Annotated in this window: 55 protein-coding genes and 1 riboswitch (1 of these 56 running past the window's edge); of the genes, 35 read left to right on the top strand and 20 right to left on the bottom strand. The window is 66.8% G+C overall.

Features of this window, described 5'->3' with window-relative positions; translation table 11 throughout:
* The first annotated feature begins 167 nt into the window (after window positions 1-167).
* Window positions 168-353 carry a hypothetical protein gene (locus AC1DDA_RS14075; protein ID WP_476796195.1) on the top strand — a complete coding sequence of 62 codons (186 nt, stop codon included), beginning with the start codon at window positions 168-170 and terminating at the stop codon, window positions 351-353.
* A gap of 11 nt (window positions 354-364) precedes the next feature.
* Here AC1DDA_RS14075 and AC1DDA_RS14080 read toward each other — a convergent pair whose 3' ends face one another.
* From AC1DDA_RS14080 to AC1DDA_RS14110, 7 genes are all read right to left on the bottom strand, one after another.
* Window positions 365-1,429: an NAD-dependent epimerase/dehydratase family protein gene (locus tag AC1DDA_RS14080; protein WP_476796196.1), complete on the bottom strand. Its 1,065-nt coding sequence runs from the start codon at window positions 1,427-1,429 to the stop codon at window positions 365-367.
* A gap of 50 nt (window positions 1,430-1,479) precedes the next feature.
* Window positions 1,480-2,421, bottom strand: a complete 942-nt coding sequence (locus AC1DDA_RS14085; protein ID WP_476796197.1) for an NAD-dependent epimerase/dehydratase family protein — start codon at window positions 2,419-2,421, stop codon at window positions 1,480-1,482.
* Between the two features lie 8 nt (window positions 2,422-2,429).
* On the bottom strand, window positions 2,430-3,389 hold the full coding sequence (locus AC1DDA_RS14090; RefSeq protein WP_476796198.1) for an NAD-dependent epimerase/dehydratase family protein: 960 nt from the start codon (window positions 3,387-3,389) through the stop codon (window positions 2,430-2,432).
* Window positions 3,390-3,414: 25 nt separating this feature from the next.
* Window positions 3,415-5,352 (bottom strand): asparagine synthase (glutamine-hydrolyzing), encoded by a 1,938-nt coding sequence (gene asnB / locus AC1DDA_RS14095; protein ID WP_476796199.1) that lies wholly within the window; start codon window positions 5,350-5,352, stop codon window positions 3,415-3,417.
* A gap of 99 nt (window positions 5,353-5,451) precedes the next feature.
* A complete protein-coding gene (locus tag AC1DDA_RS14100; RefSeq protein ID WP_476796200.1) occupies window positions 5,452-6,801 on the bottom strand; it encodes a glycosyltransferase in 1,350 nt (449 codons plus the stop codon).
* A 2-nt stretch (window positions 6,802-6,803) separates the two neighbouring features.
* Window positions 6,804-8,702 carry an asparagine synthase (glutamine-hydrolyzing) gene (gene asnB, locus AC1DDA_RS14105; RefSeq protein WP_476796201.1) on the bottom strand — a complete coding sequence of 633 codons (1,899 nt, stop codon included), beginning with the start codon at window positions 8,700-8,702 and terminating at the stop codon, window positions 6,804-6,806.
* Window positions 8,703-9,111: 409 nt separating this feature from the next.
* Window positions 9,112-9,354 (bottom strand): helix-turn-helix domain-containing protein, encoded by a 243-nt coding sequence (locus tag AC1DDA_RS14110; RefSeq protein WP_476796202.1) that lies wholly within the window; start codon window positions 9,352-9,354, stop codon window positions 9,112-9,114.
* Between the two features lie 99 nt (window positions 9,355-9,453).
* Between AC1DDA_RS14110 and AC1DDA_RS14115 the strand changes: the two genes are divergently transcribed.
* The 5 genes from AC1DDA_RS14115 to AC1DDA_RS14135 all read left to right on the top strand — a co-directional run bounded on the left by AC1DDA_RS14115 (window position 9,454) and on the right by AC1DDA_RS14135 (window position 12,163).
* Window positions 9,454-9,816: a hypothetical protein gene (locus AC1DDA_RS14115; protein WP_476796203.1), complete on the top strand. Its 363-nt coding sequence runs from the start codon at window positions 9,454-9,456 to the stop codon at window positions 9,814-9,816.
* Window positions 9,817-10,010: 194 nt separating this feature from the next.
* A complete protein-coding gene (locus AC1DDA_RS14120; RefSeq protein WP_476796204.1) occupies window positions 10,011-10,751 on the top strand; it encodes an ERF family protein in 741 nt (246 codons plus the stop codon).
* Window positions 10,752-10,753: 2 nt separating this feature from the next.
* Window positions 10,754-11,377 carry a lambda exonuclease family protein gene (locus AC1DDA_RS14125; protein WP_476796205.1) on the top strand — a complete coding sequence of 208 codons (624 nt, stop codon included), beginning with the start codon at window positions 10,754-10,756 and terminating at the stop codon, window positions 11,375-11,377.
* A 41-nt stretch (window positions 11,378-11,418) separates the two neighbouring features.
* Window positions 11,419-11,772: a hypothetical protein gene (locus AC1DDA_RS14130; RefSeq protein WP_476796206.1), complete on the top strand. Its 354-nt coding sequence runs from the start codon at window positions 11,419-11,421 to the stop codon at window positions 11,770-11,772.
* A 28-nt stretch (window positions 11,773-11,800) separates the two neighbouring features.
* Window positions 11,801-12,163, top strand: coding sequence for a hypothetical protein (locus AC1DDA_RS14135; protein ID WP_476796207.1), 363 nt, complete (start codon window positions 11,801-11,803; stop codon window positions 12,161-12,163).
* On the opposite strand, the gene terL is transcribed toward AC1DDA_RS14135, so the two are convergent.
* The 3 genes from terL to AC1DDA_RS14150 are packed head-to-tail and all read right to left on the bottom strand — an operon-like array spanning window position 12,160 to window position 15,458.
* Window positions 12,160-13,617 carry a phage terminase large subunit gene (gene terL / locus AC1DDA_RS14140; RefSeq protein ID WP_476796208.1) on the bottom strand — a complete coding sequence of 486 codons (1,458 nt, stop codon included), beginning with the start codon at window positions 13,615-13,617 and terminating at the stop codon, window positions 12,160-12,162. The genes AC1DDA_RS14135 and terL overlap by 4 nt on opposite strands.
* Complete coding sequence (locus AC1DDA_RS14145) at window positions 13,610-14,020, bottom strand: DUF5681 domain-containing protein (protein WP_476796209.1); 411 nt, start codon at window positions 14,018-14,020, stop codon at window positions 13,610-13,612. Before AC1DDA_RS14145 ends, terL begins: the two co-directional genes overlap by 8 nt.
* Entirely contained in the window at window positions 13,998-15,458 is a 1,461-nt protein-coding gene (locus AC1DDA_RS14150) for a site-specific DNA-methyltransferase (protein WP_476796210.1), read from the bottom strand. The genes AC1DDA_RS14145 and AC1DDA_RS14150 overlap by 23 nt, the downstream gene beginning before the upstream one ends.
* Window positions 15,459-16,092: 634 nt before the next feature.
* Here AC1DDA_RS14150 and AC1DDA_RS14155 point away from each other — a divergent pair.
* Window positions 16,093-17,757: a GMC family oxidoreductase gene (locus tag AC1DDA_RS14155; RefSeq protein WP_476796211.1), complete on the top strand. Its 1,665-nt coding sequence runs from the start codon at window positions 16,093-16,095 to the stop codon at window positions 17,755-17,757.
* 59 nt (window positions 17,758-17,816) lie between these two features.
* The gene (locus AC1DDA_RS14160) at window positions 17,817-18,344 is read left to right on the top strand and encodes a hypothetical protein (protein ID WP_142114615.1); all 528 of its coding nucleotides are present in this window, start codon (window positions 17,817-17,819) and stop codon (window positions 18,342-18,344) included.
* Between the two features lie 57 nt (window positions 18,345-18,401).
* Here AC1DDA_RS14160 and AC1DDA_RS14165 read toward each other — a convergent pair whose 3' ends face one another.
* From AC1DDA_RS14165 to cobD, 3 genes are all read right to left on the bottom strand, one after another.
* Window positions 18,402-19,616, bottom strand: coding sequence for an MFS transporter (locus AC1DDA_RS14165; RefSeq protein WP_185745182.1), 1,215 nt, complete (start codon window positions 19,614-19,616; stop codon window positions 18,402-18,404).
* Window positions 19,617-19,635: 19 nt separating this feature from the next.
* A complete protein-coding gene (locus tag AC1DDA_RS14170; protein ID WP_142114613.1) occupies window positions 19,636-20,607 on the bottom strand; it encodes a D-2-hydroxyacid dehydrogenase in 972 nt (323 codons plus the stop codon).
* 99 nt (window positions 20,608-20,706) lie between these two features.
* Window positions 20,707-21,720 carry a threonine-phosphate decarboxylase CobD gene (gene cobD, locus AC1DDA_RS14175; RefSeq protein WP_476796212.1) on the bottom strand — a complete coding sequence of 338 codons (1,014 nt, stop codon included), beginning with the start codon at window positions 21,718-21,720 and terminating at the stop codon, window positions 20,707-20,709.
* Here cobD and cbiB point away from each other — a divergent pair.
* Window positions 21,719-22,696, top strand: a complete 978-nt coding sequence (gene cbiB, locus AC1DDA_RS14180; RefSeq protein ID WP_476796213.1) for an adenosylcobinamide-phosphate synthase CbiB — start codon at window positions 21,719-21,721, stop codon at window positions 22,694-22,696. The two genes, cobD and cbiB, sit on opposite strands and share 2 nt — an antisense overlap.
* 108 nt (window positions 22,697-22,804) lie before the next feature.
* On the opposite strand, the gene AC1DDA_RS14185 is transcribed toward cbiB, so the two are convergent.
* The 3 genes from AC1DDA_RS14185 to AC1DDA_RS14195 form a co-directional block, all read right to left on the bottom strand.
* Window positions 22,805-24,460: an acyl-CoA dehydrogenase family protein gene (locus tag AC1DDA_RS14185; protein WP_476796214.1), complete on the bottom strand. Its 1,656-nt coding sequence runs from the start codon at window positions 24,458-24,460 to the stop codon at window positions 22,805-22,807.
* Window positions 24,457-25,077, bottom strand: a complete 621-nt coding sequence (locus AC1DDA_RS14190; protein WP_476796215.1) for a TetR/AcrR family transcriptional regulator — start codon at window positions 25,075-25,077, stop codon at window positions 24,457-24,459. The genes AC1DDA_RS14185 and AC1DDA_RS14190 overlap by 4 nt, the downstream gene beginning before the upstream one ends.
* Before the next feature lie 370 nt (window positions 25,078-25,447).
* Window positions 25,448-26,332 carry a LysR family transcriptional regulator gene (locus tag AC1DDA_RS14195; RefSeq protein ID WP_441509423.1) on the bottom strand — a complete coding sequence of 295 codons (885 nt, stop codon included), beginning with the start codon at window positions 26,330-26,332 and terminating at the stop codon, window positions 25,448-25,450.
* A gap of 159 nt (window positions 26,333-26,491) precedes the next feature.
* Here AC1DDA_RS14195 and AC1DDA_RS14200 point away from each other — a divergent pair, with 159 nt between their 5' ends.
* The 10 genes from AC1DDA_RS14200 (at window position 26,492) to AC1DDA_RS14245 (ending at window position 35,897) form a co-directional block, all read left to right on the top strand.
* Window positions 26,492-27,649 (top strand): NAD(P)/FAD-dependent oxidoreductase, encoded by a 1,158-nt coding sequence (locus tag AC1DDA_RS14200; RefSeq protein WP_476796216.1) that lies wholly within the window; start codon window positions 26,492-26,494, stop codon window positions 27,647-27,649.
* Complete coding sequence (locus AC1DDA_RS14205; RefSeq protein ID WP_476796217.1) at window positions 27,646-27,909, top strand: 2Fe-2S iron-sulfur cluster-binding protein; 264 nt, start codon at window positions 27,646-27,648, stop codon at window positions 27,907-27,909. The genes AC1DDA_RS14200 and AC1DDA_RS14205 overlap by 4 nt, the downstream gene beginning before the upstream one ends.
* Window positions 27,902-29,188: an FAD-dependent oxidoreductase gene (locus AC1DDA_RS14210; protein WP_476796218.1), complete on the top strand. Its 1,287-nt coding sequence runs from the start codon at window positions 27,902-27,904 to the stop codon at window positions 29,186-29,188. The genes AC1DDA_RS14205 and AC1DDA_RS14210 overlap by 8 nt, the downstream gene beginning before the upstream one ends.
* A gap of 13 nt (window positions 29,189-29,201) precedes the next feature.
* Entirely contained in the window at window positions 29,202-30,599 is a 1,398-nt protein-coding gene (locus AC1DDA_RS14215) for an aldehyde dehydrogenase family protein (RefSeq protein WP_476796534.1), read from the top strand.
* 20 nt (window positions 30,600-30,619) lie between these two features.
* Window positions 30,620-31,528: a 4-hydroxy-tetrahydrodipicolinate synthase gene (dapA, locus tag AC1DDA_RS14220; RefSeq protein ID WP_476796219.1), complete on the top strand. Its 909-nt coding sequence runs from the start codon at window positions 30,620-30,622 to the stop codon at window positions 31,526-31,528.
* 124 nt (window positions 31,529-31,652) lie between these two features.
* On the top strand, window positions 31,653-32,480 hold the full coding sequence (locus AC1DDA_RS14225; protein ID WP_476796220.1) for a transporter substrate-binding domain-containing protein: 828 nt from the start codon (window positions 31,653-31,655) through the stop codon (window positions 32,478-32,480).
* 97 nt (window positions 32,481-32,577) lie between these two features.
* On the top strand, window positions 32,578-33,240 hold the full coding sequence (locus AC1DDA_RS14230; RefSeq protein WP_441509429.1) for an amino acid ABC transporter permease: 663 nt from the start codon (window positions 32,578-32,580) through the stop codon (window positions 33,238-33,240).
* Between the two features lie 14 nt (window positions 33,241-33,254).
* A complete protein-coding gene (locus AC1DDA_RS14235; RefSeq protein ID WP_441509430.1) occupies window positions 33,255-34,034 on the top strand; it encodes an amino acid ABC transporter ATP-binding protein in 780 nt (259 codons plus the stop codon).
* Window positions 34,027-35,175 carry a saccharopine dehydrogenase family protein gene (locus AC1DDA_RS14240; RefSeq protein WP_476796221.1) on the top strand — a complete coding sequence of 383 codons (1,149 nt, stop codon included), beginning with the start codon at window positions 34,027-34,029 and terminating at the stop codon, window positions 35,173-35,175. Before AC1DDA_RS14235 ends, AC1DDA_RS14240 begins: the two co-directional genes overlap by 8 nt.
* Window positions 35,172-35,897, top strand: coding sequence for an aspartate/glutamate racemase family protein (locus AC1DDA_RS14245; protein WP_476796222.1), 726 nt, complete (start codon window positions 35,172-35,174; stop codon window positions 35,895-35,897). Before AC1DDA_RS14240 ends, AC1DDA_RS14245 begins: the two co-directional genes overlap by 4 nt.
* Window positions 35,898-36,195: 298 nt before the next feature.
* Here AC1DDA_RS14245 and cobO read toward each other — a convergent pair whose 3' ends face one another.
* Window positions 36,196-36,804 (bottom strand): cob(I)yrinic acid a,c-diamide adenosyltransferase, encoded by a 609-nt coding sequence (gene cobO / locus AC1DDA_RS14250; protein WP_476796223.1) that lies wholly within the window; start codon window positions 36,802-36,804, stop codon window positions 36,196-36,198.
* Window positions 36,804-37,316: a bifunctional adenosylcobinamide kinase/adenosylcobinamide-phosphate guanylyltransferase gene (cobU, locus tag AC1DDA_RS14255; protein WP_476796224.1), complete on the bottom strand. Its 513-nt coding sequence runs from the start codon at window positions 37,314-37,316 to the stop codon at window positions 36,804-36,806. Before cobU ends, cobO begins: the two co-directional genes overlap by 1 nt.
* A 147-nt stretch (window positions 37,317-37,463) precedes the next feature.
* Window positions 37,464-37,649, top strand: a riboswitch (cobalamin riboswitch).
* A gap of 36 nt (window positions 37,650-37,685) precedes the next feature.
* Between cobU and AC1DDA_RS14260 the strand changes: the two genes are divergently transcribed.
* The 9 genes from AC1DDA_RS14260 to cobJ are packed head-to-tail and all read left to right on the top strand — an operon-like array spanning window position 37,686 to window position 47,093.
* Complete coding sequence (locus tag AC1DDA_RS14260; protein WP_476796225.1) at window positions 37,686-37,862, top strand: CbtB domain-containing protein; 177 nt, start codon at window positions 37,686-37,688, stop codon at window positions 37,860-37,862.
* 12 nt (window positions 37,863-37,874) lie between these two features.
* Window positions 37,875-38,618, top strand: a complete 744-nt coding sequence (locus AC1DDA_RS14265) for a CbtA family protein (protein ID WP_476796226.1) — start codon at window positions 37,875-37,877, stop codon at window positions 38,616-38,618.
* Between the two features lie 38 nt (window positions 38,619-38,656).
* Window positions 38,657-39,046 carry a DUF1636 family protein gene (locus tag AC1DDA_RS14270; RefSeq protein ID WP_441509437.1) on the top strand — a complete coding sequence of 130 codons (390 nt, stop codon included), beginning with the start codon at window positions 38,657-38,659 and terminating at the stop codon, window positions 39,044-39,046.
* Between the two features lie 4 nt (window positions 39,047-39,050).
* The gene (gene cobW, locus AC1DDA_RS14275; protein ID WP_476796227.1) at window positions 39,051-40,106 is read left to right on the top strand and encodes a cobalamin biosynthesis protein CobW; all 1,056 of its coding nucleotides are present in this window, start codon (window positions 39,051-39,053) and stop codon (window positions 40,104-40,106) included.
* 9 nt (window positions 40,107-40,115) lie between these two features.
* Entirely contained in the window at window positions 40,116-43,625 is a 3,510-nt protein-coding gene (gene cobN, locus AC1DDA_RS14280; RefSeq protein ID WP_476796228.1) for a cobaltochelatase subunit CobN, read from the top strand.
* Complete coding sequence (gene cobG / locus AC1DDA_RS14285) at window positions 43,622-44,932, top strand: precorrin-3B synthase (protein ID WP_476796229.1); 1,311 nt, start codon at window positions 43,622-43,624, stop codon at window positions 44,930-44,932. Before cobN ends, cobG begins: the two co-directional genes overlap by 4 nt.
* On the top strand, window positions 44,929-45,561 hold the full coding sequence (locus tag AC1DDA_RS14290) for a precorrin-8X methylmutase (protein ID WP_476796230.1): 633 nt from the start codon (window positions 44,929-44,931) through the stop codon (window positions 45,559-45,561). Before cobG ends, AC1DDA_RS14290 begins: the two co-directional genes overlap by 4 nt.
* Window positions 45,562-45,564: 3 nt before the next feature.
* Window positions 45,565-46,305, top strand: coding sequence for a precorrin-2 C(20)-methyltransferase (locus tag AC1DDA_RS14295; protein WP_441509442.1), 741 nt, complete (start codon window positions 45,565-45,567; stop codon window positions 46,303-46,305).
* Window positions 46,302-47,093 carry a precorrin-3B C(17)-methyltransferase gene (cobJ, locus tag AC1DDA_RS14300; protein WP_476796231.1) on the top strand — a complete coding sequence of 264 codons (792 nt, stop codon included), beginning with the start codon at window positions 46,302-46,304 and terminating at the stop codon, window positions 47,091-47,093. Before AC1DDA_RS14295 ends, cobJ begins: the two co-directional genes overlap by 4 nt.
* Here cobJ and AC1DDA_RS14305 read toward each other — a convergent pair.
* Complete coding sequence (locus AC1DDA_RS14305; RefSeq protein WP_441509444.1) at window positions 47,036-47,800, bottom strand: cobalt-precorrin-6A reductase; 765 nt, start codon at window positions 47,798-47,800, stop codon at window positions 47,036-47,038. The two genes, cobJ and AC1DDA_RS14305, sit on opposite strands and share 58 nt — an antisense overlap.
* Between AC1DDA_RS14305 and cbiE the strand changes: the two genes are divergently transcribed.
* The 5 genes from cbiE to bluB are packed head-to-tail and all read left to right on the top strand — an operon-like array spanning window position 47,799 to window position 52,149.
* On the top strand, window positions 47,799-49,049 hold the full coding sequence (gene cbiE, locus AC1DDA_RS14310; protein ID WP_476796232.1) for a precorrin-6y C5,15-methyltransferase (decarboxylating) subunit CbiE: 1,251 nt from the start codon (window positions 47,799-47,801) through the stop codon (window positions 49,047-49,049). The genes AC1DDA_RS14305 and cbiE overlap by 2 nt on opposite strands.
* Complete coding sequence (locus tag AC1DDA_RS14315) at window positions 49,046-49,438, top strand: cobalamin biosynthesis protein (RefSeq protein ID WP_476796233.1); 393 nt, start codon at window positions 49,046-49,048, stop codon at window positions 49,436-49,438. The genes cbiE and AC1DDA_RS14315 overlap by 4 nt, the downstream gene beginning before the upstream one ends.
* A 13-nt stretch (window positions 49,439-49,451) precedes the next feature.
* Entirely contained in the window at window positions 49,452-50,216 is a 765-nt protein-coding gene (gene cobM, locus AC1DDA_RS14320; protein ID WP_476796234.1) for a precorrin-4 C(11)-methyltransferase, read from the top strand.
* A complete protein-coding gene (locus AC1DDA_RS14325; RefSeq protein ID WP_476796235.1) occupies window positions 50,213-51,541 on the top strand; it encodes a cobyrinate a,c-diamide synthase in 1,329 nt (442 codons plus the stop codon). Before cobM ends, AC1DDA_RS14325 begins: the two co-directional genes overlap by 4 nt.
* Window positions 51,538-52,149, top strand: a complete 612-nt coding sequence (bluB, locus tag AC1DDA_RS14330) for a 5,6-dimethylbenzimidazole synthase (protein WP_476796236.1) — start codon at window positions 51,538-51,540, stop codon at window positions 52,147-52,149. The genes AC1DDA_RS14325 and bluB overlap by 4 nt, the downstream gene beginning before the upstream one ends.
* A 145-nt stretch (window positions 52,150-52,294) precedes the next feature.
* Here the strand turns inward: bluB and AC1DDA_RS14335 are convergent, their stop codons facing one another.
* Entirely contained in the window at window positions 52,295-53,941 is a 1,647-nt protein-coding gene (locus AC1DDA_RS14335) for a caspase family protein (RefSeq protein WP_476796237.1), read from the bottom strand.
* Window positions 53,942-54,348: 407 nt separating this feature from the next.
* On the opposite strand from AC1DDA_RS14335, the gene AC1DDA_RS14340 reads away from it, so the two are divergent.
* Window positions 54,349-55,116, top strand: a complete 768-nt coding sequence (locus AC1DDA_RS14340; RefSeq protein WP_441509451.1) for an ABC transporter ATP-binding protein — start codon at window positions 54,349-54,351, stop codon at window positions 55,114-55,116.
* On the top strand, window positions 55,103-55,823 hold the 5' portion of the coding sequence (locus AC1DDA_RS14345) for an ABC transporter ATP-binding protein (RefSeq protein ID WP_476796238.1). 26 nt of this gene lie beyond the right edge of the window; only the first 721 of its 747 coding nucleotides appear in the window; the start codon lies at window positions 55,103-55,105; its stop codon lies off the right edge, out of view. The genes AC1DDA_RS14340 and AC1DDA_RS14345 overlap by 14 nt, the downstream gene beginning before the upstream one ends.

Below are 55,823 nucleotides of genomic sequence, written 5' to 3' on the forward strand. Positions count from 1 at the left end.
CGAGGGCCAGATCACCCGGCTCAAGCTCGTCAAACGCCAAATGTACGGCCGCGGCAAGATCGATCTTCTCCAAGCCCGTCTGATCGGCGCGCAATGACCCAAAGCGTCAGCAGAACTGCGTCAGACCCAAACTTGCACGCCGAAACACATACTGGCGCTTCCAGCCGATGACCGACGTCATCGCAGCCGGCCACGCCCGACTGCATCTCCTCACCCATCCGGAATGGTGGACTCCCGAACCGATGTCGCCATCCGAGCGCATCGACCGCGCGATCATGGGGCGTTCCCGGGCAGGGCGGCGCGATTACGACGCCCTGCTGGCGAAGGGTGGCCGCCGCAACGTGACCGGATAGCGTAGCCGGCGTCAGCCGGCGTATTTCCGCACATCCGGCACGAAATGCGCATGGCTCATCATGCACCGCATGATGGTCGGCTTGTTCACCTTCGTCCATTCGACAGTCCGGCGGATGCCTTCCTCATGCGGCACCTGCGCAACGAAGCCGAGCTTCTCGCGTGCCTTGTCGGTGGCCGCGAAGCGCTGGCCGGAGCGATCCCAGTCGCGTGCAGGCGTCAGCGCGATCGGCGTCGCGTTGCCGGTCGCCGCATTGATGCCTTCAGCGAGCTCGCGGATCGAGATCTCGGCGCCCGAACCGAGATTATAGATCTCGCCCGGCTCGCCCCGGAGGCCGCAGGCCATCAACCCGCGCGCCATGTCCTCGACGAAGATAAAGTCTCGGGTCGCAATGCCGCCGTTCTCGACCGGCAGGGCCTCTTTGTGCAGCGACTTCCAGATGAAGGTCGGGGTGACATTGCGCCAGACGGTCGCGGGCGTGCCGCGCCAGCGGCCGGCGCCCAGGATCTCGCCCGGGCCGTAGACGTTCTGGAAGCGCGCCTTGACGAAAGGCAGGCCGTGCCGGGTGAAATAGTAATTCCCGTACATCTCGCCGACCAGCTTCGAGATCGAATAGGGGCTGTCGTGGAAGAGCGAGACCTGGGCGTCCTCGGTCGTCGCCGTGGCGCCGTCGAAGGTCTTGGCGGCCACCGCGCAGCCGGCGGCGGAATAGACCACCTTCTTCAGCGACTTGATGTCCTTCAGCCGCTCCAACAGCTTCAGCGTGGTCAGCGTGTTGTTGTCGTGATCCATCAGCGGATCGTGGATCGACGACTGGTTCCCGTGGAAGCAGGCGAGGTGGTAGGCGTAGTCGAGGTCCTCGTCGAGCTCGGCGAGGATGCGATCGCTGGTGATCGGGCCGAAAACCAGCTTCACGGCCGGATCATCGGGAATATTGACCGGATCGGCCGAGAGGAAGTTGTCGACGATCGTCAGCTTGCGCGGCTTTTCGCTCAGGATCTGCCTGACGAGGTTGGAGCCGACGAAGCCGGCGCCGCCGACCACCAGCACGTTCTTGCCAGCGAAGCTTTCGGTCATGGGGAATATCCGTGCGGAAGAGGGGAAAGCGCGAGGCCGCTGATTGCCGATCAGGCCTTGGCCGGCGGTGCCTTGAGGTGGCTGTAGATCGCGGTGACGCCGTGAACGTCATACCAGGCCAGCATGCGCCGGATCGTCTGCTCGAAGGAGTAGCGCGGCCGCCAGCCAAAGGTTTCGATCGTCTTCGAGGGATCGAGCACGACCGCGGGTACGTCATCGGCGCCCGGCTCCACTTCCGGGACCGGCTCGCTGAGCGTGATGCCGAGATGGTCGACGACGATGTCGAAGATCTCCTTGATCGTGTGGCCGGTGCCGGTCGAGACGTTGAACACGCCGCTCGGCGCGCCCTCGGCCATGACGGCATCCATCACCGAGAAGAAATCGTCCATGTCGATGAAGTCGCGCACGGTCCTGGAGCAGAAGCAGCCCTTGCCGGCCTTCAGCCGTGTGTAGAAGGTCGGGATCGGGCCGATCGCCAGGCGTGGGCCGGTCACATTGGCGAGCCGCAGCGAGACAAAGGGCAGGCCGGAGACCGCGAGATAGTTCTCGCCGGCCTGTTTCGAGATGCCGTAGCTGGTGAAGGGGCGGGCCGGCGCATCCGCCGGGATCGGCAGCGCCTCAGGCCGGCCATAGCCGAGAGCGGTGTGGAAATTGACGAAGCGCTGCACGCCGGCGGCCTTGGCCGCCTCGACGACATGGATCGTCCCTTCGACATTGGTGCGCGTATCCTCGAGCCAGTCGTCCGGGTCCTTGTAGGCCGCGGCCGAATGGATGACGTGGCTCGGCCCGAACTCAGCGAACAGCCTGTCGATCAGGGCGCGGTCCTGAACCTTGCCCTCGACGACGGTCAGCCCCGGATGCGCCTCCGGCAGCGAGCCGCGCTGGCCCGTGGCGAAGTTGTCGATGATAAGCACCTCATGCCCGGCCTCGAGATAGCGCTCGGTCAGGTTCGAGCCGAGGCAGCCGGCGCCGCCAGTGAGCAGGATGCGCATCATCAGTCTCAGCCCTTGGCCGGCGTCTTGATGTCGGCGCGGGCTTCCTTGAGGTGGGTGTAGCCGCCGACGACGCCTTCCTTCTCCCAGCGTTCGACCGAGAGCCGCGCGATCTCGCCGAGCGGCGTGAAGGTCACGTCGCCGAAATCGGCGAAGGTGCGGGAGGGATCGAGCAGGATCGAGGGCGCATCGTCGGGGCCGAGCGGCTTGACCTCGGGCTCCGGATAGTCGTTGAGCTTCATCGCCTTCACGACGGCGTCATAGAGCTCCTTGATCGCAACATCCTTGCCGGACGAGAAGTGATAGGTGCCATTACCCTTGCCGTCGGCGGCCTGCACAACGACCTTGGCGAGATCGCCGGCGAAGCAGAAATCGCGCCGCGCCGGGGTCACAAAGCACTTCTTCCCCTCGGCCAGGCGGCCATAGAAGATCGGCAGCGGACCGGAAACGTTGCGCGGGCCGATGACGTTGGCGAGACGGAAGGTCACCCAGTCGACGCCCGAGAACTGCACATAGTGCTCGCCGGCGGTCTTCGAGATTGCGTAGCTGGAGTTCACTGGATTGATCGGATGGTCGAGCTGGATCGGCTGCTGCAGCGGCTTGGTGCCGTAGCACAGCGCGGTCTGGAAATAGATCAGCCGGCCGACTTTGTGGAGCTTGCAGCCCTTGGCGATGTTGGCGCCGCCGACCGCGTTGACGAACGCATCGGTCTCCCAATCCTCCGGATCCTTGTAGGACGCGGCAGTGTGGACGACGACATCCGGCTTGAAATCGGAGAAGAGCTGGTCGACCAGCTTCCAGTCGGTGATCGAGCCTTCGACCTGCGTCAGGCGCTCCTGATCGAGCAGGTTGTCGCGCCGGCCGGTCGAGAAGTTCTCAAGCGACATCACGGTGTCTCCGCGCGCCAGGAACATGTCCGCCGCCGTTGAGCCGACCTGACCGGAGCCACCCGTAATGAAAACCTTCATCGTCCTGTTCCCGTGATTGCTGAAGTTACTGGGCCGCGACCTGAGCGGGCTCGACCTCGTCGAGCATGCGCCGGTAGGTGGCGGCGCGGTCGTGGAAGATCTGCTGCCAGAGCTCGAGGCTGAGAAGGCCCCAGGTCTTGCGCGAGAAGCGTTCGGCCTTGTCGAAATTGGCGAGGATCGCGTCGGAATTGAAGAACTCGCGGTGACGGTTCTTCTGGGTCGCGAAGATATCCGCGACCATGTCCTTGAGCTCGCCCGAGAACCACTCCTTCAGCGGCACCGGGAAGCCCATCTTGTCACGCCGCTGCGCCAGTTCCTGCGGCAGATCGCCGGAGAAGGTCGACTTGATGAAGTGCTTCATCTGGCCGCCCTTGAACTTCAGGTCCGCAGGGATGGTCGCGGCGAACTCGACGACGGAGTGGTCGAGCAGCGGGACGCGCGATTCGAGCCCATGCGCCATCGACATCCGATCCTCGACCTGAAGCAGGGCAGGCAGCAGGCACTTGAAGTCGAAATGCGTCATCGAGTCGAAATAGGCTTCCTTCTTCACGTTCCGTTCGGAATTGAAGATCGCCTGGAAACGGGCGAAGACACCCGTGCGGTCGAGTGCCGACCAGTCGACCTCGTCCTGCATATCGGCGGAGCGATCGATAAGGCGGAAATAGCGCTCGTCCAGTGGGCCGAAGAGGCCCTTGGAGAAGAGCTGGCGGATCAGCGGCTTGTATTCCTGCAGCACCGTCAGATGCGGTATGATGGATTCCGGCGTCACGACGAAATTGCCGTTGCGTTGGGTCCCGTCGATCGACGCCTTCAGCGCCTGTTCGAGATAGGCGATCAGATAGCGCGCATAGCCGCCGAAGATTTCATCGCCGCCCTGGCCGCCGAGCACGACCTTGACGTGGCGGGCCGCCAGTTCCGAGACCATGTATTGCGGGAAGGAGCCGGGCCCGCCGACTGGGGTGTCGAGGTGGTAGAGCACCTTCTCGATATTTTTGCGGAAGTCGCCCGCCGTGATGTCGATCTGGTGCAGGTCGATGCCGCCGTCTCGGCAGGCCGCCTCGGCATAGGAGCTTTCGTCATAGCCCTCGAACTCGGTGAACTTGCCGTGGAAGCCGATGCGGCCCGAGGCATCCTCGCGGCCGGCGAGGATGCCGATCAGGCTGGAATCGATGCCGCCCGAGATATAGGCGCCGACGGGCACGTCCGAGCGCAGATGGACCTTGATCGAATCGGCCAGGCGGGCCCGCATCTCCTCGCCGAACCAGCGCGGCGTATGGTCCCAGTCGATGTCGTAATGGACATCCCAGTAGCGGAAGACCTTGACCTCGCCGCTCTCCACCGTCAGCGCGTGCCCGGGCAGCAGCGTATGGATGTGCTTGAACAGCGTGTTCTCGCCAATCGTGTATTGGAAGGTCATGTACTCGGCCAGCGCGTCCGGATCGGTCGCGATCTCCGGCAGAACCGGCAGCAGGGCCTTCATCTCCGAGGCGAAATAGAGCACGCCGTCGACGACGGCATAGTAAAACGGCTTGATGCCGAAGCGGTCACGCGCGGCGAAGAAGCGCTCTCCGTCCCACAGGCCGAAGGCGAACATCCCGCGCAGATGACTGAGACAGTCGATGCCCCATTTGGCATAGGCAGCCAGCACGGTCTCGGTGTCGGAAGACGAGCGGAAATCCCAGCCGCCCTTCAGCTCGGCCATCAGCTCGACATAGTTGTAAATCTCGCCGTTGAAGGTGATGACGGCGTCGCTATTGCCGACCATCGGCTGGTGGCCTGCAGGCGACAGGTCGATGATGGCGAGGCGGCGATGGGCCAAACCGACGCTTTGCGCATTATTGCTCCAGAAGCCATGCCCATCCGGACCGCGGTGTGCGATCAGATGGTTCATGGTCGCAAGTACGCGATCAAGCTTGGGAATAGGCTGGCTCGCGAGAGATATCGCTCCTGCTACTCCACACATCCGGATGCTTCCTGCTTTTTCAAAGGGCCGGCCTAAGCCTGGACCGCGTCACTGCCACATGCGGCTGTATCAAGGGAGCAACCTCTTGTCAGCTTCCTTTCAAAAGAGCGCGTCGTACGCTCGCAGCATCCGCATGCGCTCCTCTTCCCAAGAGAGATCTCGGGCCGCCTTTAGTGCGTTCTGCCTCATCTCGTCGATCTTGGTCCGCGTCAGCCCGTTAACTGCCGCGGCGATTACGTCGGGCGCCACTCCGTGAAATGTCTTGCCGTGGTTGTAGTGACGGACTAGCGCAGCCATTTCCGGCAAATCCGAGACGCACAGCGCCAAACCCGCCATCGTGTACTCAAAAAACTTATTCGGCAGTGCATATTCGTTATGAAGCGAATGCCCAGGCAGTGCGAACAGCCCGACGTCGAAAGCACTCGCTTCCTGTACCAGCCTCGTCATCGGGACGGGCGGAACGATCTCGACCCGGCCCCGTACATCGGCCTTGTCGATCTCGGCTTCAAGACTCTGGCGATAGTCGTCGCTGACCGGCCCGCGAATCGTGAAGTCGTATTCCGGACGCCAGAGCGCCACCGACCGGATGCACTCCTCCAAGCCGCGATGATGCCAGACCGCGCCGTGATAGAGCACCCGGATACGCTCTCCCGTCACTCGAGCGGGCACCTTCTGGTAGGAAGGCGTGCTACGGACCGTTTGCGGCTTCTGAGACAAGCGGTGAATCGCCTGAAGGCGCTCGGCGATCCCGGTCGAGACGGTAGTGACGACGGCGGCGTCGCGGATGAAGCGCCGTTCTGTCTCGAGGCGGATGGGCCGCTGAGTATAGCGCCACAATTTGCGCTCGTTGAACTCCTCGGCGGCAAATTCGTGCGTGTCGTAAACGTAGGGAACGCCTTGCTCGCGTGCGATCCGGGCGATGATCGGAAGAGACGTCCAGTCGTTACCCAGCCAAAGATCCGCCTTTTGACAACTGGCGAGCGCGTAAATGTCCCAAAATGTGCTGTTCAGCGTCCAGTATACGGTCTCGGCCAACCCCTTATCGAAGAAAACCCGAAGAAGCCGCAGGTTATAAGCGTCATCGTGACGATGCGCCCGCACGGCATACCGCTCAGCCAATGCAGCCGGGACCATGGCCAACCGACGAAGACCCGTCGTCTTATACCCCGTTTGCGGCATCGTTGGCGGGGTGGGCAATCGACGGGCATCTTCGGGCGTCTCGATAGACCAAGCCGGTGCGCGTTCGACTTTGCTCCGGAGACCAAAGGCCTTCACATCCCAGCCGAGATCGTGAAACGCATCCCCCTGTCGCCGGACGCGAGGGTCGTCCGCGATCGGAGAGATCGACACAAGGCCGACTACCGGCTTGCGCCCCAGTCGCTCAGCCAGCGCCCTCATACCGGGCAGTTCTTCGATGCCTTTATGGCGCGGGGGATGCGGAGCATTCATAATCAAATGCCCACACCGAAACGCTCGCCCCACATGCCAAGATTGACGATGCGCCACAAGGTGAAATCGAGCGGCCTTTTACCGTCGAGCATCTCATTGGCAAGTGCCCGGACGCCATCCGCGTTCATTAAACCGGGATAACGCGCCAACGTTGCTTCGATACCGTCCTCAATCAGGCCGCGCAGCGGCCCGCGGAACCAAATTTCCTCGGGTGTTGCGAAGCCGAGCTTGTCGCGCCGCTCCTTGACCGCCTCGGGAAGAATGCCATCCATGCCCCGTCGCAACACACGCTTGGTATCGCCGCCCACGATCTTGTGGTCATTGCCCAAAGCGAGATTGAACTCGACGAGTGGGTGATCGAGGAAAGGCACGCGTGCCTCGATCGAATGAGCCATAGAATTACGGTCCTCCCAATGCAGGAGCATAGAGAGATTGGAACCGTAGGTGAGCGTCAGGCAGAGCGTGCGAAGATCGGCGACATCTGGCAGACCCAGTTCGTCGCTCGCCAACTGGAATGCCGTGATCGGGTTTCCCTTTGCGCGCAACAAGTCCGTTCCGAGCCAATCATGCTGGGTCAACTGGCGATGCTTTTGGCGCAACACGCCCGCGAAACCACGCGGCAGCATTGGAACAACATACTGACGCAATTGATCCTGAATGGACGTTCCGTGATAGCGGTTTCGCTCTAAGATGGTGCGCCAAAGCTGCCCGAACTGCCGGCGCCTGGTCAAATCGGCCATGTAGTACGAGAAGCTGCCGTGGTAGCCCGCCAGTTGCTCGTCGGCTCCCTGTCCGTCGAGCATCACCTTGACGCCGACCCGCCTGGCTTCCTCGAACACACACCATTGCGCGAAAATCGAGGTCGAGCCGAAGGGCTCGTCCTGATGCCAGGTGATGTCGGACGCGCGCTGAAAGACATCCTCCGCCTTCGGAAAGATGAAATGCGGCTCGGTATGGGCATGCGCCACGACCGCGTCCATGAAAGGCTTCTCGTCAACGCTTTTCTCGGCATAGCAAGCCGATACGGTATTGACACGAGAGCCGCCCGTATCGGAGCCCATCATGCCCGACATCAGGCAAACGATCGCGGAGGAATCGAGCCCTCCGGACAGACAGGAACCGACCGGCACATCAGAGCGCAGGTGAAGCCTGACAGACTCGGTCAACAGCTCGCGGAAGCGCTCGGCCGCCTCCTGTTCGGAAATTGAGAGTTCACCGGCCGAAGCTGGATACCACCGGCGAAGATTTGTTACGAGAGCGCCCGAGCCGCTAGCATCGACCGCTATCGACTCACCGCCACGAACTTGCGTGACGCCTTCGAACATCGTCTCTGACGTGTGGTCGGATATACCGGACGATAGAAAATCATGCACCCGCGCAACATTCATCCGGCCCGAAGCAGCGGTCAGGCCGAGTAATTGCTTGATCTCGGAGGCGAAGGCGATGCCGCGCGGCGTCGCGACCAGATAAAGCGGCTTGATGCCGTACCGGTCGCGGGCTGCGAACAGCTTCTTGTCGCGGGCATCCCAGATCACGAAGGAAAACATCCCGCGCAGCCGTGGCAATGAATCCTCGCCCCAAAGCATATAGGCGCGCAGCAGCACTTCGGAATCCGACTCGGAGACGAAGACCTCGCCCTTCGCCCTCATCTCCTCGCGCAGTTCGATGTAGTTGTAGATCTCGCCATTGAAGACGAGCCAGTAGCGCTGCGAGACATCGCCCATCGGCTGCAGGCCGGCATCGGACACATCGATGATGGCGAGGCGGCGATGACCAAGCGCGACCGGCCCGGCGGGGCTGGGATAGGTTTCCCAGCCCCGCCCGTCCGGGCCGCGATGGGCAACAATGTCGATCCGTTGAGGGTCAGGCTCGAAACCGATTGACCCGAATATGCCACACATGAGCCAGCCTCGTCGGGGCGGTTTCGAGCAACCTCTGACCGCCGGCAAAAAGAATCTTGTGCTGCCTTATATTGGCGACATTTCCATTGGTCGAGACCGCCCATACTTTTCCGCTCCACCGCTCATTCGCAAGGCATCGATATATAAATATTCCATCGCTTAACTTCTATTAAAATTGAATAATATTTTTCTTTCGCGATATGAAAACAGACAACTTGATAATCTTTGCAAATTTAAAATCGATAAAACGTCCCATTTCTTTCGTGATCGCGCTAGCAAATACGGTGACTAAACGTGGCTTATCGTCCGTCCCCTGCCCTGGAACTGCCAACCAACCGCTACCAATTAAATGAACTGGACGCCTCGGCGGGCGGATCAACTTGAGGCCCGCCGCGCAGCGACGTCAGCTTCAGCATTCCCTTCTCAACGCGACGCTTGATTTCTCCGTCCCGATTTCGATGCCTGCCTCCTCTAGGGCGAGCTTGATGCCCCGCAGATTGTTATGCGTTGGCACGCGCCTGCCTTTCTCGAAGTCACGGATGGTCGAGAGGCCGAGATGGGCGGCCTCGGCGAGATCTTGCTGGCTCCAATCGAGGAGCGCACGGGCGGCACGGCACTGAGCTGGTGTGATCATGGCGACGGCATAGCTCAATCAACGCTTTTCGTCGACTGTCGACCTTTCCAGTTGACTGGTAGGCCCATAGGAAGGGAACCGTCCGTCACCGACGATTTTCGTCGCTGGAGGACGATGATGACCCTGATCCTGGAGTTCGAGCACAAGTTCATTTTCTACAAGACCGGTATCTTGCGCTACGCCATGCGGCAGGCCCGGATGCGGCGTCGCACGGCACAGGGCCGCGCTGATCGGCGCCAGCTTTTGTCACTGTCGCTCAGGCGCGGATGGGCTGAAGCCAAGGCCCAGCTCGCGGCGCTTCAACGACTGCAGGCTCTTGCGCCAGAAGGCCGCGATGAGCGCTTCCAACAAGCTCCTCCTGACGCGCCGCAGGTCGCCAGCCGCCACGATGCCCGGCGGACTCACATGCGCATGGATGTCGAGACGGTCGCGCGGCCGGGGGGCGCATCAATCGCCCTCGCCAGCCGCCAGCTGCATTGAGGGCTGGCCATGCACCGCACTCCTCCCTCTCCTCTCATCGTGACCTCACGGTCGCTACCCAGCGGAATGGCCGTTGAGCCTCTGCCCTCAACGTCTCGGCTCAGCCCAGCCGAGCTCGCCCAAGCCTACAGAGCCTGGCGGTTCGGCCCGGGTCGCGCCGTGTCTCGCTACCATCTCCCCAGCAGGGTCGAGCAATGACCAGCGCAGCGCGCCATCGGCGCCCCTCCACAGGCACGCGACTCACCGAGTTGCGCCCTGCCCCCACAATCACCCCGTTGGGCTTGTTGAGTTCCGCGCTCGACCGCGGCGCCGATGAGCATGTCTTGGCGCAGTTGATTGGCCTGCACGAGCGCACGCGCCAAGACGAGGCACGGCGCGCCTTTGAGGCCGCGCTGACAGCCGCCAAAGCCGAACTCCCGGTGATCGCGAAGACCCAGATCGCCAGTATCGGAGCAAAGCACTACCGCCATGAGGACCTGGCCGAGATCGCCCGCGCGGTCGGGCCGGTCCTGGCGCGCCACGGGCTGGCCTACCGCTTCCGCTCGAACAGTGACGGCGAGAGGGCGACCATCACCTGCGTGATCTCGCACCGTGACGGTCATAACGAGGAGAACAGTCTTAGCGCTGGCGCCGATCACAGCGGCGAGAAGAACGCGATCCAGGCGATCGGATCGACGCTGACCTATCTGCAGCGGATGACGCTGAAGGCGGCGCTGGGTCTGGCCGCTGCGGATGATGATGACGGCAAGGCCGCCGGAACCGGCCAGACCATCACCCGCCAGCAGACCCGGGAACTCCTCGCGCTGATCGACGAGGTCGGCGGCGAACGCGAGGCCCTGCTGCGCTTCTTCAAGATCAACGCCTTTGCCGAACTTCCAGCACGCCGCTTCCGGCAGGCGCTGGTGATGCTCAACGACAAGAAGGGACGGGCCTGACCATGCTCGAGATCATTACCTGCACACAAGGCTCACCTGAGTGGCTGCAAGCGCGCCTCGGCATCCCAACCGCCTCCGAGTTCGCTTCGATCCTGACCAAGGGACGCGGCGGCACTGAGAGCCGGACCCGGCAGACCTACCTCTACAAGCTCGCCGGTGAGCGACTAACCGGCGAGGTGATGGAGAGCTTCACCTCTGCGCATATGGAGCGCGGCAAGCTGATGGAGGAGGAAGCGCGCAGCGCCTATAGCTTCGTCACCGGCCTGGATTGCGAGACCGTCGGATTCTTGCGCCGCGGGCAAGCCGGCGCCTCGCCTGATGCGCTGATCGGCAAGGACGGCCTGCTCGAGATCAAGACCAAGCTGCCGCATCTCCTGATCGAAGCCTTGCTCAAAGGCGAGTTCCCGCCCGAGCACAAGGCGCAGTGCCAGGGGCAACTCTGGATCGCCGAGCGCGAATGGATCGATCTCGCGATCTATTGGCCGGGTTTGCCGATCATGATCACGCGGGCTCACCGCGACGAAGCGTTCATCGCCGAACTCAGCACGGCTGTCACACAGTTCAACGAGGAGCTCGATCGAACCGTCGCACAGGTTGCCGCCTACGGTCAGATGGAGGCGGCGTGATGAGCGGGCGCCGCGAGTTCAGCCGGTCCCAGAAAGTCGCAATGCTCAAGCGCGCCATGGACTCGCGCGGCTGCATCCGCTGCGAGGGCTGCGGCCTCAATGTCTCCGGCAAGGTCGTCGAGTTCGACCATGTCATCCCGGAAGCCCTCATCCTCGATAAGACGCGAGAGCTTTCGATCGACGACGGTCGTGTTCTCGGCCGTGACTGCTGTCATCGCGCACCAGGTGCAAAAACCGCTCGCGACCTGGCCGCCATCGCCGAGGCCAAACGACGCGAAGCCCGCCATCTCGGGATCAAACCGATTGCTTCGCGCGGGTTCAATCGGGCCCCGCCGCAAATGAGGGCCTCCCGCCCGCTCGCCAAGCCAGCGATCTGGCGCCGCGACGATCACTGATCCCGATATTTCCAAGGAGCTCGCTTCCGTGTTCTCTCCTGCTCTCTGTCGACATCCCGGCCGCCGTCGCTGGCCTTCCCTCGTCACCGCCATCATGCTGGCCAATGCCGTCAGCGCCTGTACCTCTCGTACCATCATGCGCTTCGACCGATTCGACGGCCGTAGCGATGCCGGTGCGGCCGCGCAGTTCCAGCAGGATGATGCCATCTGCAAGGGCGAGGTCGCCAAGGCCCAGGCCATGGCGGCCCCGATCTATTCGGGTCGCAGCCTCGCTGACGCGATGGAAGCCGGCATGCTCGAAGGCCAACGCAACCAGGCGCTCAGCCGGATCATGGTCGGCTGCATGGCCGGCCGCGGCTACAGCATGACACCTGTGACGGTTAAGCCCTAAGCAACGACGGGATCGCGCCCGCCTGACGGGCGGGCACGGCCCTGGGGTCGCACGATGCGCTGGGGACGCTCGCGGATGGTCGGGGTCTTCGCCGTCAGATACTTAAGGGCCTGGCTCGTCGCATCAACCTGGTCATCGTTACGCGCGAGCGGGAAGGCCAGGAGCTCACCGAGATAGTCGGCGAGCCAGCTGGCCTCGCGCGGCAGGAACACCTGCCCCGCCTCGAAGCGGGCTGCCTGCGCCATCAGTCGCGCCTGCTTATCGAACCGCGGCGCCTGCAGCCGCGGATGCAGCGTACCCGTGCGATGCAGGTCCTGCGACAACGCCCGTCCAAGTTCGGTATCCTCGATCAGCGTTGCGTCAACCGCATGGTTCCGCGAAAGCTCGATCATCTTACGGCGCAGCTCCGGCGCCTCCCAGCGACCGCGGACGACGTCAACGAGATAATAGGTCTGCCCGACCGCGCCCCAGATCATGCCGACCGACCAGTCGGAATGTTCGGCCTTGGTCGAGGCGGTGTCCCAGGACGCAACTTTCAGGTCGAACTCCGCCGGCCGCTCATCGTAATAATGCAGCCAATCGCGTTTGATGATCTGCCCTTCGGCCGGCAGCGGGTTCTGCTGGTACTGCGCCGAGAAGTTCAATGATCCGAGATTGCGCTTGATCGCCTCGAGGTCCGCAAAAGTATCTCGACCAGCATGCATAATCTCCCCCCGGCGGCGTTGATACAGCGCCCTCTTCCCCTCACCGGTCCGATAGGAGCAATCCTCCGGCGCGATAGCGGGGATTGAGAGAACCTCCCAATCCTCCTTCTCCAGGACATGCCCGACCAGGTCATCCTCGTGCAGGCGTTGCATCACAATCACGATGGCGCCGTTCTTACGGTCGTTCAGACGGGAGTAAAGGGTACCATCATAAAAGGCTTGGACCCGACGTCGGGCCGCAGCCGACAACGCAGCCTCAAGTCCGTTGATCGGATCATCGATGACAATCAGATCGGCGCCGCGCCCCAACACCGAACCGCCAATCGACGAGGCGTAACGATAGCCCTGTTCCGTGGTCCGGATCTCCTGGCCTCGATTGGCCTTGATCGCGAAGTCCGGGAAGGCGCGGCGATACCAATCGGAGGTCACCACGCTGCGGAAGGCCGCAGCGTGGGTCAGCGAGAGCTCCTGGGCGTAGCTGATTGCCATGATCCGCTTACGCGGATCATGGCCCATCAGCCAGGCGGTGAAGGCGATCGTCACACAGATCGACTTGGCCGAGCGCGGCGGCACATTGATGATCAGCCGCTTGCACTCCCCACCCCAGATCCGCATCAGCTGATAGGCGATCGCCTCAATATGCCAGTTGTGCTGATAGGCCGTGCCCGGCTCCAGCGTCAGGAAGCAATGCTCGATGAAGCTTGCCAGATCGCGACGCAGAGCGGTGGTGATGATATCGTCGTCAGTCATCACCGCCTCCCTTCGCTTTCTTGAGCTCACGCGCGATGAAGCGCGAGAGCAAAGCTTCCCGCTCCTCATCACTCAGCGGCGACTCCGCGTCGGTCTTGTTGTCGTTGAGGCCATCATCCTTCAGGAGCAGCTTCATCGCGTTCAGGTTGCCATCGAAGCTCATGGCGAGGAGCTTTTGATAGAGAGCCTCGCGCGCCGTCACCTTCACCCGCTTGCCGCCGATGGTCATCGGCACCAGGCGGGACAGGACCATCTCGCGATAGTCCTGCTTGGCCTGTTCAGGTGTCCCCTTACGGCGGCCCGAGGGGTTGCCGCTCCGTCCCTTCTGGAACCGGGTGTGCAGCGGCGGCTTCTTGTGACCTACAGCCGGGGGAGCTTTTTCACGCGACATGGCCCCCTCCAACGCTCTCGTCCGACGCCGCGTGAGCGCTGCCATCGCGCCCGCGCTGTGCCGCCATCTCCGCGAAGGTCAGCCCGGTCCCGGCGTGGCGCGCCTCGTCCTTGAACAGCGTCTCCCAGCGCCGGATCGCGCCGTCGACATAGAGCGGATCGAACTCCATGACGTAGCCGCGGCGTTTGGTCTTGGCCGCCGCGATCAGGGTCGTGCCCGAGCCGCTGAAGCTGTCGAGGATGATGCCATTCGTCTTCGAGCAATCTTTGATCGCGTCCATCACCATGGCGCAGGGCTTGACGGTCGGATGGCTCGCCAGCTCCGCCATCCGGCCCTTGCGGAAGCCGTTCACGCCCGCATAGCTCCACAGGGTGGTGCGATAGCGGCCGTGCTTGCCAAGCTCGATGTTGTTGATGTGCGACGCCTTGCCCTTCTTCCACAGCGTGATCAACTCGGTCTGGCTCCGGTAGAGCGAACCCATCCCGGCATTGGCCTTGGCCCAGGTGATCACCGACTTGAGCTCGTCGAAGACGCCATAGCCGGCGTTCAGCATCTCGTGCAGGTGCGGGCCATCGATGCAGCTATAGATCAGCGCACCCTCCTGCGACGCCTCCGCGATCCGAGCAAAGACCTCGTGCAGGAAGCCGGTGAACTCGAGCTTGCTCATCTCGCCCGAGGCCATCGCGAACTCGCGGTGCTTGGTCCGCCCGAGACCACCGACATGGCCGTTCACCTTCAAATTGTAAGGAGGATCCGTGAACACCATCTGGGCGAGCTCACCGCCCAACAGCGTCTGGTAATCCTCGGGAACGCGCGCATCGCCGCACAGGATGCGGTGCTCGCCCAGGAGCCAGAGATCGCCCCGCTGCGTCACTGCGACCTCCTGCAGCTCAGGCAGCGCGTCCGCCGGATCAGCCTTCACCGGGACCGGCGCGTTGCCGTCGAGGATCACGTCGATCTGCGCCGTCTCGAAGCCGGTGATCTCAACCTCGAAGTCAAGATCGATCAGTTCGCCGAGCTCCAGCTTCAGGATCTCGTCGTCCCAGCCGGACAGCTCCGCCAAACGGTTATCCGTGATCCGCAGCGCCCGGATCTGCTGAGGACCGAGGTGACCGATCGAGATCACCGGGACCGTCGGCAAGCCGAGCAGCTTCGCCGCCTCGTAGCGACCATGCCCAGCGACGATTTCGCCAGCCGTCGTCGCCAGAATCGGCGACACAAAACCAAATGCTTTGATGCTCTCGGCGATCAGGTGAATCTGCTTCTTCGAGTGCGTGCGCGCGTTGCGCGCCGACGGCACCAGCTCGTTCAGGTCCCGCTCGCTCACCTGCGGCGCGAAACTCGCGATCGCGCGTTCCAGGGCAGGGTCTTTGATGGTGGGCGGGATATCAGACTGGACGCGGCGGCGAACACGCGCCTGCGGCTTGGGGGGATCATGCGGGGAATTCATGATGCGACGTCTTTCTCTCGAAAGAGGTCGACCACCAGGGGCTAGACCATCACACCATCCAAGGACCGACGTCCATGGCTGTTACCCCTGACAATCGAAGAACCTGCGATCCCCACCGCAGCTTCCTCAACGTGGCACAAGCCCGAGACGATCGCCTCGGCAAAATGCTCACGACGATTCGCGAGCTGCTCAGCACTACTGCACCGGCACTCGCGTGTAAAGGACCACAATCCCATCACATAGGAACATATGGACACTGTCTTTGTCAACTCGGCCAGCGACCCGTACGTCTCGCCGTCAAACCGGCATTGATCGCAGCCTTCCGCAGACCGCGACATCCCTGATCGAGCCGCCACAACCCCTGCTAATTGAAGGCGAACTCCCTGCTCGCAAAACAACGGCTGAGCCCCAAAATGCCATTCCTCCAGACGCTTAAGGCGCAGACAACGTCTATTCGATCCTCCTCACAGCTCCGAACTCCCTGATAACTCCCTGCTACCAGGGAACAGCGACCGCGGCAGCAACTCGCGAACTGCGCCTTCCCGCGCGCTGTTACGCCTTTGCGACCTATGCCAGATTGTCGCCTCGCCGCCCTAAAAAAGGCAGCCCCGCGACCATTTCCCCTGGGACCGCCATGCCCGATACCGCCTCCACCGACCGCCGCCTGATCGGCAGCTTCGATTACGTCGTGATCGGGGCGGGCTCGGCCGGCTGCGTCGTCGCCAACCGGCTGGCGGCCGACCCGGAGACCAAGACCCTGGTGCTCGAAGCCGGCGGCCTGGATGACTGGATCTGGTTCCACATCCCGGTCGGCTACCTCTTCGCGATCGGCAATCCCCGCGCCGACTGGCTGTTCCAGACCGAGCCGCAGGCCGGGCTCGGCGGGCGGACGCTGGCCTATCCGCGCGGCAAGGTGGTCGGCGGCTCCTCCGCGATCAACGCCATGGTCTATATGCGTGGCCAGGCCGCCGATTACGACGGCTGGCGCCAGCGCGGCCTTTCCGGCTGGGGCTGGGACGACGTGCTGCCCTATTTCCTTGCGCATGAGGACCATATCGCGCCGCCGCCCGGCGGGCTGCACAAGGCCGGCGGGGAATGGCGCGTCGAGCATCCGCGCGTGCGCTGGGCGATCCTCGATGCGATCCGCGATGCGGCGGAAGCCGCCGGCATCGCCAAGATCCCGGATTTCAACACCGGCGACAATGAAGGCTCCTCCTACTTCCAGGTGAACCAGCGGCGCGGACGGCGGCTCAGCGCCTATCGCGCCTTCCTGAAGCCGCTGCTCGAGCAGAAGGAGCGCCATAACCTCCGACTCGAGACCCGCGTCCATGTCGAGCGCATCGTCTTCGAGGATGGCAGGGCCAAGGCGGTCGAATTCACCCATGGGCTGGGCACGCCGAGCGAGGAAAAACTCCGGGTCGAGGTCAATGGCGAGGTCGTGCTCTCAGCCGGCGCCGTCGCCTCCCCGCTCCTGCTCGAACGCTCCGGCATCGGCGGCGGCGCGCGATTGCAGAACCTCGGCATCGAGACGCTGGTCGATGCACCCAGCGTCGGCGAGAACCTGCAGGACCATCTCCAGATCCGGCCGGTCTACAAGGTCCAGGGCGTCAAGACGCTGAACAGCGACTATGCCAGGCTCTGGCGCCGGCCGCTGATGGCACTGGAATGGGCGGCTTTGCGCACTGGCCCGCTCACCATGGCCCCGTCGCAGGTCGGCGCCTTCGCGAAATCTTCGCAGCAATACGCGACGGCGAACCTGCAATATCATTTCCAGCCGCTCTCGCTCGACAGCTGGGGTTCGGGACTCCACCCGTTCGACGCCTTCACGGCCAGCGTCTGCAATCTCAGGCCGACCAGCCGCGGCAGCGTGCATCTGCGCTCGGCCGATCCACGCGATGCTCCGGTGATCTCGCCGAACTATTTCGACACCGAGGAGGATCGACAGGTCGCGGTCGACGCGATGAAGCTGACGCGCCGCATCGTGGCGCAGACGCCGCTCGCCCGCTTCCGGCCCGAGGAATACATGCCGGGCGAAGCGGTCCAGTCGGACGACGCCTTGCTCGACGCCGCCGCCAAGCTGGGGACAACGATCTTCCATCCGGTCGGCACGGCGCGGATGGGCAGCAACGATGATCCGGGCGCAGTTCTCGACGAGCGGCTGCGCGTGCGCGGTGTTTCGGGCCTGCGCGTCATCGACGCCTCGGTGATGCCGGCGATCACATCCGGTAACACCGCCAATCCGACGATGATGATCGCCGAGAAGGGCGTAGCGATGCTCAAGGAAGACGCACGCCGGTAGGGGTTGTCGCGCCGGGCGGCATGGAATTGCCGCAAATCCCGGCCTATGAATCGGTTGCGATGACCGAAGATCTTCCGCCCCCATCAGCACCGGAGCGTGGCCCGCTTACACGTGGCTTGCTCGCGGTCCTGCGCGCCGTCATCACCGTCTTCGTCGTCCTCGACGAGCTCCTGCGGCCGCTCTACCGGCCGCTGCTGCGCCGGCTCGCGGAATTGCGCGTCATGCGCCGGCTCGAGGAGAGCGTCGCCGCCCTGCCGCCGCCGCTCGTCCTGCTGGCGCTGGCGGTCCCCTTCGCTATTGCCGAGCCGCTGAAGCTCTTCGGCCTCGTGCTGTTTGCGCGCGGGCAGTTCTGGCCCGGGCTGGTGGTCACCGCCTTCGCGCATCTGATGAGCTTCGTCTTCGTCGAGCGCATCTATCACGCCGGCCGCGAGAAACTGCTGCGCTATCGCTGGTTCGCCTGGATCATGGGACAGGTGGTGCGCGTGCGCGACAGCGTGCTTGCCCGGGTCAGGGCTACGGCTGCCTATGGCCTGGCGATGCGGACACGCGATGCCGTGCGCCACTGGTGGCGCACGATGCTGGCCTAAGTCTTTTTTGCCGCATTTTCTTCACGCGAACCGGTGTCCACTTCGCTCGAAAATGCTCTAGCGGCTGCGCGCCAGCAGGAAAAGCGCGCCGGCGGCAAGCGCCGAGAAGGCGATCAGCAGCAGTGTCGAGAGCATGACGCCGCCGCGCTCCAGCGAGACGGCGAAGACGAGCGGCGCCGCCGCCTTGATGACGAGGCCCGGCGCCGAGAGCTTGCCCATGGTTGCGCCAAAGCCAACCGGGCCGAAGAGCTGGAGCGGGACGGTGCCGCGCACGATCGAGCTCAGCCCCATGCTGATGCCGAAGGCGATGGCGAAGAGCCCGGCGACGACCGGAAGCGAACCGCCGACAAGGAGCAGAGCGAGACCGAGCGGCATCAGACAGCCTGAGACCCAGGCCGTCGTGACTGGCGAGACGGCGCGGCCGAACAGCATCTCGACAAGGCGACCTGCGACCTGCGACGGCCCGAGCATCGCGCCGATGCCGACCGCGACGGCCGCGCTGAGCCCGAAGCCCTGGAGCAGCGCGAGCATATGCACCGCCATAGCCGAGACGACGAAGCCCTGGAGCGAGAAGGCCAGCGCCAGCAGCAGGAAGGCGCGGCGGCGCGCATCGCCATGGAGATAAGCCAGCTCCGGCTCCTGCGGGGCCGGCGTAGCCGCATCCATGGCCTGCGCGACGACCGGCCGCTTCACCCGCCCGGGCAGGAAAAACAGGTGCAGGGGCAGGCAAACCAGGAACTGCGAGAGGCCGTAGAGCCGGTAGACGCCGCGCCAGTCGAACATCCCGAGCAGGCTCGAGGTCAGCGGCCAGAACAGGGTCGAGGCGAAGCCGCCGATCAGGGTGAGCTGGCTGATGGCGCGGCGCGCCTGGCTGCCGCGCGCCTGCGTCAGCGCAGCGAAGGCAGCGTCGTAGAACACAGCGGTGGTCACCGCCTGCAGGGCAACCATCGCAAGCGTATAGCTGACGATGCCGCGCGCCTCGGCCAAGGCGAAGAGCGAGAGGCCAGCCAGCGCGGAGCCGATCGTCATCACCAGCCGCGTACCGTAGCGGTCGATCAGGCCGCCAGTGACGGGGGCGACGGCGCCGCCCAGCAAAAGGCCGATCGCGAAGCCGCCGAAGGTCCATTCCGGCGCCCAGCCGAAATCGGCGGTCATGCGCGGCGCCAGCACGGTGAAGGCATAGAACAGCGTACCGTAGCCGAAGACCTGCGTCACGCCGAGCGCGGGGATCAGCGAAGGGCCGCCCGGCCGGAGGAATCTGGGCGAAGCCATCGCCGCCACCTGCTGTCGCTCAGACGATCTGGTTGCGCAGGTTCGCTTCGCCGCGTTCGAGGCGACCCAGATTGTCCAGGAGGATATCCACCACATTGCCTTCATAGGCGCGGGTCTCGCCGGCGCTGTGCGGGGTGACGATGACCTGCGGCATGCGCCAGAACGGCGAGACCGGCGGCAGCGGCTCCTCATGGAAACAGTCGAGCCCGGCCCCCGCGATGCCGCTGTTGCCGAGCGCATCGAGCAAGGCCATCTCGTCGACGACGCGGCCGCGCGCGACATTGATCAGGAAAGCGCTCGGCTTCATCGCGCCGAGGATGCGGGCATCGATCAGCCCCTCCGTCTCTGGCGTCAGCGGGCAGGTCAGCGCGACGAAATCGGCCTGTGCCACCGCTTCCGCGAGCTTGCTCGGATGGATGACGGCCTCGACATGCGGTTGCGCCTCGGCGCTTCGGCGCACGCCGATGACGCGCATGTCGAAGGCGGCCGCCAATTTCGCCAGCCGCAGGCCGATGCGGCCGAGCCCGACGACGACCAGCGTCTTGCCGCCGAGCTCGTCCTCGCGCAGCGCCCTGTCGCCGATCATCGGGCGCCAGAACTGCTTCGCCTGGTTGTCCCGGGCAAAATGGATCTGGCGGGTCAGCGCCAGGATCAGCGACATCGCATGCTCGGCGACGGCCCGCTCATTGCTGCCCTGGGCGCTGGCGAGGCGAATGCCGGCGGCGCCGATCGCGGGTTTGTCGAACTGGTCGGTGCCGGCGCTGATCGACTGGATGAAACGCAGCTTCGGCAATCGCGGCAGCAGGTCGTTGCGCCAGAGCCCGGAGACGACGAGCACATCGGCTTCCGGGGCCCGCTCGCGCAGGTCGTCGAGGCTGTTGACCTCGAAGCTTTTCGCGGCGCGGCCGCGCGTCAGGAACTCGTCCCGAAGCTGATAGGCGGCATGGGCGAAGCCGATCGTCAGTTCGCCTTCCGGCGGCAGGAATGCCATGCGTTGTCTCTCCCCGATTCCTTTTCGATGGACGTTAGCGGGCGCGCCCGCTCCTGTCCCCGCACTGGCCGCATGCAAGCTTCACGCTGATGGCGATGCTCAGGGGACAGCGACGCTGAGCGCCGCGTGCAGGCGCGACCAGGAAAGCTCGTCGCCCGGCAGGCCGAAACGCAGGCGATCCGGCGCATTCTGGAAGCGGCGAACATAGATGCCGTGGCGGCCGAGGCGGGCGAAGAGCGCCGCCGCTTTCGGCGTTTCGAGGAGGCGGAACAGGGTGGTTCCTCCGATGACGCGCCCATGCGGCGCCAGCAGGGCATCGAGAAGCGCGGCATCCTGCGCCCGTTCCCGGCCGGTCCCGGCGAGCCAATCGGCATCGGACAGCGCCTGTGCGCCGACATGGAGCGCCGGGCCGGCAACCGACCAGGGACCGAGCGCCGCCTTGAGCCGCGCCATCGGCTCGGGCGCGCCGATGGCGAAACCGAGTCGCAGCCCGGCAAGGCCATAGGTCTTGCCGAAGGAGCGCAGCACGATCGTGCCATCAGGCAAACCCGGCACGATGCTGGCTTCGGGCGTGAAATCGGCGAAGGCCTCATCGATGACGAGGAGGCCGGCGCGGGCGGCGCAATGCGCGGCAAGGCTCGTGATCTCGGCCAGCGACAGCACGCGCCCATCGGGATTGTTCGGGTTGACCACGACAATGGTCGCGGCCGCCTCGGCAGGCGTAGCGGTTTCGCTGACGGCATAGCCCGCCTTGCGCCAGGCATGGCCGTGCTCGGCATAGGTGGGGCCCAGAATCGTGACGGGGCCGGCCGGCGCGAGGCGCGGCAGCAATTCGATCAGGATCTGCGTGCCGGGCGCCGCCACGATGTCTGCGTGAGCCGGAACGCGATAGGCCTCGCGGGCAGCCGCAATCAACGCCGCCTCGTCATCGGCGCCCGGCAGGCGCGTCCAGAGGCTTAACGGCAGCGCCGGAAGCGGATAGGGGATCGGGTTGATCCCGGTGGAGAGATCGACCCAGGGCTGCGGCGCATCCGGAAAGAGCGCGCGGGCCGTGGCGAGATCGCCGCCATGCCAGATACCGTCCTCAGCCACGACCCTGCCCGCGCCCCGCATGAACCTCTCCGCCAGCCTGCCGCTGCTCGTGCTCGCGCTTACGATCGAGGCGGCCCTCGGCTATCCCGAGCGCTTCTATGCCGCAATCGGCCATCCCGTCACCTGGATCGGGCGCGTGATCGGCATGCTCGACCGGGCCCTCAACCGCGAGGCTTCGTCCTTCATCACACGCAAGGCCATGGGCCTGCTGGCGCTAGCGCTGTTGCTCGCCGTCACCATCGCATTGTCGGCATTGGTCCAGCGCCTGTGCCTGTTCTTCGGGCCGCTCGGTCTCATCCCGCTCGCGCTGATCGCCTCCACGCTGATCGCGCAGCGCAGCCTCTACGAGCATGTCGCGCGTGTTGCCGAAGGGCTGGAGCAGGATGGGCTGGAGGGCGGCCGCACGGCCGTTTCGATGATCGTCGGGCGCAATCCGCAGAGTTTGGACGAGGCGGGGGTGGCCCGCGCCGCGATCGAGAGCCTGGCGGAGAATTTCTCGGACGGCATCGTCGCGCCGGCCTTCTGGCTCGGCGTTGGCGGGCTGCCGGGCATCACCGCCTACAAGGCGATCAATACGGCCGATTCGATGATCGGCCACCGCACGCCGCGCCATATCGCCTTCGGCTGGGCCGCTGCGCGCCTCGACGACCTCGTCAATCTCCCGGCTTCGCGGCTGACCGCGCTGCTGCTGGTTGCCTCGGCCGCACTCGACAGGACGATGGACGCCGGCGGCGCCTGGCGGGCTGTCCGGCGCGATGCCGGCAAGCATCGTTCGCCCAATGCCGGCTGGCCGGAGGCGGCCATGGCGGGGGCGCTGGGCCTGCGTCTCGCCGGGCCGCGTGTCTACGGCCAGACCCGCATCGACGATCATTGGATGGGCGATGGCCGGGCCGAGGGAACGGCGGCCGACATCCGCCGCGCGCTTGCGCTCTACCGGCGCGCTTGCGGCCTGCTTTGGGGGGTGGCGACGCTGCTGGCGACTGCCGCGCTGCTCTGACGCCCGCCCGTCATTCTCGGGCGGAGCGGAGCGCAGACCCGAGAATCTCTTGAGATGCTCGGGTCAAGCCCGAGCATGACGCGTGGCATGCATCTCGGTTTTTCGGCCTCAATCCGGAACCGGCACGGCGCGACACGCGATCGCCTGGAGATCGGCTCCCGCAGGCAGCGAGCCGAAATGGCCGGACCAGCCGCCGGCCAGCCGCGAGGCGACGAAAACATCGGCGACCGCATGGGGCGCATGGCGGATCAGCAGCGAGGCCGACAAGGCCAGCGCCATGCGCTCGACGAAGCGGCGCGCCAGATGCTCATGCCTGAGCACGTCGACGAGATCGGTCTCCAGTTCGGCGAGGAAAGCATCGTAGCGCGGATCGTTGCCGCGCGCGGCGCGCAACTCGTCGAGCAGGGCGGGCACGCAATCGGGATAGCGGCGGATCGAGCGGAGCACGTCGAGGCAGACGACATTGCCCGTGCCCTCCCAAATGCCGTTGAGCGGCGCCTCGCGATAGAGCCGCGCCATCAGATGGTCCTCGATGAAGCCGTTGCCGCCGTGGCATTCGAGCGCCTCGGTGACGACCGGCGTGGCGCGCTTGCAGTTCCAGTATTTCGCGATCGGCGCGCCAATGCGGCCGATGAGTTTTTCCGCCTCGCTCTCCCCTTCCCTGTCGAGGGCGTGGACGAAGCGGAAGGCGAGCCAGGCCGAGGCCTCGGCTTCCAGAGCGAGATCGGCAATGACATTCGTCATGATCGGCTGGTCGATCAGCGCCTTCTGGAAAGCGCGGCGATGGGCCGTATGATGCGCCGCCTGCGCAAGGGCATGGCGCATCAGCCCGGCCGAGCCGACGGCGAAATCGAGCCTAGTGTAGTGGTTCATCTCCAGCCCGGCGCGGATGCCGTGGCCGGGCTCGCCGATGAGATTGGCGATGACGCCCCGGAATTCGACCTCCGAGGAGGCATTCGATTTGTTTCCGCACTTGTCCTTGAGCCGCTGGATCTGCAGGCGGTTGCGCGAACCGTCCGGCAGCCAGCCCGGCACGACGAAGCAAGAGACGCCCTCCTCCGTCCGCGCCAGCGTCAGAAACACGTCCGAATGCGGGACCGAGAAGAACCATTTGTGGCCGGTGAGCGCATAGGTGCCGTCGGCGTTGCGCGTCGCCACGGTCTGGGTCTGGCGCAGATCCGAGCCGCCCTGTTTCTCGGTCATCGCCATACCGACCGTGCCGCCGCGCTTCTGCGCCGCCGGCAGCGGGCGCTGGTCGTAGTCAGAGGACGTGATCAACCTGCCGAACTCGGCCCAGCGGGCTGGGTCGCGCTGCAGGACCGGGATCGCCGAATAGGTCATGCCGAGCGGGCAGCAGATGCCGTTCTCGCCCTGGTTCCAGAGATAGGAAACCGCGGCACGCGCCACCTGGGCGCCGGGCCGCGGCTTCGTCCAGCACAGCGAATGGAACTCGTCGCGCATCGCGAGCCCCATCAATTCGTGCCAGGCGGGATGAAACTCGATCTGGTCGACGCGCCGGCCCCAGCGGTCATGGGTGCGGAGTTCCGGCAGGCTGCGATTGGCCTGCCGCGCCAGATCCTGCACGCGCTGCGAACCGACATGGCCGCCGACGACACTCGCCTGCTCACGGAACCAGCCTGCGCCGAAGGCATCGAGGATGCGCCCGAGCGCAGGGTCCGCCGCGAAGGCGTCGTAATCCGCCAGCGCCGGCGCCTGGTTCAGCACCTCATGGGTGTCGTAGCCGTAAGCGTCGAGAGCGGTCATGCGGCCTGTCCTTCATGGGAGATCAGTGCGGCGAGTGAGAGATCGGCCAGAGCCGCCGCGATCTCGCGGCCACGCTCCGAGGTGATGGCACGCTCCGGCGAAAGCGGGCCGATCAGCGCTTCCATGAACCCGCCGACGATCATCGCCGCGGCGGCATCGGGGTCGACGGGGCGGAAAACGCCCTGTTCGCCGCCTTCGAGGACGAGTGCCCGGAAGATGCCGGCGATCTCGCGGCGATAGTCGAGCCGCGTCGCGTCGACCGCGGGGTCGGCGGGCTCGGCGATCATCGACCATGCCAGGCGGCGATTGGCGAAGGCGCGCCGGGCGAAAGCCTCGACCGCGGCCGTCAAGCGCTCGGCAACGGGCGCATCGCTTGCGGCGATCGCGCGCAGCACGGCGAGTTCGCGTGACGAAACGATGGCGACGATCTCAGCCATCAGTTCGGCCTTGGACGAGAAATAGGAATAGACGCTGCCCGTGGAAACGCCGCTCGCCGCCGCAACGGCTGCGATCGATGTCTCCTGGAAGCCAACCTCCGAGACGATGCCCCGCGCGGCGGAGAGGATCGCCTCGCGCTTCCCGACCTTGCGCGGTTGTCTCGGTGCGGCAACAGGCACGGCCCGCCTCAAATTTTGAATCTGAATTCAAATTCAATCTGAGAGCAAATCCAGTTCCCGTCAAGCGGCGCGAGGGAGCGCGAGCGCTGCGGGGGTCCATCTCGATCTGGTCGATCGCAGGCGCTGCCGGAGCGGGCCGGAGGATAGCGGGATGCGCTGTCGCACCAGCGAGTTCGCTCGTGAGGACTGCGCGTGGCAGCCGCTATGCCATCCGACTGAAGCAGCCGCATTCGAGCCGCGAGCGCATCCGCGGCATCGCCGCCACGGCTGCGCGGCAAGCCGCTCCGGTGCCACCTTCCGATCTCGCAAGGCGCAGCAGCGGTTCGACGAGCCGGATCGGATCGCAGCGAGGTCCGAGGTGGTGCGTCTGCTAGCCCATCGCGGATGTGAAACCGACGCAAAGTCGACGCAGCGCGACGACGTAGGGGTTGCGTGCCAAAAAGCTGGCTTCGCCGAAATAGATCGGAATTTCAGGCAGTTCCGGCAAATCGATCACGGTGATCGTGGTTTCGCTGCCATCCATGCACCAGGCGGGAATGATCGCGTAGCCGAGACCGGCTTCGACGCAGCGTTTCACGCTTGAGCTGCCCGATGTCGAGATCGCGATCTCCATCTCGGTATCGTCCGGCTGCAGATAATCGATGGCGAGGTTGCGCAGCAGCTGGCCGGGCTCATAGGTCACGAAGGGGCGCCCCTGCACCCATTGCCTGATCTCGCCTCGCGGCGGCGTGCCCCATTCGCGCGGCAGGACCAGCGCCGGCCGGTATGTGCAGACAAGGTGCTGCGGCACGTTGGGGTCGCCGAAATAGCGCTCCGTAATGCACAGGTCGAGGCTGCCGTCCCGGATCATCTCCGGAAGAGCGGTATCGCGCTCGAAGGCGATGATCTCGACCTGCGGGAAAAGCGTGCGGAACTGCGCCAGGATCGGCGGCATCAGATAGAAGAAGATCGCCTGCGGCAGGCCGATGCGCAGCACGGGACGCTCCTTCTGGAGCGTCCGGTCGAGCCGGGTCAGCACAGTATCGAGCTCGGGCAGCAACAGCTTGTAGAGGCTGCGCCCACGCGGCGTCAGGGTCACCGTCTTGGCGCCCTGCTCGGAGACGACCAGTCGCTCCGCCAGCAACTGCTCAAGGCGCCGCACATGGTTGGCGGCCGATTGGTAGCTCATGCCGAGCTTGCGCGCCGCGGCGGAATAGGAGCCGTCGCGCGCAACGATGAAGAACGTCTGGATGAGCGTCAGATTGGCTTCGCGCATGGTCCCTTCCGCCGGCCGGCCCGTCATTCCTTCCTACAACAGCTCTCCTTCCGCCACTTGCAAACAATGAGGCAAGTCGGCCCGGATCATTTGCATCGACCCGGCAGGAGAAGCGAACGAGGTTCTGGCCATCGCGTTACGGGACGAACCGCTCCGGGCATGGCCTCTTCTTCATCTATTCATGTCGCCGTGATAGGCGCCGGGATCGTGGGCGCAGCGGCCGCCCATTTTCTGGCTGCCGCCGGTGCGCGGGTGACGCTGCTCGACGCCTCTGGGCCAGCTGCCGGCGCGACCGGCGCGTCGGATGGCGCCGTCTCGGTCGCCAGCAAGCGGCCGGGTCCGATGATGGATCTGGCCCGCCACGCCCGGGCCTTCTATGTCCGCAGCGAGCGGGATGGCCTGTTTCGCGGCCTGTTCCATCGCCGCTCGACTTTCCTCGTCGCACGAACCGCGATCGAGGCCGATCTCGTCGCCCAGCATGGCGCCGACCTCGCCGCGGCGGGTGAGCGCGTCGTCGAGATCAGCCGCGCGGCTTTGCTGGATCGCATTCCGGGGCTGGGTGCCAGCGTCTGCGCAGCGCTCGAAATCCCCGATGACGGGCATGCGCTGGGCTATGAGATCACCGAGCGCCTCCTGCACAAGAGCAGCGTCAGCATCCGCCGCAATGCGCCCGTGTCCGAGATCGTCATGCGGGCCGGGCGCGTCGGCGGCGTCGCGATCCGGAACGAGCTGCTCGCAGCCGATGCGGTGCTTGTCGCCGCGGGGATCGGCTCGGCTCCGCTGCTCGGCCTCGGCGAGATTCTCATCCCGCGCAAGGGGCAGATGGTCGTCACCGACCGGGCCAGCACGGCAGGACCTGCGATCGACGGCCATCTGATGGCGGCTTCGTATCTCGCCGCCAAACGCGGCATCGTTCGCGACAACGCCCATATCGGCTTGGTGATCGACCCGCTGATGACGGGCCAGTTCCTGATCGGCGGCAGCCGCGAAGACCATCGCAGCGACCACGCCACCGATGCCGTGACCATCGCGGCGATCCTGCGTGAGGCGCTCGATCTCTACCCGCCGCTCGCCGGTCGCCGCGTCCTGCGCAGCTTCGCCGGGGTGAGGACCGCCTCCCGCGACGGCCTGCCGATCGTCGGCCTGCACCCGTATCGCGAAGGCGTCGTCATTGCGACTGGCTTCGAGGGCGACGGCATCTGCCTCGGACCGTTCATGGGTGCCTGCGCTGCCCGCCTGCTGCTGGGCGAGAAGCCGGAAACCGACCTGTCCGCTCTGTCGCCGCAACGCTTCGCTCGCGTCGAGGCCCACGCATGACCAGCCATTTTCTCTGGAACGGCGTGCCGGTGGCTTTCCAGCCGGGCGAGACGATCGCCGCAGCGCTGCTCCGGGCCGGGATCGCCGATCTCGGCCAGTCCAACGACGCGCCCGGCGGACGGATGTTCTGCGGGATCGGCGCCTGCCAGGGCTGCGTCGTCGCGGTCGCGGATGCGGCGCCAGTCGAAGCCTGTCTGACGCTCGCAAGCGAAGGCCTGCGGCTCGGCGCGCTGCCTGCGGTCGGAGCCGACCATGCATAAGGGCCCTGTCCTCGTCGTGGGCGGCGGTCCGGCCGGCGCCAGCGCGGCTGCCGCCATCGCGGAAGCCGGCCTGCCCGTCATGCTGATCGAGCAGCGGGATCGGCTCGGCGGCGCCATCCATCGCCAGCCAGCAGCCGGCAACGAAAGCCATGTCTGGCGGCCCGGCCGTCCCCGCCGCAACTGGACGGAACTGACGGCGCGACTCCGGGGCTCCGCCGAGCGGATCGAGGTTCGGACGCAAACAGTGTTCCTTGGCGTCGACGGCGAGGGTCGCTTTCTGTTCGACGATCGTCGTGCCGGCCACGTCTTTGCGCGCCGCCCCCGGGGAGCGATCATCGCGGTCGGGGCCGTCGAGACGATCCGTCCGTTCCCGGGCTGGGAACTGCCCGGCGTCATGACGGCCGGCGGCGCGCAGGTCCTGCTCAAGGAAACGGGCCGCCCTCCGGAGGGCCCGATCCTGGTGGCCGGCAGCGGGCCGCTGCTGGCCGCCCTCGCGGCCCAGCTCGCAACGGCCGGCAATCCGCCGGTCGCCGTGCTGGAGCGCGGCCGGCCATGGCGCGCCCCAAGGGCTCTGGCCCGCCTCGCCGCGTCATGGGCGCCGATGGCCGAGGCGGCTGCCTATGCAGCGACGCTTGCCATCAGCCGCGTGCCCTACCGCTGCGGAGCCGTCGTGACACGGGCTGAGCCTGATGGCCCGGGCCTCAAGGTCGGCATCCGCGTTGGGGAGACGCAGGACACCCTGCGCGTGCGGCATTTGCTCATCCATGACGGCATTGCGCCGAACCGCACCGGGATTCCGTTGGCGGCCCCCGACGCGGCCGTGCCCGTCCTGCTCGCCGGAGATGGGCGGGAAGCGCTCGGCGCCGATGCCGCGCTGCTCGACGGTCGACGCGCCGCGATGCAGATGCTTGCCCGCCTCGGCCTGGCAGGCACAGACGCTTCGCGGGTCGAACGCGGCCTGCAGCGTGCACGGGGCTTTCAGGCCGCTCTCGGACAAGCGCTCCACAGCGAGCCGGTGGTGCCTGCGCCCGAGACCGTGATCTGCCGTTGCGAAGGACGCAGCTACGCGGATCTGGCCGCCCTCGCAGACGACGCTTCGCCGCGCGAGATCCGGCTGATGGGGCGCTTCGGCCTCGGTGCCTGCCAGGGCCGCTTCTGCGGCCCGATGATCGCAGCCCTGCGAGACCGGCCATTGCCGGCCGCAACTCCCCCGCGCTGGCCCTTGCGACCGGTTTCGGTCGCGGCGCTCGCCCGCCTGACAGATGATGAAACGGAGTGATCTGACCGTGACGATGTCCCTCGCCAAGCCTGCCCGGGCTATCGCCGCCTCCATGGTCGAGGTGACCAATCCGTTCGACGGCGCCCTCGTCGGCAAGGTCCGCGGAGCGGACGAAGTCGCTGTGGCCGAGGCCCTGCGCCGGGCGCGCAAGGCCTGGTCCAGCTTCCGCTTCAGCACGCCCGCGGAACGCAAGGAACTGCTCTATCGCCTGGCCGGCCGCCTCGAGGACGAGGCGGAGACGATGGCCCAGACGATCTGCGCGGAGGTCGGCAAGACGATCGCCGAGGCACGCAACGAAGTCCGCCGCGCCCGCAACACGCTCCGGCTGAGCGGCGACGCCGTCACCGTCCTGCATGGCGAGGTCCTGCCCACTGCCATCGTGCCTGGAGCGCCGGACAAGCAGGCCGTGATCACGCATGAGCCTGCCGGGGTCCTGGGAGCGATCACGCCGTTCAACTATCCGCTCAACCTGCTCTGTCACAAGCTCGGCCCCGCCATCGCGGCCGGCAATGCCGTCGTCGCCAAGCCCTCGCCGAAGGCTCCGCTCGCTGCGCAGCGCCTCGCAGAGCTGGCCGAGGAGGCGGGCTTCCCGGACGGCCTGTTCGGTATCGTCCATGGCGGCGCCGATGTCGCGGCGATGATCGCGAGCGGCGACATCGATCTGCTCAGCTTCACGGGTGGGCCGACGGCGGGATTGGCGCTGAAGAACGCCTCCGGGCTCGTCCGCTGCCTGATGGAGCTCGGCGGCAACGACCCTCTGATCGTCATGCCGGACGCCGATCTCGACCGCGCCGCCGACGTCGCGATCGCGCACCGCTTTGAAATCGCCGGCCAGAGCTGCGCCGCCGTGAAGCGGCTCTATCTGCACGACGCCATCCGCGAGACGATGATCGAGCGCATTGCGGCGCGCGTCGCGAAGGTCACCACCGGCGATCCGGCTCATGCCGAGACTGCCATGGGCACCGTCATCGACGAGCCGGCGGCAGCGGAAGTCGAACGTCGTGTGAAACTCGCGGTTGCGGATGGCGCCCGGATCGTCGCGGGCGGAAACCGCCGCGGCACGCTGTTCGCGCCGACGTTGCTCGAGGCCGTTCCGGCACAAACGGAGCTCGTTCGTTCCGAGACGTTTGGGCCGGTGCTCGCCGTGCGCCGCTTCGACGATCCCGATGCTGTGATCGCCGAGATCAATGGCGGCGCCTACGGGCTGCAGGCCGGGCTCTTCACCAACGACCATGCGCTCGTGAAGCGGGTCTCCCGCCGGCTCCGCGTCGGCGGCGTCATGATCAATGAAGGACCGGACTTCCGCGCCGAGAATGTGCCGTTCGGCGGCATCAAGTCGAGCGGACTGGGCCGTGAGGGCATCCACATGACCCTGCGCGAGATGAGCGAAACCAAGGTCGTCATCGACTGATGATGCAAGGAGCCAACAAGATGATCGATCCCGAACTGCGCCGGCGCCTGACCGGCGTCTTCACCGCGCTGGTCACGCCCTTCCGCGACGGAGCGCTCGATATTGCCGCGCTCGAGAAGCTCGTCGCTGCGCAGATCGCGGCCGGCGTCGCCGGGCTCGTCCCGGTCGGCACGACAGGCGAAGCCGCGACGCTGAGCGAGGATGAGGCCGATGCAGTCATCCGCACCACGGTGAAGGCGGCTGCCGGACGGGCCTTCGTCATGGCCGGCGCCGGCTCGAACGCGACGCGGCTCGCCATCGGCAAGGCCGAGCGTGCCCAGGCGGCGGGCGCCGACGGCCTCCTGCTCGTGACCCCCTATTACAACAAGCCCTCGCAAGAGGGGCTGTTCGACCATTTCTCCGCCATCGCCGGCGCGGTTAGCCTACCCATCATGCTCTACAGCGTGCCGGGACGCACCGGCGTCGAGATCGCACCGGAGACCGCAGCGCGGCTTGCGGCGGCCCATTCCAATGTCGTCGCCATCAAGGAGGCCGGGGGCAAGGCGGAACGGATCACGGAGCTGCGGCTGGCACTCGGCGAGGATTTCGTCATCCATTCCGGCGACGACGGCCTGACCCTGCCTTTCCTCGCGCTCGGCGCCGACGGCGTGACGAGCGTCGCCTCGAACCTGCTGCCCGCGGAGGTCGTCGCGCTGTGCCGGGCCTGGTACGCCGGAGACCCGCGCGAGGCGCGCCGCATCCACGACGCCTTGTTCGACCTCGTCGGCCATCTCTTCATCGAGAGCAACCCGGTGCCGGTGAAGACGGCGCTCGCGCGCGCCGGCCTGATCGGCCCGGAGCTGCGGGCGCCGCTCGCAGCGCTGCGCCCGGAGAGCCGCAAGGCGCTGGAAGCAAGCCTGCAATCGTTCGAGAGCCGAGCGAACATATAAGAAAGCCGGTAGGACGACGGCCTACTCTCGCATTGTCCACGCAAGTGCGTCGCCTAGGCTCTTATCGTCCTAACCACCAGCGCAAGACCGAAAAACATCGGCAAGGGAACGGAGTGGAAAGCTCATGAAATCGATCATTCGCGCCATCTGCGCAGCCAGCCTGGGATTGCTGGCACTTCAAGCCTCGGCCCGGGCCGAAGACACCATCGACGCCATACGCTCGCGCGGCGTGCTGCGCATACCAGGGATCATCAACGAGGATCCCTACTTCAACAAAGACCCGCGGTCCGGCGAATGGCGCGGCTTCGCCATCGAGATGGCCCGCGACATCGCCACCACCCTCGGCGTCAAGCTGGAGGTCGTCGAGTCGAGCTGGCCGAATTCCATCCTCGACGTGCAGAGCGGCAAGGTCGATCTGGCGCTTGGCGTCACGGCGACGCCGCAGCGCTCCCTCTCCGTCGCGTTCTCGAACCCGACCTACTTCAACAGCTTCGTCATCGTCTCGCCCAAGGCGGAGCTCTCGAAGCTGAGCTGGGCCGAGCTCAACGACCCGAAATACACCTTCGCGGTCGACCTGGGCTCCTCGCAGGACCTGATCGCCCAGCAATACCTGCCGAAGGCCAAGATGCTGCGCTTCAAGTCCCGCGACGAGGCGATCGTGGCGGTGGTCACCGGCAAAGCAGACGGTCTCGTCAACACCATGCTGAACGGCCTCGTCATGAGCAAGAAGGCGAGGGGCATCGGCAAGGTGCTGGTGCCGTCTCCGGTTCTGTCGACGCCCTCCGTGGTCGCCATGAACTGGAAGGCCGACGAGAAGTCGCGCGCCTTCATCTCGGCCTGGGCCGAATACAACCGCCGCATCGGCAACAACCAGACCTGGATCGTGAAGAGCCTCGCGCCCTTCGGCATCACGCTCGACGACATGCCCGAAGGCTTCGGCTTCGGCGGTTAAGGCAGGAGCAGCCCCCAGAGCAGGATATTCGCGAAAACCGGCTTCCGGGCTTTTCGCATCCTGCTCGAGGGCTGCCTTCACAAAAGGCTGGCATGATATGTACACGTGGAGCTTCGCCCCGATCTTCCAGGCGAGTGATCTGTTCCTCTGGGGCGCGTGGATCACCATCGTCTACACCGTGGCCTCCATCGCCATCGGGCTGGTCCTCGGGCTGCTCCTCTGCTTCGCGCGGCTTTCCGGCATCGGGCCGCTGAGCTGGCTGGCGCAGGGCTTCCAGGAGCTGTTCCGCTGCACGCCGCTGCTGGTGCAGCTGCTATGGATCTACTACGCCCTGCCGCTGCTGCTCGGCTTCGATCTCGCGAATTGGGCGGCGGCGCTGATCACGCTCTCGCTCTATGCCGCGGCCTTCTACGCCGAGGTCTTCCGCGGCGGCATCGTCTCGATCGACAAGGGACAATCCGAGGCGGGCGCCGCCATCGGCATGTCGGGCTGGCAGGTCATGCGGCGCATCGTGCTGCCGCAGGCCATCCGCCGGATGATGCCGGCCTTCATCAACCAGTCGGTGACGCAGTTCAAGAACACCTCGCTGATCTCGGTGATCTCCGTGGCGGAACTCACCTACATGGCCAGCATCGTCAACGGGCAGACCTATCGCCCGCTGGAATCCTACACCATCCTCGCGCTGCTCTACTTCGCCATCCTGTTCCCGATCACGAAGTTCGCCGACATCGTCGAGAGCCGGACGCGCGGCAGCCATTGAGCGAGAGCCATTCCATGAACTCCGTTGCCATGCCCGGCCTGCGCGAGACCGTCCTCGAAGCGCGCGGCATCACCAAGCGCTTCGGCGCGCTCACCGTCCTTCACGGGATCGATCTCTCGCTGACCAGCGGTGAAGTCGTCTCGATCATCGGACCCTCCGGCTCCGGCAAATCGACCTTCATCCGCTGCATGAACATGCTGGAGGTGCCGGACACCGGCGAGGTCCTGTTCCGTGGCCGCCGCGTCGGCCCGACATTCCGCGGCACGGGCCAGCTTCTCGGTCTTGGCGAATTGCGGCGCCATGTCGGCATGGTGTTCCAGCACTTCAACCTGTTCCCGCACATGACCGTGCTGGAGAACGTGATCGAAGGCCCCATGACCGTGCAGCGCAAGCCGCGCGGCGAGGCCATCGACATCGCGATGGACTACATCGCCAAGGTCGGCCTCGCCGATAAGCGCGACGCGCGGCCGGACCAGCTCTCGGGCGGGCAGAAGCAGCGCGTGGCCATCGCCAGGGCCCTCGCGATGCAGCCGGACGCTCTGTTGCTCGACGAGATCACCAGCGCGCTCGATCCTGAGCTCGTAGGAGAGGTTCTGGGCGTCGTGCGCAACCTTGCCGAACAGGGCATGACCATGGTCCTCGTCACCCATGAGATCTCGTTTGCGGCCGGGGTTTCCGATCGTGTCGTCTTCATGGAAACCGGGCGCATCGCCGAGCAGGGCAGCCCGGACCGCATCCTGCACAACCCGGACAACGAGCGTCTCAAGACCTTTCTCGCGCGCTTCCATGGCTGATCCGCAGGCAAGCAACGCCCGGCCCTTCAAGGTCGTCATCGTCGGTGCAGGCCGGATCGGCACGGCGCTGGCGCTCCTCCTGCGCGGAAAGCCGGAATTCGAGTTCCTGCTCGCGGACCCGACCGAGCCCGGCCGCAGGCGAGCCAAGGACCTTGCGCTGCCGCTGACGGAAGCCGATCCGGCCAACGCAGCCCAGCTCGACCGGCTCCTGACCGGGGCCGATGCCGTGGTCGCGGCATTGCCGTCCTCGGCGATGCCCATGGTGGCCGCGGCCGCCCGCCGCAGCGGAAGCCACTATCTCGACCTTGGCGATGACGGAGCTGCGCTCGAAGCCGTCCAGCGCGAGGCCAACGCCGCCGCAGGCTGCTTCATCGCGCAATGCGGCATCTCGCCGGGGCTCGTCTCGGGCCTGGTTCTCGATCTCGCCTCGCGCTGCCCGGGCCTGCCGGATATCGACGTCCGGATCGGCGCTCTGCCGCGAACGGCCGCCGGGCGCCTGGGCTACGGGCTGGTCTGGGATGTCGACGCCACCCTGCGCGAATATACGCGCGCCTCGCTTGCGCTCCTCGACGGCCGCGAGTCCGGGCTGGCGCCGCTGTCCCGCTGCAGCCCCTTGCATCTTGGATCGCGCGACTACGAGGTTTTCGTCTCGGGCGCGATCCCGGCTACGCTTCGCGAGCGCCTCGCCGGCAAGGTGGGGAATCTGACCTCGCATACCATCCGCTATCCCGGGCACGCCGACCAGATGGCGTTCCTGCTGGACGAGTTGAAATTGCGCGACCGCGTCTATCTGCTGCGCAATCTCTTCCTCAACGCGCTGCCCGAGATCACCGATGATCGTCTGCTGATCTCGATCACCGCAGCGTCTCGCGACGCGGATGGTGCGCCCCACGAACACTTCCTGCGCGAGGTCGAGCCGATAGAGATCGGCGAAGCCGCGATCGGCGCCATGCGGCGCACCGCTGCCTCCCATGTCGCCGCGGTGCTCGATCTGTTGCGCCTCGGACAAATAGGCCGCCAAGGCCTCCTTGCGCAGGAGGACATCCCTCTAGATCTCCTGCGCGAAAACCGTTTCCTTGCCTGGTTCTTCGAGACGCCGGCACCTGTCTCCGGGCGCGTTTTGCAGGGAGTGCATCCATGAACGGCTCTGGGTCCGGACGGCTGGGCGCGGTTGTGAACGATCTGAGCATCGGGGTCCTGATGCTCGACACCCATTTTCAACGCCTGCCGGGCGATATCGGCAACGGCCGCACCTGGCCTTTCCCCGTCGAGTTCCGGGTCGTCCGCGGCGCCGATCCCGCGGCCATCGTCCATGGTCGCCCGGAAGAGTTCCTCGAGCCCTTCATCGCCGCCGCCCTCGATCTCGTCGCTTGCGGGGTGCGCGGCATCGCCACGAGCTGCGGTTTTCTGGCGCTGCTGCAGCAAGAGCTGGCCGCCGCGCTCCCGGTTCCCGTCGCTACGAGCAGCCTGCTGCAGGCACCGTTGATCGAGGCCATGCTGCCCGCCGGCCAGCAAGTCGGCATCCTCACCTTCGCAGCGGAGGCGTTAACGGCACGCCATCTGGCCGCCGTCGGGGTGCGCCCCGACACTCCCATCGAGGGGCTGCCTCCGGACAGTCTGTTCCGCCAGGTCTATGGCAATCGCGGCGGCGTGTCCGACGTCGCAAAGCTCGAGGAAGAAGTCGTGACAGCCGCCCGCGCTCTGGTCCGCCGCCATCCGAATGTCGGCGCGATCCTCTGCGAATGCACGAATCTTCCGCCGCATTCGGCGGCGGTCGCTGCTGCCACCGGGCTGCCGGTCTTCGACGTCATCGGGTTCGTCGAATGGTTCGGGCATGCGATCGCGCCGCCGCGCTTCCGCTAAGGTTTGACGAGGAGCGCCGCTGGCTTTCGGCCTCGATAGTGGTTGAGGTGCTCGCCGCAAGGCGGGACCAGGCATGTCGCTGGGCGCGAGACTGCAGCGCAGATGCGGGGGTCGCGCTCGGCCTTCAGCGATGGCGTCCATCTGCGGGACTACGCAAGTTTCGTGCGGGACCGGGAGGCGGAGATGTGCCGCAGCCTCGGCATCCAGGCTCCACGGTGGCTTGCGCCACCCCGCGCCGTGTCCCGGCCTGCCGCTGCCATGGGCCAATCGGCGCGCGAGATGGGGCGGAGTGAGAGACCTAAAACTCGATGCCTTCCTGCGCCTTCACGCCGGCGGCGAAGTGGTGCTTCACCAACGTCATCTCGGTGACGAGGTCGGCCGCCTCGATCAACTCCGGCTTGGCATTGCGGCCGGTGACGACGACGTGCAGGTCGGCGCGGCGAGCGACCAGCGTCGCCACGACGTCGGCGAGCGGCAGATAGTCGTAGCGCAGGGCGATATTGAGCTCATCGAGCACCACGAGCCGGATTTCGGGATCGGCCATCAGCTCCCTGGCCTTGGCGAAGGCGCGCTCGGCAGCAGCGATGTCGCGGGCCTTGTCCTGCGTCTCCCAGGTGAAGCCCTCGCCCATGCTGTGCCAGGCGACCTGATCGCCGAAGGCTTCGAGCGCCTTGCGCTCGCCGGTCGACCAGGCGCCCTTGATGAACTGCACCACGCCGATGCGCCAGCCATGGCCGAGCGCGCGCAGGATCAGGCCGAAGGCTGCGGTCGACTTGCCCTTGCCGGGGCCGGTGTTGACGATGAGCAGCCCCTTCTCGACCGTCTTGGAAGCGACCTCGGCGTCCTGCACCGCCTTGCGCTTCTCCATCTTGGCCTTGTGGCGGGCGGCGTCTTCGGTGTCGGTCATCATTTCACTCGCATCGGCAATCCGGCGACCATGAAGACCACGCGGCCGGCGCGCCCCGCAAGCGCCTGATGCAGCCGCCCAGCCTCGTCGCGGAAGCGGCGGGCGAGCGCATTCTCCGGGACGATGCCGAGGCCGACCTCGTTGCCGACCAGGACGAGCGGGGCGGAGGCGCGCTCGCAGGCGGCGATGAGGGCTTCGCGCGCCGCGACCGTATCGCGCTCGGCGAGGATGAGGTTGGTCAGCCAGAGCGTCAGGCAATCGACAAGGATGGGCCGGCCGGCCGGCTGGGCGGCAATGGCCTCGGCCAGATCGAGCGGCGCATCGACGGTCTGCCAGCCCTCCGGGCGGCGTGCGCGATGCTCGGCGATGCGCTGCCGCATCTCGTCGTCATAGGCCTGGGCGGTGGCGATATATGTCCAGGGGGCCGGGCGAGCCTCGATCAGCGCCTCGGCATGGCGACTCTTGCCGGAGCGGGCGCCGCCGAGGACGAGGGTGAGGTGGGGCAATTCCATCGAAAAGTCCTATGCCGTCATGCTCGGGCTCGACCCGAGCATCTCCATCCGAAAGGGCGAGCCTCTTCCTGTACGAGATTCTCGGGTCAAGCCCGAGAATGACGTGTCTGCCACGGCGCACTGCATTGCACAGCGGCACGCCGATAGCTAATGATGGTCCATGACGGTGCCTCCGCAAGGAGGTGAAAAGGGAACGCGGTGAGATACCGCGGCTGCCCCCGCAACTGTAAGCGGGTGTTTCCCACCATCGGCCACTGGAGCGCTCGCTCCGGGAAGGCGGTGGGGAACATCAGACCCGCGAGCCAGGAGACCTGCCGTCGACCCGCAACGATCCAACCGGCTGCCGGCGGGGCGGCCACGGAGAGCCCTATGAACACCGCTACGGTTTCCACCACCCAACTCAGCGTCTCGGAACGCGTCAAGGCAGCAGCCGCCGCGCTCGTGATCGGCGTCGCGCTGATCTACACGACAGGCTTCGCGGCCTCGACGAACGTTCACAACGCCGGGCACGATACCCGCCACGGCCTCGCCTTCCCCTGCCACTGAGGGAAAGCATCCATGGTTACGCGTGTTCTCACGGTCAGCATTCTGGCCGGGCTTCTGGCTGGGCTGATCGTCGCCGCCCTCCAGCATGTCACCACCACCCCGCTGATCCTCAAGGCCGAGACCTATGAGGCGGCGTTGCACCTGCAGGCGCCGACGCTCGCGGCCTTCGACGGCGAGGCGAAGATCATCCTCGCGCATGGCCCCGCTGGCGATGCGCCCGGCCACGACCATGCCGAATGGAAGCCGCAGGACGGCCTCCAGCGCACGCTCTTCACCAGCGCAGTGACGATCGCGACCGCAATCGGCTTCGCCGCGCTGCTGCTCGCGGGAATGATCGCGGCCGGCGATACGATCGACCAACGTAGCGCCCTGGTCTGGGGCGCCTGCGGCTTCCTGGCGCTCGGGCTCGCCCCCGCGATGGGGCTCGCGCCGGAATTGCCGGGCGCGGCTTCCGCGGCGCTGGAGCAGCGGCAGTTCTGGTGGCTGGTCACCGCTATCGCCACCGCGCTTGGGCTCTTCCTGTTCCTGCGCTTCGAGCAGCCCTGGCTCAAGCTGCTGGCCGTCGTCGTGATCCTGCTCCCGCATGTGATCGGCGCCCCGCATCCGGCTGCGCCGGAGAGCAAGGTGCCGGCCGAGGTTGCGGCGCATTTCGCGGCTCTGTCACTCGGCATCCAGGCTGCGCTCTGGCTCGCCACCGCCTTCATGGTCGGCGTGCTCTGGCCCTGGGCCAGCCGGCGCGCCGCGCTCGCGCGCTGAAGGCAGCGGAGCCTCCGGCTCCGCGCGAAAGGCAAGTCATGTCCGAGGGCGACCTCACTATCCATGTCTGCACGGCCTGCAGGCGGGCGCGCGCCGATCTCCCGGAGGGTTACGACCAGCCGGGGCTGGCGCTCGCGGAGCGTCTCACCGCTCAACTCGCAGCAAAGGGCAGCACCATCCCGGTGCTGCCTGTCGAATGCCTCGCCGTCTGCAAGCGGCCCTGCACCATCGCGCTCAGTGCCGATGGCAAATGGACCTATCTGATCGGCGATCTCGACACCGACACCCATCTCGACGAGATCGTCGGCGCGGCGGAGGCCTATGCCGCCAGCGCCAACGGCATCGTTCCCTGGAAAGAGCGGCCGCAGTCCTTCCGCAAGGGCGTGGTCGCACGCGTGCCGCCTTTGCCGGCGCGCCAGCAAGGATGACATCATGAACGCTCCGCAAACCACGAACCTGGGCAAGACGCCCTGCACGATCATCACCGGCTTCCTCGGCGCCGGTAAGACGACGCTGGTGCGCCATCTCCTCGAGAATGCGCAGGGCAAGAAGCTCGCCGTGCTCGTCAACGAGTTCGGCGATCTCGGCTTCGACGGCGAGTTCCTGAAGGGTTGCGGCATCGCCGGCTGCAGCGACGAGGACGTGGTCGAGCTGCCGAATGGCTGCATCTGCTGCACCGTCGCCGATGATTTCGTGCCGGCGCTGGAGAAGCTCCTGAACCGGCCGAACCCGCCCGAGCATATCCTGATCGAGACCTCCGGCCTCGCCTTGCCGAAGCCGCTGGTGCAGGCCTTCAACTGGCCYGCGATCCGCGCCCGCGTCACCGTCGACGGCGTCATCGCCGTGGTCGACGGACCGGCCGTGGCGGATGGCCAGTTTGCCGATGATCCGGAAGCGCTCGCGGCCCAGAAGGCCGCCGATGCTTCAGTCGAACACGACAATCCGCTGGAGGAGGTGTTCGAGGACCAGATCCTCTGCGCCGACCTTATCCTGCTCAACAAGAGCGACCTCGTCGACGAGGCCGGCCGCGCACGGGTCAAGGCCGAGATCGCGGAGCACCTGCCCAAGGCCATCAAGATTGTCGAGACGGCCCATGGCAAGGTCGAGCCGGCGCTGATCGTGGGCTTGGGCGCCGCCGCCGAGAGCGACCTCGCCGCCCGCCCTTCGCATCATGGCGAAGGCGAGCATGATCACGACCATGACGATTTCGACTCGGTCGCCGTGCCGCTGCCGGCGGGGCTTTCACCGGAGGAGCTGACGACGCGTGTCGCCAAGGCCGCCGAAGCCGAGGGCGTGCTGCGGCTGAAGGGCTTCAGCGCTGTGCCGGGCAAGCCGATGCGCCTCGTCGTGCAGGGCGTGGGCCGACGCGTCGGGCATCATTTCGACCGCCCCTGGGGCGCGAGCGAGCCGCGCGACGGGCGCCTGACCGTGATCGGCCTCAAGGGTTTCGATCTCAAGGCCGTGGAAGCGGCCCTCGCGGGGGCTTAACATCCGCCGATGCATCTTCTTCCGACCAGCGAGATCAGGCTCGACGACGGCGAGGACGCCGTCGACCTCGCCTTGCCGCCGGGAGATGTGCTCGTCCTGTCCTTCACCGACAGCGACCTTTCGGCGCTGGCGGTGGCTGCCCGCCGAGATGAACCTGCATCGTCATGGTCGGACTTGTCCCGACCATCCAGGCCTTCCCTTATCGAAGGTCGTGTTCAAGACATGGATGCTCGCCACAAGGGCGAGCATGACGGACAGAGCCTGTCGGTGCGGCTCGCTCCGCTCAGGCGGCTGAGACATCCGCTCTCGGTCGATTTTCTGATCGAGAAGACGGCGACGCAGTGCCGCTTCGTGCTGGTGCGCTGCCTCGGCGGGCTCGACTACTGGCGCTATGGCATCGAGCAGCTCGGCATCGCCTGCCGCGCGCGCGGCACACCGCTCGTGATCCTGCCCGGCGACGAGCGCGACGATCCGCGGCTGGGCGAGCACGCAACCGTGCCGGCTGAGTTCGCGGCGGAATTGCTAGCCTATTTCCAGGCGGGCGGCGGCGCCGAGAACATGCGGCGGCTGCTGGGGCGGATCGCAGGATATCTCGCGCGGGCGCCAAGACCATCCAACCTGACGCCACTCCCGCTGCCATCGTTCTTCGCGCTCGGCAGCGACGGCAAACCCCTGCCATGGCTCGACGCGCTCGCTACGATGCCGGCCGACAAACCACTCGTCCCGATCCTGCTTTACCGATCCGGCGTCGCGGCTGGCGACACGGCCATGGCCGAGGCCCTCGCCACCGCCCTCGCCGCGCGCGACCTCGCACCCCTCCCGCTCGCGCTGACCAGCCTGAAAGACCCCGCCGTCACTGCGGAATTCGCAGCGTTGCTCGCGACGCGCAAACCCGCGCTGGTCATCACCACCACCGCCTTCTCTGCCCGCGAGGCCGCGAATTTCGTGCTTGACGGCGCCGATTGTCCGATCCTGCAAGCCGTGCCGGTCGGCAGCCCGCGCGAAGCCTGGGACGCCTCGCCGCGTGGCCTCTCCGCTGCCGATCTCGCCATGCAGGTGGCGCTGCCGGAATTCGACGGGCGCATCGGGGCAATTCCGGTGGCGTTCAAGGCCGAAGCAACCGACCCGGCGACCGGGCTCAGTATCCGCCGGCTCGTGCCGGATGCAGAGGGCATCTCTGCGCTTGCCGATTTGGCGAAGGGCTGGATCGCTCTCGCCCGGAGACCGGCGGCCGAGCGAAAGCTGGCACTGGTGATGTCGGACTATCCCGCGCGCGGCGGCCGGGCCGGCTTCGCCGTCGGGCTCGATACGCCTGCCAGCGTGACGGCGATCCGGGAATTGTTGGCGGGGGTGGGATACGCTGTTGCCGCTCTCAACCCTCATCCTGAGGAGCCGCGCAGCGGCGTCTCGAAGGATGATCCGGCGCGCTCTGGAGCACCCTTCGAGACGCAAAGCTTACACCTCACTCCTCAGGATGAGGGCTCGCTCTTGATGGCCGCACTGACTGCCGGGCCAACCAATCTCTCCATGCCTCTCACGGCCTATCGCGAATGGCTCGCCACCATCCCCGCTGCGGCGCGCGAGTCCCTTCTTGCCAGCCACGGTGCGCCCGAAGCCGATCCCACCTGCCGCGAGGGCGCCTTCCACTTCCGCACCGTACGCTATGGCCGCCTCACCGTGGCCCTGCAGCCGCCGCGCGATACCACGCCCGACCGCAAGGCGCGCTATCACGACCCCGACGCGCCACCCGGCCACACCTATCTCGCCTTCTACCTCGCGCTGCGCCAAGCGGAGGCCATCGACGCGCTGATCCATCTCGGCACGCATGGCACCACGGAATGGCTGCCGGGCAAGGCGGTGGCGCTCTCGGCGGCCTGCTGGCCGCGCCTTGCCGTCGGCGGGCTGCCGGTGATCTACCCCTATGTCGTCGATGATCCCGGCGAGGCGGCCCCTGCAAAACGACGGCTCTCGGCTCTGACACTCGGCCATCTGCCGCCGCCGCTGGCCGAAACCGAGGCTGCCGGAGAGACGGCGCTGCTGCGCGACCTCGTCGAGGAGTTCTCTCAGGCGCAGGTGCTCGATCCGCGCCGCGCCGATATCGTCGCCGGCGAAATCCGCTCGCGCGCCGAGGCGAGCGGGCTCGCCGCTTCCTGCGGTGTTACAGCCGACTCGGAGATGAACGAGGCGCTGACGCGGCTCGACGCGCATCTCTGCGATATCGCCGAACTGCCTTTCCGCGATGGCTTGCACGTCTTCGGCCATTCCGAGGTAGATCCCGCCTCCGCGCGCAGCGAGCGCGAAAACCTGCTCGCCGCCCTCGACGGCCGCTTCGTCGTACCCGGCCCGGCAGGCTCACCGCATCGCGGCCGACCCGACGTATTGCCGACCGGGCGCAATCTCTCGACGCTCGATCCTCGCGCCATCCCGACGCGCGCGGCCGCCCGGCTCGGGAAGCTCGCAGCGCAGGCCGTCGTGTCGCGCCATCTGCAGGATCATGGCGACTATCCGCGCCGGATCGTCATGGATCTTTGGGCCTCACCCACGCTGCGCTCGGGCGGCGAGGATATCGCCCATGCGCTGGCGTTGATGGGCGTCGAGCCGCTCTGGGACAATGCCTCGACCCGCGTCACCGGCTTCAGCATCATCCCACAGCCGAAGCTCGCTTTCCCGCGCCTCGACGTGACCGTACGCATCTCCGGCACCTTCCGCGACACCTTCCCCGGCCAGATCGCGCTGATCGACCAGGCGGCGCGCGCGGTCGCCGCGCTGGACGAGCCGGGGGAGTGGAACGAGCCCGCCGCCGCCCGCCGTCGCGGTGAGCATGGCGCCCGCATCTTCGGCGCCGCGCCCGGTCGCTATGGCGCCGCGATGGCCGACCGCGCCCTCGATGGCGACTGGACCCGACGCGAAGAGCTGGGCGCCGCCTATCTCGCCGCTTCAAGTCACGCTTACGGCGGAGCGGAGGGCGTGGGTGCGGCGGATGCCGGCTTCGCCGGCCGCATCCGCGCTTCAGATGCCTTCATCCATGTCAGCGACACCGCCGGGCGTGACATTCTCGAAGCCAGCAGCGCCGCCGATGTGATCGGCGGGCTCGCGGCAGCTGCGAAGGCGCTCGGCGCCGATCCTGCCCTCTACAGCCTCGACAGCTCGAACCCCGAAGCGCCGAAGGCGCGGACGCTGGCCGAGGACATCGCTCGCATCGTGCACGGTCGGCTGACGCATCCGCGCTGGATCGCTTCCCAACTCGCCCATGGCTGGCGCGGGGCGGCGGAGTTGGCGGAGGCGGTCGATACGCTCTTCGTCTTCGCGGCGAGCACGGAGGCCGTCGCGGACGGGCTGTTCGAAGCGGTCTTCCAGGCCTATTGCGCCGATCCGCAGATCTGGTCCGCTCTCGAAAGCGCCAATGCGCCGGCCGCCGCTTCGATCCGCTCGCGACTGGCCGAGGCGGCGCGACGCGGCCTCTGGACCAGCCGGCGCAACTCGGTCGGCGCCTTCCTGGCGCGGGAGGCGGCGGAATGAGCGCGCTCCCGCAAAAAGCGCCGCAGCCCGGAAAGGAAGCACTGCGACGCGGCTGGTGCCCGAGCACCCTCAGGCCGATGGCGACCGGCGACGGCTGGCTGGTGCGGTTGCATCCGCCCGGCGCGAGGCTGACACCGCGGCAGTTGAGGCGGATCGCGGTTCTGGCGGCCGAGCACGGCAACGGACTTGTCGAAATCTCCGCCCGCGCCAATCTGCAAATCAGGGGGGTAACGCCCGCGAGCCATCCGGCGCTGGTCGAGCGCCTGCTGGCGGAGCATCTCGTCGACGAGCATGCGGGCGATGGACCACAGCGGCTGACGCTGGTCTCGCCGCTTGCGGGCAGCGATTCGAACGGCCTGATCGACGCAGCCGCATTGGCCGGGCAGATCGAGCTGCGCGCCCGCAGGATTCCCGGCCTGCCGGCCAAGCTCAGCGTCATCGTCGATGATGGCGGCACGCAGGCTCTGGACAGCTTTTCCGCCGACATCCGACTCGTCGGCATCGGGGCCGGGCGTGTCGCCCTGTGTCTGGCGGACCATCTCTGGCGTGGGCCAATCCCCGAAGCGGATGCCGCAGCGACGGTTGACACCATCCTGCGCGGCTTCGCAGCGCTGCGCAGCGCCGCTCCCGACCGTATCCGCCGCCTGCGCGACCTGCCATCCGAGAGGTTGACCGGCCTGAGCACGCTCCCGGAAGCGCCTGCACATGCCTCCCGCCCCCGGGGGCTGCGCGCCGGGCTGCTCGCTTTGGGGGAGGACCGGTTCGCGGCGGTCATCGGCCTACCCTTCGGCCGGTGCGATGCGGCCACCCTCGACAAGCTCGGCGCCGATATTGAGACTAGCCCAGCCGACATCCGGCCGTCGCCATGGCGAGGGCTTGCCTTCCGCAATCTCCGCCGTGCCGAAGCCGACAAGCTGATGGCGCTGGCAAGCGGCCTCGGCCTGATCGCGCGTGACGACGATCCGCGCCTTTCCGTGCAGGCCTGCGCCGGCAGCCCCGCCTGCTCCCGCGCCGAAGCGCCGGCCATGGCGGATGCGGCTGCGCTCGCCCGAGCCACGGCAGGTCTGCTCGCGCAGGGCATGACGCTGCACGTCTCCGGCTGCGTCAAATCCTGCGCCCATCCGGCAGCCGCCGATCTCACCCTGGTCGGGCGTGACGGGCTCTACGATGTCGTGTTCGGCGGCACGGCGCGGGACAAGCCGGTCGCGACGCTTGACCTTTCGACGCTCCTGGCGCGATTGCAGCCGGGAGAACAGTTTCACGCGCGGCTGGCCAAGGTCGCGCGTTCAACGGGATCGCAGGGTTGAGCAGGGCATACGATTACATTCAGGACGGGGCGGCGATCTATGAGCGCTCCTTCGCAATCATCCGTGCGGAAGCTGATCTCGCCCGCTTCAACGGTGTGGCCGAGCGCGTCGTCGTGCGGATGATCCATGCCTGCGGCATGACCGACCTGCCCGGTGACGTCGAGATGTCGGCGGATTTCGCGAAAGCCGCACAGGCCGCGCTCAGGAGCGGCGCGCCGATCCTCTGCGATGCCAAGATGGTCGCCAATGGCGTGACGCGCGCGCGCCTGCCGGCCGGCAACGAGGTCATTTGCACGCTCGACGACCCTCAGGTCCCCGCGCTCGCGGCTGAGATGGGCACGACCCGTTCCGCCGCCGCGATGGAGCTGTGGAAGTCCCGGCTTGCCGGCGCCATCGTCGTGATCGGCAATGCGCCGACCTCGCTCTTTCGCTTGCTTGAAATGCTCGATGCCGGCGCGCCCAAGCCGGCGGCCGTGATCGGCATCCCCGTGGGCTTCGTCGGCGCGGCGGAATCGAAGGCAGCGCTGGCGGAGGATGGGCGCGTGCCGTGCCTCGTCGTGCATGGACGGCGCGGCGGTTCGGCCATGGCGGCAGCGGCCGTCAATGCGCTCGCGCAGGACAAGGAATAGGCGATGAGCGGGACACAACGGCCCCTGCTCTACGGCGTCGGCCTCGGGCCCGGCGCCCCGGACCTGATGACGGTCAGGGCGCGCGAGATCATCCTTTCGGCCGATCGTCTCGTGCATTTCTGCAAGCGCGGCCGGCGCGGCAATGCCCGCAGCACGGCCGACGCCATCATCGCGCCCGATCCGGCCCGCGAGATCGAACTCGCCTTCCCCGTCACGACCGAGGCCAATGTCGGCGAGCCCGACTATGACGGGCCGATCGCGACCTTCTACGAGGAGGCAGCGGAACGTCTGGCGGCGGAGATGCAGGCCGGGCGGTCGCTCGCCGTGCTCTGCGATGGCGACCCGTTCTTCTACGGCTCCTTCATGCATCTGTGGCGGCGGCTCTCCCAGCGCTTTCCGACCGAGGTGGTGCCCGGCGTCACCGGCATGACCGGCGCCTGGGGCGAAGCCGGGGCGCCGATCACCTGGGGCGACGACGTGATGACCGTGCTGCCCGGCACGCTGCCGGAGGCGGAGCTGGCGCGACGGCTGGCCGATACCGACGCCGCCGTCATCATGAAGCTCGGCCGCAATCTCCCGAAGGTGCGCCGTGCCTTGGCGGCCGCCGGGCTGGCGGGCCGAGCGATCTATGTCGAGCGCGCCACCATGGCACGGCAGGTCGTGGCGCGGCTCGCCGACAAGGCCGATGACGAGGCGCCCTATTTCGCCATGGTGCTGGTGCCCGGCGAGGGACGGCGCCTGTGACGGGCTCGCTCACCATCGTCGGCCTGGGCCCGGGCACGCCGGAGTGGATCACGCCAGCGGCGCAGGCCTCTCTCGACTCCGCAACCGACATTGTCGGCTACGGCCCTTATGTCGACCGGGTGCCCGAGCGGGCCGGATTGACCAAGCACGCCTCGGACAACCGCGTCGAGGTCGAGCGCGCCTCGCACGCCCTGCGGCTGGCGGCGGAAGGCCGGACAGTCGCGGTGGTCTCGGGCGGGGATCCTGGCGTCTTCGCCATGGCGGCGGCGGTGTTCGAGGCGCTGGAAGCCGGCCCCGCAGCGTGGCTGGCCATTCCCATCGGGGTCGAACCCGGCATCACCGCGATGCTGGCGGCCGCCGCGAAGGCCGGCGCTCCTCTCGGCGGGGATTTCTGCGCGATCTCGCTCTCGGACAATCTCAAGCCCTGGGATGTGGTCACGGCGCGGCTCGACGCTGTGCTCGCCGCCGATCTGGTGATCTGCCTCTACAATCCGATCTCGAAGGGCCGGCCTTGGCAGCTCGGCAAAGCGCTGGAACTGGCGGCCAAGCAGCGCGAGGCCGGAACGCCGGTGCTCTTCGCCCGCGCCGTCGGGCGCCCTGACGAGAACCTGCGCATCCTGACGCTGGCGGAGGCTATTGCTGCCGCGAGCACGGCGGACATGGCGACGCTGGTGATGATCGGCGCGTCGAGCACGCGCCTGATCGCGCGCGAGGGCGCCGCGCCTTACGTCTACACGCCGCGCTCGGTCGCGAAGATGCCCTGCGCCACCAGCCAGGGCAGGACCTGATCGATATGATCGACGGTCTCGACATCCGGCTTGGGCGGGCGCTCCACCATCACCACCGGCAGGGAGAGCCGGCGCGCCGCCACGAGCTTGCCGACCGTCGCCGGCCCGCCCGAATTCTTGCTGACCAGAATTTCGACGCCCTCGCGGCGCATCAGATCCTCTTCGTCGTCAACATCGAAGGGCCCGCGCTGCTGGATAACGTCGACATGCGGCACGGGCAGCCGGTCGCCGATCGGCTCGATGGCGCGGACGAGATAGCGATGCTGGGGAGCGTCGGCGAAGGCCGGCAGTTCCAAGCGCCCCACGGTGAGGAAGACGCGCCGCGGCGCGTCGCCCAACGCCTGCGCGGCAGCCTCGATATCCTGCACGGATTTCCAGCGGTCGCCGGCGCGCGGCTTCCAGGACTCGCGGCGGATCGCCAGAAGCGGCACGCCTTCGGCCTTGCAGGCATGCTCGGCATGGAAGGGCATGATCGCGGCGAAGGGATGGGTCGCATCGACGACGGCGACGATGCCTTCCTCGACCAGATAGCGCCTCAAGCCCTCGACGCCGCCGAAGCCGCCAGTACGGACCGGCAGATTGGTCGGGCGGGGATCGACGGTGTGCCCCGCCAGCGAGATAATGGCGCGAATATCGGGAGCCTGATCAGCCAAGTGCTGGTCAAGCGCAGCAGCTTCAGTCGTTCCGCCAAGGATGAGGACGGTCATGTCGACAGTTTTGCGTGAATCGGATGCTCTGTCGAGCGGCGAAGCGCCGGCGCCCTGGCTCTCGCTGATCGGCCTCGGTGAGGACGGTTCCGCAGGCCTCTGTCGCGAAGCGCTGGCAGCGTTGAACGAGGCCGAGATCGTCTTCGGCGGCGAGCGGCATATCGCGCTCGTCGGCTCCGTGCCGGGGGAGCTGCGCTCCTGGCCGCAACCCTTCCGCAACGCGCTGCCGCAGATCCTCAAAGAGCGCGGCCGCAAGGTCTGCGTGCTCGCGACCAGCGACCCGTTCCATTACGGCATCGGCAACAGCCTGAGCCGCGCGATCCCGGCCGAGGAGATGCGGATCATCCCGCAACTCTCCTCCTTCTCGATGGCCTGCACGCGGATGCGCTGGCCGCAGGAGGAATGCGCGCTGGTGTCGCTGCATGGCCGCACGCTCTACCGCATCGTCCCGCACCTCCAGCCCGATGCGCGCATCCTTGCCCTCTCCTGGGACGAGAGCACACCGCGCGCCGTCGCCGAGCTGATGGTCGCACGCGGCCTCGGTGCGAGCCGTATCGTCGTGATGGAATCGCTCGGCGGGCCGCAAGAGCGCATCCGCGAGGCCCGCGCCGACGCCTTCGCCCTCGATGATGTCGTTCCGCTCAACCTGATCGCGGTCGAGGTCGCCGCGACCCACGACTCGCGCATCCTGCCGCTGACGCCCGGGCTCGACGAGGAATGGTTCGCCCATGACGGGCAAATCACCAAATCGGAGATCCGCGCCATCACGCTGTCGGCGCTGGCGCCGCGCGGCGGCGAGCTGCTCTGGGACGTCGGCGCGGGCTCCGGCTCGGTCGCCGTCGAATGGTGCCAGCGCCATGTCCGCAACCGGGCTGTCGCCTTCGAGGCTCGGGCCGACCGGGCCGAGCGGATCGCGCGCAACAAGCTCGAGCTCGGCGGGCTCGACGTGACTGTCGTTGGTGCGGCGCCCGCCGGCTTCGTCGGGCGCGAGGCGCCGGATGCGGTCTTCATCGGCGGCGGCCTGACCGAGGAAGGCCTGTTCGTCGCGGCCTGGGCGGCGCTGAAGCCGGGCGGACGGCTCGTCGCCAATGTCGTCACCATCGAGGGCGAAGCGAAGCTCGCGGCGCTGCACGCCGAACATGGTGGCTCGCTGCGCCGCATCTCGATCGATCGGCTCGCCCCCGTAGGCGGCAAGCATGGCTGGCGCCCGGCGATGCCGGTGACGCAATGGCGGGTCGAGAAGCCTTGAGCGCCGGCCGCCTGGTCGCCGGCATCGGCATCCGGCCCGGTACTGGGGCCGCCGATATCCTCGCCTGCCTCGACGAGGCGCTGGCGATTGCCGGCCTCAGCGGCACTGCGACGCCGCGCTTCGCCACGCTCACGAGCCGTGTCGGGGAAGCCGGCATGATCGCCGCGGCGGCAGACCGCGCGGCCGAGCTCGTCGCCATCCCCGACGAGGCGCTGAAGGGCTTCGAGGCCGCCTGCGCGACGCGTTCGACCCGCATCGCCTCGCTCTACGGCGTCGGCTCGGTGGCGGAGGCTGCGGCGCTGGCTGGAGCTGGCCCAGGCGGCCAGCTGGTGCAGCCGCGCATCGCGACTGGCCGCGTCACCTGCGCGCTGGCCAGAACAACATCATGAAACCGCAACGCGCATGACCATCCATTTCATCGGCGCCGGCCCCGGCGCGCCCGATCTCATCACGCTGCGCGGGCGCGACCTCATCGCCGCCAGCCCGGTCTGTCTCTATGCGGGATCACTGATTCCCAGAGCAATGCTCGACTGGTGCCCGCCGGGCGCCCGCATCGTCGACACCGCCCCGCTCGATCTCGACGCGATCATCGCGGAAATGGAAGCCGCCCATCTCGCCGAACAGGACGTGGCGCGGCTGCATTCCGGCGATCTCTCGATCTGGAGCGCCTGTGGCGAGCAGATGCGCCGGCTCGACCGATCAGGCATTCCTTACACGGTGACGCCGGGCGTGCCGGCCTTCGCCGCCGCCGCCGCCGCGCTGAAGCGCGAGCTCACCCTGCCGGGCGTGGCGCAATCGCTGGTGCTGACGCGCACGTCCGGCCGCGCCTCGGCTATGCCGCCGAAGGAAAAGCTCGCGACCTTCGCCGCCTCCGGCGCGACCCTCGCCATCCATCTTTCGATCCACGTCATCGAGCAGGTCGTGGCGGAGTTGACCCCGTTCTATGGTGCCGACTGCCCCGTCGCGGTGGTGTTCCGCGCGACATGGCCGGACGAGACAGTGCTGCAAGGGGCGCTCGCCGACATCGCCGGCAAGGTCCGAGCCAGCGAACTCGAACGCACCGCGCTGATCCTGGTGGGGCCGGCGCTCGCGGCCGATGATTTCGGCGAAAGCGCGCTCTATTCGGTCGACTACGACCGCCGCTTCCGGCCGCGGGGCGGGCTGTGAGCGCGCGCGGCCTGCTCATCGCCGCGCCGCGCTCCGGCTCCGGCAAGACCACGATCACGCTCGGGCTGCAGCGCGCGCTGGCGCGCCGCGGTCTCACCGTGCGCGGGCTGAAATGCGGGCCTGATTATATCGACCCCGCCTTCCACGCCGCCGCGACCGGGGCGCCGAGCGCCAATCTCGACAGCTACGCGATGTCGGACCGCCTGCTCGGGCGGATCGCGGCCGAGGCTGCGCGCGCTGCCGACATGGTCATCGCCGAAGGTTCCATGGGGCTGTTCGACGCCGTGCCGGGTCCTGAGGGCCATACAGGCGCCAGCGCGGACATCGCGGCACGGACCGGCTGGCCGGTCGTGCTCGTCATCGACGTCTCCGGGCAGGCGCAGTCGGCGGCGGCGGTCGCGCTCGGCTGCAGGGTCTACGATCCGCGCATCCGCATCGCCGGCGTCATCCTCAACAAAGTCGCGAGCGCCCGCCATGAGCGGCTGGTGCGGCAGGGCATGGAGCGCATTGGCCTCTCCGTGCTCGGCGCGCTGCCACGCGAGGCGAGCCTGATCCTGCCCGAACGCCATCTCGGTCTGGTGCAGGCCGGCGAGACCGCCGACCTTCATGCCCGGCTCGACGCGCTGGCCGACGCCGTCGCGGCTGCTGTCGACCTCGATGCAATCGCAGCGGCAGCCGGCGACACCGTTCCCATGGCCGCAGCCGATGGCGATACCCCGCCGCTGCCCGCACCGGGACGGCGGATCGCAATCGCCCGCGACGCCGCGTTCTCGTTCGTCTATCCGCATGTCGAGGCCGGATGGCGCGCGGTGGGCGCCGAACTCGTGCCCTTCTCGCCGCTCGCGGACGAGGCCCCGCCGGAGGATTGCGACGCCTGCTGGCTGCCGGGGGGCTATCCCGAGCTCCATGCCGGCACGATAGCGGCAGCAAGCAGATTTCTCGGCGGCCTGCGCAGCTTCGCCGAGACCCGGCCCGTGCATGGCGAGTGCGGAGGCTACATGGTTCTCGGGCGCAGCTTGATCGATGCCGACGGCGTCGCTCATGCCATGGCCGGGCTACTCTCGGTCGAGACCTCCTTCGCCAAGCGCAAGATGAATCTGGGCTATCGCCGCGCCATCCTGGAAGCGGACGGACCGCTCGGGCCGGCGGGTTCCGCGCTGACCGGGCACGAGTTCCACTATGCCAGCATCGCCGCTCAGGGAGAGGATCCGCCATTCGCTGTGGTGACGGACCCGCATGGCTCGGCTCCTGCCCCGGCCGGAAGCCGGCGCAGGCTGGTGACAGGTTCGTTCTTCCATGCCATCGCGGCGGCGGAAGCAAGATGAGCCGGGCTCCGGCCTTCGACGAGACCTTCGCCGGGCAATTCGAGGAATTGCTGCGCTGGCGGCGCGATGTCCGACGGTTCCGGCGCGATCCGGTCCCTGGCGATCTCATCGAACGTCTCATCGCCCAGACGCAGCTGTCGCCCTCCGTCGGGCATTCGCAACCCTGGCGCTGGCTCGCCGTCGAGGAGCCGGCTCAGCGCGCGGCCGCGCAGGCGAGTTTCCGGCGCTGCAATGCTGAGGCGCTGGCGTCCTATGAGGGCGAGCGCGCCGCGCTCTATGCGCGCCTCAAGCTCGAAGGTCTGCGCGAGGCTCCGGTGCAGCTCGCCGTGTTCTGCGACCATGGCACCGAGCGCGGCCATGGCCTAGGCCGTCGGACCATGCCGGAGATGCTCGACTACTCGGTCGTCGCGGCCATCACGCAGTTCTGGCTGGCAGCCCGCATTCATGGTCTCGGCGTCGGCTGGGTCTCGATCCTCGAGCCCGCCGAGATCACCGCAGCTCTCGGCGCGCCGCCCGACTGGAAGCTGATCGCCTATCTCTGCGTGGGCTGGCCCGAACAGGATTGCGACGTGCCGGATCTGGTCAGGGCCGGCTGGGAACAAGGCTGAGGGCTCAGGCACTTCCCCATCAGACGCCGCCCTGCCGCAGCCGCACGACGAGGCCGCGCAAGGCCATGGCCACCATGCTGCAACAGAAAGAAAAAGCCGGCCCGAGGGGCCGGCCTTCCGGATGATATAAGCGGGAGACGGCGCCTCAGCGGCGGAATCCGCCACCGATCACCCCGCCCAGAGCGCCGCCGACGATGCCGCCGAAGATCGCGGCACCCGTGCTGTCCCCGGTATCACTCTCACGCGTCCGGACGCGGCCCTGATAGCCGGTGCTGGTTGTGCCGCGCGGCTGCGTACCCGAGCTGGCGGTGCCACGCTCGCGAGCGAGATCGCGCCGGTACATTTCCTCGCCCTCGTCGGCGACCTTGCGTGTGCTGCGGCTGCCTTGCGGCGTATCCGCGACAGCCTTCCGCGTCTTCTTTTCGGCGGCCGCCTTCTGCTCCTCGGCCAGGAGCTGCTGGTAGGCAGGCTCGCTCTGGGCGCGCAACGCCGTCGCCTGCATGGCCGTCAGGAAGCCGGTTTCCGGGATGCTGCGCGACTTCTGCCATTCCTGGATCGCCTTGCGCTGACTCGGCCCGAAGGTTGCGGCGGCCTTGCCGGGCTGGAAGCCGGCGACGCGCAGACGGGCCTGCAATTCGCGGCGATCCTTCGCCTCGAGCTTCATCGCCGTCTCGGTCTGCACAGTGCCGACCTCCTTCTTGAGCGCCTCGTCAGTGACGCCGGGAGGCGCCTCCGTGGCGCTCGCAGCGGGCTTCGCCGCTTCGAAGCTGGCGAGGCGATTGCGCGCGAAGGTGGCAAACTGACCGGACGGGAAGGCATCGAGATAGGCGCGGTAATCGGCCGCGGAATTACCGCGCTCGGCGACTTCCCAGGTCTTCACGTCGAGCTGGGCGCGATCGAGGGAGGGCGCAGCCGGCATGGCCGGAACCGGCACGGCCGCATCGATGGTCTTGGTCGCGGCAGCCGAAGCATCGACCGAGGCGAGCTTCAGCGTCGGGTTCAGCCTGAATTCGCCGATGATCGAGGAATTCGTCCAGGGCTTCTGCTTCTTGCCCGTCGTTTCCCATACATCGGCGCGGACGCGGTCCATCACCGTGGTAATGGAAACCTCGGGCGTCTCGATGTGCTTGAGTAGCGCGGAGGTGAAGGGGCTGTTGCCGTCACGCTCACCGTCGAGCGCAGTCGCACGCGGGTCGGTGGCGAAGGCGATCAGGATGCCCGAGGCCGACTGGGTCTCGATCGCGGTCAGGCCGCGGGAGACGGAGCGGGACTTTGCGGCGAGCTGGGTCGCGAAGGGGTTGTCGCGGCATGCGTCGAGAATGACGATGTTGACGCGCTCGTCGCGCTGCATCTGGCGCAGGACCAGCTGGACGTTGACCGCCCTGAAGTCGAGATCCGCCTCCGAACGCAGCGAAGCGTCGACCGGGATGAGATAGTTCTCGTCGCCGATGGCGATGCCGTGGCCGGCATAGTAGACGAGGCCAGCCTTGGCACCGTCGAGCTTCTGCGCGAACTCGCGCACCATGCCCGTCATCTCGTCCATCTTGAGATCGTAGCCTTCGACAACCTCGAAGCCGAGGCGCTTGAGCGCCGCCGAGACGCCCTTGGCGTCCCGCATCGGATTGGCGAGAGGCGGCACCGCCGTATAGGCGCTGTTGCCGATCACCAATGCGACGCGCCGCTCCGGCGCGGCCGCAAGGCCAGGGGAAGCCAAGGCAATGGCCCAGAGCACCAGCGCAAAGGCCGAAGCCAAGCGGGCTTGGAACACCGAAACCAGAGACGCGAAGTTCACGACAACCTCCCCCCAATTCAGCGGCACATACCCTCTGGCCGCGAAGCTCCCGACAAGGGCCACACGATTGGTCGACTGACAACGAAAACGAAGGCCAATGGGCATTTTTACCGCAACATTTCCCAACGGTAAACCAGAATACCCCTTGGTCGCGCCTCCCCTGCCGCAGGTTCAAACGGATTTTCCGGAGCATTGTCCGGAGCTAGCAACATCGCGCGACGCGGCCGAGCGCGACATCCTCCATTTGCAGGAGATCGGCGGAATAAGACCAAGGGATGAGATGGCACTTCTGCGCGCCGCTTCCGGCCCTGGGATCGTTGACTTATGTTCGCGGCGCGGTGCAGCATGCCATGCAAGGGGAACCGCACAAGCAAGAATGATTAAGCTGATGAGGGCTGGCAACCGGCATGCCTGAGGACAATATTCTTTCGACGTCAGGTCTAACCAAAGAATTTGCCGGCTTTACAGCTGTGAACGGCGTGGACCTCAATGTCCGGCGGGGCTCGATTCATGCTTTGATCGGCCCCAACGGAGCCGGCAAGACGACCTGCTTCAACCTGCTGACCAAGTTCCTCCCTCCGACGCGCGGCACGATCATGTATAACGGCCGCGACATCACGCGCGAGAAGCCAGCGGAGATCGCACGGCTCGGGCTGGTGCGGTCCTTCCAGATCTCGGCCGTGTTCCCGCAGCTCTCGGTGCTGACAAATGTCCGCATCGCCCTGCAGCGCAAGCGCGGCGATTCCTTCGATTTCTGGCGTTCGGAGCGCACGCTGAGGAGCCTGGACGACGAGGCGAGGAGCCTCGTCGACGCGGTCGGTCTCACGCCCTTCCTCTCCCTGACGGCGGGCGAGCTCTCCTACGGCCGCAAGCGCGCACTCGAGATCGCGACGACGCTGGCGCTCGATCCGGAAATGCTGCTGCTCGACGAGCCCATGGCCGGCATGGGCCGCGAGGATGTCGAGCGCATCGAGGCCCTGATTCGCAAGGTCTCGAAGAACCGCACTATCCTGATGGTCGAGCACAACCTCTCGGTTGTCGCCTCGCTGTCGGACCGCATCACCGTGCTGGCGCGTGGGCAGGTGCTGGCCGAGGGCGACTACGCCACCGTCTCGAAGGACCCCCGCGTGGTCGAGGCCTATATCGGCTCGGGAGGCGGACATGGCCACCACTGAAGCCGCGAAGGCCCCTGCGACGGCGGCCGGCAACGCTCCGCTGCTGAAGGTGCGCGGGCTCGAGGCCTGGTACGGGGAATCCCATGTGCTGCACGGCATCGATCTCGACGTCGCGCCCGGCGAGGTCGTGACTCTGCTGGGCAGGAACGGCGCCGGCAAGACCACGACGCTGAAGTCGATCATGGGCGTGATCGGCAAGCGCAGGGGCTCGGTCGTGCTGGAAGGCAAGGAGACGATCAGCCTGCCCTCGCGCGCCATCGCCCGGCTCGGCATCGGCTTCGTGCCCGAAGAGCGCGGCATCTACGCCTCGCTCTCGGTCGAGGAGAACCTGATGCTACCGCCGCAGGTCAGGCCGGGCGGGCTTTCCCTCGACGCCATTTTCACGCTCTTTCCCAACATCAAGGAGCGGCTGAAGAGCCAGGGCACGAAGCTCTCAGGCGGCGAGCAGCAGATGCTGGCGATCGGCCGCATCCTGCGGACCGGCGCGCATCTGCTCCTCCTCGACGAACCCACTGAGGGCCTCGCGCCGGTGATCATCGAGCAGATCGGCCGCACCATCGCAAAACTGAAGCAGGAAGGCTTCACCATCATCCTGGTGGAACAGAACTTCCGCTTCGCCCAGACCGTGGCGGACCGACACTATGTCGTCGAGCAGGGCAAGGTGATCGACATGATCCCGAACGCCGAGCTCGACGCCAATATCGAGA

The organism is Allobosea sp. 10N428, from assembly GCF_056394545.1.

Coding starts and splice junctions, on each gene's coding strand:
- cobG (WP_476796229.1), top strand. CDS start 43,622: ATGAGCGCGCTCCCGCAAAAAGCGCCGCAGCCCGGAAAGGAAGCACTG.
- AC1DDA_RS14185 (WP_476796214.1), bottom strand. CDS start 24,460: ATGACCGCTCTCGACGCTTACGGCTACGACACCCATGAGGTGCTGAAC.
- cobD (WP_476796212.1), bottom strand. CDS start 21,720: ATGCGGGGCGCGGGCAGGGTCGTGGCTGAGGACGGTATCTGGCATGGC.
- cobM (WP_476796234.1), top strand. CDS start 49,452: ATGACCATCCATTTCATCGGCGCCGGCCCCGGCGCGCCCGATCTCATC.
- cobN (WP_476796228.1), top strand. CDS start 40,116: ATGCATCTTCTTCCGACCAGCGAGATCAGGCTCGACGACGGCGAGGAC.
- AC1DDA_RS14165 (WP_185745182.1), bottom strand. CDS start 19,616: ATGGCTTCGCCCAGATTCCTCCGGCCGGGCGGCCCTTCGCTGATCCCC.
- dapA (WP_476796219.1), top strand. CDS start 30,620: ATGATCGATCCCGAACTGCGCCGGCGCCTGACCGGCGTCTTCACCGCG.
- bluB (WP_476796236.1), top strand. CDS start 51,538: ATGAGCCGGGCTCCGGCCTTCGACGAGACCTTCGCCGGGCAATTCGAG.
- AC1DDA_RS14340 (WP_441509451.1), top strand. CDS start 54,349: ATGCCTGAGGACAATATTCTTTCGACGTCAGGTCTAACCAAAGAATTT.
- AC1DDA_RS14225 (WP_476796220.1), top strand. CDS start 31,653: ATGAAATCGATCATTCGCGCCATCTGCGCAGCCAGCCTGGGATTGCTG.
- AC1DDA_RS14200 (WP_476796216.1), top strand. CDS start 26,492: ATGGCCTCTTCTTCATCTATTCATGTCGCCGTGATAGGCGCCGGGATC.
- AC1DDA_RS14215 (WP_476796534.1), top strand. CDS start 29,202: ATGTCCCTCGCCAAGCCTGCCCGGGCTATCGCCGCCTCCATGGTCGAG.
- AC1DDA_RS14075 (WP_476796195.1), top strand. CDS start 168: ATGACCGACGTCATCGCAGCCGGCCACGCCCGACTGCATCTCCTCACC.
- AC1DDA_RS14100 (WP_476796200.1), bottom strand. CDS start 6,801: ATGAATGCTCCGCATCCCCCGCGCCATAAAGGCATCGAAGAACTGCCC.
- cbiB (WP_476796213.1), top strand. CDS start 21,719: ATGAACCTCTCCGCCAGCCTGCCGCTGCTCGTGCTCGCGCTTACGATC.
- AC1DDA_RS14090 (WP_476796198.1), bottom strand. CDS start 3,389: ATGAAGGTTTTCATTACGGGTGGCTCCGGTCAGGTCGGCTCAACGGCG.
- AC1DDA_RS14205 (WP_476796217.1), top strand. CDS start 27,646: ATGACCAGCCATTTTCTCTGGAACGGCGTGCCGGTGGCTTTCCAGCCG.
- AC1DDA_RS14130 (WP_476796206.1), top strand. CDS start 11,419: ATGCTCAAGCGCGCCATGGACTCGCGCGGCTGCATCCGCTGCGAGGGC.
- AC1DDA_RS14160 (WP_142114615.1), top strand. CDS start 17,817: ATGACCGAAGATCTTCCGCCCCCATCAGCACCGGAGCGTGGCCCGCTT.
- AC1DDA_RS14270 (WP_441509437.1), top strand. CDS start 38,657: ATGTCCGAGGGCGACCTCACTATCCATGTCTGCACGGCCTGCAGGCGG.
- cobO (WP_476796223.1), bottom strand. CDS start 36,804: ATGACCGACACCGAAGACGCCGCCCGCCACAAGGCCAAGATGGAGAAG.
- AC1DDA_RS14265 (WP_476796226.1), top strand. CDS start 37,875: ATGGTTACGCGTGTTCTCACGGTCAGCATTCTGGCCGGGCTTCTGGCT.
- AC1DDA_RS14295 (WP_441509442.1), top strand. CDS start 45,565: ATGAGCGGGACACAACGGCCCCTGCTCTACGGCGTCGGCCTCGGGCCC.
- AC1DDA_RS14170 (WP_142114613.1), bottom strand. CDS start 20,607: ATGGCATTCCTGCCGCCGGAAGGCGAACTGACGATCGGCTTCGCCCAT.
- terL (WP_476796208.1), bottom strand. CDS start 13,617: ATGACTGACGACGATATCATCACCACCGCTCTGCGTCGCGATCTGGCA.
- AC1DDA_RS14115 (WP_476796203.1), top strand. CDS start 9,454: ATGACCCTGATCCTGGAGTTCGAGCACAAGTTCATTTTCTACAAGACC.
- AC1DDA_RS14210 (WP_476796218.1), top strand. CDS start 27,902: ATGCATAAGGGCCCTGTCCTCGTCGTGGGCGGCGGTCCGGCCGGCGCC.
- AC1DDA_RS14120 (WP_476796204.1), top strand. CDS start 10,011: ATGACCAGCGCAGCGCGCCATCGGCGCCCCTCCACAGGCACGCGACTC.
- AC1DDA_RS14150 (WP_476796210.1), bottom strand. CDS start 15,458: ATGAATTCCCCGCATGATCCCCCCAAGCCGCAGGCGCGTGTTCGCCGC.
- AC1DDA_RS14230 (WP_441509429.1), top strand. CDS start 32,578: ATGTACACGTGGAGCTTCGCCCCGATCTTCCAGGCGAGTGATCTGTTC.
- AC1DDA_RS14245 (WP_476796222.1), top strand. CDS start 35,172: ATGAACGGCTCTGGGTCCGGACGGCTGGGCGCGGTTGTGAACGATCTG.
- AC1DDA_RS14195 (WP_441509423.1), bottom strand. CDS start 26,332: ATGCGCGAAGCCAATCTGACGCTCATCCAGACGTTCTTCATCGTTGCG.
- asnB (WP_476796201.1), bottom strand. CDS start 8,702: ATGTGTGGCATATTCGGGTCAATCGGTTTCGAGCCTGACCCTCAACGG.
- AC1DDA_RS14155 (WP_476796211.1), top strand. CDS start 16,093: ATGCCCGATACCGCCTCCACCGACCGCCGCCTGATCGGCAGCTTCGAT.
- AC1DDA_RS14080 (WP_476796196.1), bottom strand. CDS start 1,429: ATGACCGAAAGCTTCGCTGGCAAGAACGTGCTGGTGGTCGGCGGCGCC.
- AC1DDA_RS14260 (WP_476796225.1), top strand. CDS start 37,686: ATGAACACCGCTACGGTTTCCACCACCCAACTCAGCGTCTCGGAACGC.
- AC1DDA_RS14085 (WP_476796197.1), bottom strand. CDS start 2,421: ATGCGCATCCTGCTCACTGGCGGCGCCGGCTGCCTCGGCTCGAACCTG.
- AC1DDA_RS14240 (WP_476796221.1), top strand. CDS start 34,027: ATGGCTGATCCGCAGGCAAGCAACGCCCGGCCCTTCAAGGTCGTCATC.
- AC1DDA_RS14125 (WP_476796205.1), top strand. CDS start 10,754: ATGCTCGAGATCATTACCTGCACACAAGGCTCACCTGAGTGGCTGCAA.
- cobU (WP_476796224.1), bottom strand. CDS start 37,316: ATGGAATTGCCCCACCTCACCCTCGTCCTCGGCGGCGCCCGCTCCGGC.
- cbiE (WP_476796232.1), top strand. CDS start 47,799: ATGTCGACAGTTTTGCGTGAATCGGATGCTCTGTCGAGCGGCGAAGCG.
- AC1DDA_RS14235 (WP_441509430.1), top strand. CDS start 33,255: ATGAACTCCGTTGCCATGCCCGGCCTGCGCGAGACCGTCCTCGAAGCG.
- AC1DDA_RS14305 (WP_441509444.1), bottom strand. CDS start 47,800: ATGACCGTCCTCATCCTTGGCGGAACGACTGAAGCTGCTGCGCTTGAC.
- asnB (WP_476796199.1), bottom strand. CDS start 5,352: ATGTGTGGAGTAGCAGGAGCGATATCTCTCGCGAGCCAGCCTATTCCC.